The 57,671-nt window shown below is 32.0% G+C and carries 56 protein-coding genes and 2 tRNA genes (2 of these 58 cut by a window edge); 29 read left to right on the top strand and 29 right to left on the bottom strand.

Annotated features, from left to right (window positions below):
• Positions 1-1,570, bottom strand: partial view of a TonB-dependent receptor gene (locus RRF68_RS08195; RefSeq protein WP_315944039.1) — the 5' portion only. 758 nt of this gene lie to the left of the window's left edge; only the first 1,570 of its 2,328 coding nucleotides appear in the window; its start codon is at positions 1,568-1,570; the stop codon falls past the left edge of the window.
• A gap of 109 nt (positions 1,571-1,679) precedes the next feature.
• Here RRF68_RS08195 and RRF68_RS08190 point away from each other — a divergent pair, with 109 nt between their 5' ends.
• The 12 genes from RRF68_RS08190 to RRF68_RS08135 all read left to right on the top strand — a co-directional run bounded on the left by RRF68_RS08190 (position 1,680) and on the right by RRF68_RS08135 (position 15,035).
• The gene (locus tag RRF68_RS08190) at positions 1,680-2,336 is read left to right on the top strand and encodes a metal-dependent transcriptional regulator (RefSeq protein ID WP_218771640.1); all 657 of its coding nucleotides are present in this window, start codon (positions 1,680-1,682) and stop codon (positions 2,334-2,336) included.
• A gap of 1 nt (position 2,337) precedes the next feature.
• Entirely contained in the window at positions 2,338-3,249 is a 912-nt protein-coding gene (locus tag RRF68_RS08185) for a metal ABC transporter solute-binding protein, Zn/Mn family (RefSeq protein WP_315944038.1), read from the top strand.
• A 1-nt stretch (position 3,250) separates the two neighbouring features.
• Positions 3,251-3,988 carry a metal ABC transporter ATP-binding protein gene (locus RRF68_RS08180; RefSeq protein ID WP_315944037.1) on the top strand — a complete coding sequence of 246 codons (738 nt, stop codon included), beginning with the start codon at positions 3,251-3,253 and terminating at the stop codon, positions 3,986-3,988.
• Positions 3,989-4,036: 48 nt separating this feature from the next.
• A complete protein-coding gene (locus tag RRF68_RS08175; RefSeq protein WP_315944036.1) occupies positions 4,037-4,414 on the top strand; it encodes a four helix bundle protein in 378 nt (125 codons plus the stop codon).
• 12 nt (positions 4,415-4,426) lie between these two features.
• Positions 4,427-5,551 (top strand): metal ABC transporter permease, encoded by a 1,125-nt coding sequence (locus RRF68_RS08170; RefSeq protein WP_315945371.1) that lies wholly within the window; start codon positions 4,427-4,429, stop codon positions 5,549-5,551.
• Entirely contained in the window at positions 5,544-6,704 is a 1,161-nt protein-coding gene (locus RRF68_RS08165) for a metal ABC transporter permease (RefSeq protein ID WP_275314986.1), read from the top strand. The genes RRF68_RS08170 and RRF68_RS08165 overlap by 8 nt, the downstream gene beginning before the upstream one ends.
• A 69-nt stretch (positions 6,705-6,773) precedes the next feature.
• On the top strand, positions 6,774-9,899 hold the full coding sequence (locus RRF68_RS08160) for a UvrD-helicase domain-containing protein (protein WP_315944035.1): 3,126 nt from the start codon (positions 6,774-6,776) through the stop codon (positions 9,897-9,899).
• Positions 9,900-9,964: 65 nt separating this feature from the next.
• Positions 9,965-11,158 carry a glycine C-acetyltransferase gene (kbl, locus tag RRF68_RS08155; protein WP_218771634.1) on the top strand — a complete coding sequence of 398 codons (1,194 nt, stop codon included), beginning with the start codon at positions 9,965-9,967 and terminating at the stop codon, positions 11,156-11,158.
• Positions 11,159-11,277: 119 nt separating this feature from the next.
• Positions 11,278-12,636: an OmpA family protein gene (locus RRF68_RS08150; protein ID WP_315944034.1), complete on the top strand. Its 1,359-nt coding sequence runs from the start codon at positions 11,278-11,280 to the stop codon at positions 12,634-12,636.
• 181 nt (positions 12,637-12,817) lie between these two features.
• Positions 12,818-14,329: a F0F1 ATP synthase subunit beta gene (atpD, locus tag RRF68_RS08145; protein ID WP_218771632.1), complete on the top strand. Its 1,512-nt coding sequence runs from the start codon at positions 12,818-12,820 to the stop codon at positions 14,327-14,329.
• A gap of 39 nt (positions 14,330-14,368) precedes the next feature.
• On the top strand, positions 14,369-14,662 hold the full coding sequence (locus RRF68_RS08140; RefSeq protein ID WP_218771631.1) for a FoF1 ATP synthase subunit delta/epsilon: 294 nt from the start codon (positions 14,369-14,371) through the stop codon (positions 14,660-14,662).
• 94 nt (positions 14,663-14,756) lie between these two features.
• On the top strand, positions 14,757-15,035 hold the full coding sequence (locus tag RRF68_RS08135; protein WP_218771630.1) for a twin-arginine translocase TatA/TatE family subunit: 279 nt from the start codon (positions 14,757-14,759) through the stop codon (positions 15,033-15,035).
• A gap of 6 nt (positions 15,036-15,041) precedes the next feature.
• Here RRF68_RS08135 and RRF68_RS08130 read toward each other — a convergent pair whose 3' ends face one another.
• The 5 genes from RRF68_RS08130 to RRF68_RS08110 all read right to left on the bottom strand — a co-directional run bounded on the left by RRF68_RS08130 (position 15,042) and on the right by RRF68_RS08110 (position 18,019).
• Positions 15,042-15,683, bottom strand: a complete 642-nt coding sequence (locus RRF68_RS08130) for an O-methyltransferase (protein WP_218771629.1) — start codon at positions 15,681-15,683, stop codon at positions 15,042-15,044.
• 82 nt (positions 15,684-15,765) lie between these two features.
• Positions 15,766-16,026, bottom strand: a complete 261-nt coding sequence (locus RRF68_RS08125) for a hypothetical protein (protein ID WP_218771628.1) — start codon at positions 16,024-16,026, stop codon at positions 15,766-15,768.
• Positions 16,027-16,032: 6 nt separating this feature from the next.
• Positions 16,033-16,605 (bottom strand): sigma-70 family RNA polymerase sigma factor, encoded by a 573-nt coding sequence (locus tag RRF68_RS08120; protein ID WP_275314981.1) that lies wholly within the window; start codon positions 16,603-16,605, stop codon positions 16,033-16,035.
• Positions 16,606-16,620: 15 nt separating this feature from the next.
• The gene (locus RRF68_RS08115; protein WP_315944033.1) at positions 16,621-17,544 is read right to left on the bottom strand and encodes a hypothetical protein; all 924 of its coding nucleotides are present in this window, start codon (positions 17,542-17,544) and stop codon (positions 16,621-16,623) included.
• A 1-nt stretch (position 17,545) separates the two neighbouring features.
• Positions 17,546-18,019 (bottom strand): nuclear transport factor 2 family protein, encoded by a 474-nt coding sequence (locus RRF68_RS08110; RefSeq protein WP_315944032.1) that lies wholly within the window; start codon positions 18,017-18,019, stop codon positions 17,546-17,548.
• Between the two features lie 171 nt (positions 18,020-18,190).
• Here RRF68_RS08110 and panB point away from each other — a divergent pair, with 171 nt between their 5' ends.
• The 5 genes from panB to RRF68_RS08085 are packed head-to-tail and all read left to right on the top strand — an operon-like array spanning position 18,191 to position 21,210.
• Complete coding sequence (gene panB, locus RRF68_RS08105; RefSeq protein ID WP_275314977.1) at positions 18,191-19,009, top strand: 3-methyl-2-oxobutanoate hydroxymethyltransferase; 819 nt, start codon at positions 18,191-18,193, stop codon at positions 19,007-19,009.
• A gap of 46 nt (positions 19,010-19,055) precedes the next feature.
• Positions 19,056-20,033 carry a 2-hydroxyacid dehydrogenase gene (locus RRF68_RS08100; RefSeq protein WP_315944031.1) on the top strand — a complete coding sequence of 326 codons (978 nt, stop codon included), beginning with the start codon at positions 19,056-19,058 and terminating at the stop codon, positions 20,031-20,033.
• A gap of 25 nt (positions 20,034-20,058) precedes the next feature.
• Positions 20,059-20,517, top strand: a complete 459-nt coding sequence (locus RRF68_RS08095; RefSeq protein WP_315944030.1) for a DUF1801 domain-containing protein — start codon at positions 20,059-20,061, stop codon at positions 20,515-20,517.
• Positions 20,517-20,906 (top strand): VOC family protein, encoded by a 390-nt coding sequence (locus tag RRF68_RS08090; RefSeq protein ID WP_315944029.1) that lies wholly within the window; start codon positions 20,517-20,519, stop codon positions 20,904-20,906. Before RRF68_RS08095 ends, RRF68_RS08090 begins: the two co-directional genes overlap by 1 nt.
• A 34-nt stretch (positions 20,907-20,940) precedes the next feature.
• A complete protein-coding gene (locus tag RRF68_RS08085; protein ID WP_218771620.1) occupies positions 20,941-21,210 on the top strand; it encodes a TM2 domain-containing protein in 270 nt (89 codons plus the stop codon).
• Between the two features lie 84 nt (positions 21,211-21,294).
• Here RRF68_RS08085 and bioB read toward each other — a convergent pair whose 3' ends face one another.
• The 4 genes from bioB to RRF68_RS08065 all read right to left on the bottom strand — a co-directional run bounded on the left by bioB (position 21,295) and on the right by RRF68_RS08065 (position 26,106).
• Positions 21,295-22,395, bottom strand: a complete 1,101-nt coding sequence (gene bioB / locus RRF68_RS08080; protein WP_218771619.1) for a biotin synthase BioB — start codon at positions 22,393-22,395, stop codon at positions 21,295-21,297.
• Between the two features lie 510 nt (positions 22,396-22,905).
• Positions 22,906-24,324, bottom strand: a complete 1,419-nt coding sequence (locus tag RRF68_RS08075; protein ID WP_315944028.1) for a flotillin family protein — start codon at positions 24,322-24,324, stop codon at positions 22,906-22,908.
• 9 nt (positions 24,325-24,333) lie between these two features.
• A complete protein-coding gene (locus RRF68_RS08070; RefSeq protein ID WP_315944027.1) occupies positions 24,334-24,906 on the bottom strand; it encodes a hypothetical protein in 573 nt (190 codons plus the stop codon).
• A 57-nt stretch (positions 24,907-24,963) separates the two neighbouring features.
• Positions 24,964-26,106 (bottom strand): beta-ketoacyl synthase N-terminal-like domain-containing protein, encoded by a 1,143-nt coding sequence (locus tag RRF68_RS08065; protein ID WP_315944026.1) that lies wholly within the window; start codon positions 26,104-26,106, stop codon positions 24,964-24,966.
• Positions 26,107-26,172: 66 nt separating this feature from the next.
• Here RRF68_RS08065 and RRF68_RS08060 point away from each other — a divergent pair, with 66 nt between their 5' ends.
• Complete coding sequence (locus RRF68_RS08060) at positions 26,173-26,640, top strand: cytochrome c oxidase assembly factor Coa1 family protein (protein ID WP_315944025.1); 468 nt, start codon at positions 26,173-26,175, stop codon at positions 26,638-26,640.
• Here RRF68_RS08060 and bioA read toward each other — a convergent pair.
• The 7 genes from bioA to RRF68_RS08025 form a co-directional block, all read right to left on the bottom strand.
• Positions 26,626-27,891: an adenosylmethionine--8-amino-7-oxononanoate transaminase gene (gene bioA / locus RRF68_RS08055; RefSeq protein ID WP_315944024.1), complete on the bottom strand. Its 1,266-nt coding sequence runs from the start codon at positions 27,889-27,891 to the stop codon at positions 26,626-26,628. The two genes, RRF68_RS08060 and bioA, sit on opposite strands and share 15 nt — an antisense overlap.
• Positions 27,892-28,120: 229 nt before the next feature.
• Complete coding sequence (gene bioD, locus RRF68_RS08050) at positions 28,121-28,738, bottom strand: dethiobiotin synthase (RefSeq protein WP_275314967.1); 618 nt, start codon at positions 28,736-28,738, stop codon at positions 28,121-28,123.
• Positions 28,739-29,116 (bottom strand): DUF2007 domain-containing protein, encoded by a 378-nt coding sequence (locus RRF68_RS08045; protein ID WP_275314966.1) that lies wholly within the window; start codon positions 29,114-29,116, stop codon positions 28,739-28,741.
• 6 nt (positions 29,117-29,122) lie between these two features.
• Positions 29,123-30,265 carry a pyridoxal phosphate-dependent aminotransferase family protein gene (locus tag RRF68_RS08040; protein WP_315944023.1) on the bottom strand — a complete coding sequence of 381 codons (1,143 nt, stop codon included), beginning with the start codon at positions 30,263-30,265 and terminating at the stop codon, positions 29,123-29,125.
• A gap of 153 nt (positions 30,266-30,418) precedes the next feature.
• Positions 30,419-31,009 (bottom strand): recombinase family protein, encoded by a 591-nt coding sequence (locus RRF68_RS08035; RefSeq protein WP_315944022.1) that lies wholly within the window; start codon positions 31,007-31,009, stop codon positions 30,419-30,421.
• Positions 31,010-31,133: 124 nt separating this feature from the next.
• Complete coding sequence (locus tag RRF68_RS08030) at positions 31,134-33,353, bottom strand: DNA/RNA helicase domain-containing protein (RefSeq protein WP_315944021.1); 2,220 nt, start codon at positions 33,351-33,353, stop codon at positions 31,134-31,136.
• A complete protein-coding gene (locus tag RRF68_RS08025) occupies positions 33,350-33,679 on the bottom strand; it encodes a nucleotide pyrophosphohydrolase (RefSeq protein WP_315944020.1) in 330 nt (109 codons plus the stop codon). The genes RRF68_RS08030 and RRF68_RS08025 overlap by 4 nt, the downstream gene beginning before the upstream one ends.
• A gap of 417 nt (positions 33,680-34,096) precedes the next feature.
• Here RRF68_RS08025 and RRF68_RS08020 point away from each other — a divergent pair, with 417 nt between their 5' ends.
• The 4 genes from RRF68_RS08020 to RRF68_RS08005 all read left to right on the top strand — a co-directional run bounded on the left by RRF68_RS08020 (position 34,097) and on the right by RRF68_RS08005 (position 38,242).
• Positions 34,097-34,291 carry a hypothetical protein gene (locus tag RRF68_RS08020; protein WP_315944019.1) on the top strand — a complete coding sequence of 65 codons (195 nt, stop codon included), beginning with the start codon at positions 34,097-34,099 and terminating at the stop codon, positions 34,289-34,291.
• Positions 34,281-34,505, top strand: coding sequence for a hypothetical protein (locus RRF68_RS08015; protein WP_315944018.1), 225 nt, complete (start codon positions 34,281-34,283; stop codon positions 34,503-34,505). Before RRF68_RS08020 ends, RRF68_RS08015 begins: the two co-directional genes overlap by 11 nt.
• 340 nt (positions 34,506-34,845) lie before the next feature.
• Positions 34,846-36,243: a hypothetical protein gene (locus RRF68_RS08010; RefSeq protein ID WP_315944017.1), complete on the top strand. Its 1,398-nt coding sequence runs from the start codon at positions 34,846-34,848 to the stop codon at positions 36,241-36,243.
• A 457-nt stretch (positions 36,244-36,700) separates the two neighbouring features.
• Complete coding sequence (locus RRF68_RS08005; protein ID WP_315944016.1) at positions 36,701-38,242, top strand: recombinase family protein; 1,542 nt, start codon at positions 36,701-36,703, stop codon at positions 38,240-38,242.
• Here the strand turns inward: RRF68_RS08005 and RRF68_RS08000 are convergent.
• Positions 38,205-38,281 (bottom strand) — tRNA-Asn (locus tag RRF68_RS08000). The two genes, RRF68_RS08005 and RRF68_RS08000, sit on opposite strands and share 38 nt — an antisense overlap.
• Positions 38,282-38,349: 68 nt before the next feature.
• Positions 38,350-38,423 (bottom strand) — tRNA-Asn (locus tag RRF68_RS07995).
• Between the two features lie 270 nt (positions 38,424-38,693).
• On the opposite strand from RRF68_RS07995, the gene RRF68_RS07990 reads away from it, so the two are divergent.
• Positions 38,694-41,420 carry a 2-oxoglutarate dehydrogenase E1 component gene (locus RRF68_RS07990; RefSeq protein WP_315944015.1) on the top strand — a complete coding sequence of 909 codons (2,727 nt, stop codon included), beginning with the start codon at positions 38,694-38,696 and terminating at the stop codon, positions 41,418-41,420.
• A 159-nt stretch (positions 41,421-41,579) separates the two neighbouring features.
• Positions 41,580-42,794 (top strand): 2-oxoglutarate dehydrogenase complex dihydrolipoyllysine-residue succinyltransferase, encoded by a 1,215-nt coding sequence (gene odhB, locus RRF68_RS07985; RefSeq protein ID WP_315944014.1) that lies wholly within the window; start codon positions 41,580-41,582, stop codon positions 42,792-42,794.
• 544 nt (positions 42,795-43,338) lie between these two features.
• Here odhB and RRF68_RS07980 read toward each other — a convergent pair.
• The 10 genes from RRF68_RS07980 to RRF68_RS07935 form a co-directional block, all read right to left on the bottom strand.
• A complete protein-coding gene (locus RRF68_RS07980; protein WP_315944013.1) occupies positions 43,339-44,052 on the bottom strand; it encodes a DUF547 domain-containing protein in 714 nt (237 codons plus the stop codon).
• Positions 44,053-44,185: 133 nt separating this feature from the next.
• On the bottom strand, positions 44,186-45,499 hold the full coding sequence (gene sufD / locus RRF68_RS07975) for a Fe-S cluster assembly protein SufD (RefSeq protein WP_315944012.1): 1,314 nt from the start codon (positions 45,497-45,499) through the stop codon (positions 44,186-44,188).
• Between the two features lie 5 nt (positions 45,500-45,504).
• Positions 45,505-46,257 (bottom strand): Fe-S cluster assembly ATPase SufC, encoded by a 753-nt coding sequence (gene sufC, locus RRF68_RS07970; protein ID WP_260586490.1) that lies wholly within the window; start codon positions 46,255-46,257, stop codon positions 45,505-45,507.
• Between the two features lie 6 nt (positions 46,258-46,263).
• Complete coding sequence (locus tag RRF68_RS07965; RefSeq protein ID WP_275315903.1) at positions 46,264-47,115, bottom strand: N-acyl homoserine lactonase family protein; 852 nt, start codon at positions 47,113-47,115, stop codon at positions 46,264-46,266.
• A gap of 16 nt (positions 47,116-47,131) precedes the next feature.
• A complete protein-coding gene (gene sufB, locus RRF68_RS07960; protein WP_218771596.1) occupies positions 47,132-48,580 on the bottom strand; it encodes a Fe-S cluster assembly protein SufB in 1,449 nt (482 codons plus the stop codon).
• Positions 48,581-48,595: 15 nt separating this feature from the next.
• Positions 48,596-48,925, bottom strand: a complete 330-nt coding sequence (locus tag RRF68_RS07955) for a HesB/IscA family protein (protein WP_218771595.1) — start codon at positions 48,923-48,925, stop codon at positions 48,596-48,598.
• 106 nt (positions 48,926-49,031) lie between these two features.
• Complete coding sequence (locus tag RRF68_RS07950; RefSeq protein WP_315944011.1) at positions 49,032-50,051, bottom strand: cytochrome-c peroxidase; 1,020 nt, start codon at positions 50,049-50,051, stop codon at positions 49,032-49,034.
• Positions 50,052-50,101: 50 nt separating this feature from the next.
• Complete coding sequence (locus tag RRF68_RS07945; RefSeq protein ID WP_315944010.1) at positions 50,102-50,860, bottom strand: MbnP family protein; 759 nt, start codon at positions 50,858-50,860, stop codon at positions 50,102-50,104.
• Between the two features lie 2 nt (positions 50,861-50,862).
• Positions 50,863-52,179, bottom strand: a complete 1,317-nt coding sequence (locus RRF68_RS07940) for a hypothetical protein (protein ID WP_315944009.1) — start codon at positions 52,177-52,179, stop codon at positions 50,863-50,865.
• Positions 52,180-53,397, bottom strand: a complete 1,218-nt coding sequence (locus RRF68_RS07935; protein ID WP_315944008.1) for a choice-of-anchor B family protein — start codon at positions 53,395-53,397, stop codon at positions 52,180-52,182. It lies immediately after the preceding gene.
• Between the two features lie 128 nt (positions 53,398-53,525).
• Here RRF68_RS07935 and thiL point away from each other — a divergent pair, with 128 nt between their 5' ends.
• From thiL to gmk, 5 genes are all read left to right on the top strand, one after another.
• Positions 53,526-54,572: a thiamine-phosphate kinase gene (gene thiL / locus RRF68_RS07930; protein ID WP_315944007.1), complete on the top strand. Its 1,047-nt coding sequence runs from the start codon at positions 53,526-53,528 to the stop codon at positions 54,570-54,572.
• A 158-nt stretch (positions 54,573-54,730) separates the two neighbouring features.
• Positions 54,731-55,201: a peptidoglycan-binding protein LysM gene (lysM, locus tag RRF68_RS07925; protein ID WP_315944006.1), complete on the top strand. Its 471-nt coding sequence runs from the start codon at positions 54,731-54,733 to the stop codon at positions 55,199-55,201.
• Between the two features lie 163 nt (positions 55,202-55,364).
• Positions 55,365-56,261 (top strand): DMT family transporter, encoded by an 897-nt coding sequence (locus tag RRF68_RS07920; protein WP_315944005.1) that lies wholly within the window; start codon positions 55,365-55,367, stop codon positions 56,259-56,261.
• A 33-nt stretch (positions 56,262-56,294) separates the two neighbouring features.
• Positions 56,295-57,161: a YicC/YloC family endoribonuclease gene (locus RRF68_RS07915; protein WP_315944004.1), complete on the top strand. Its 867-nt coding sequence runs from the start codon at positions 56,295-56,297 to the stop codon at positions 57,159-57,161.
• Between the two features lies 1 nt (position 57,162).
• On the top strand, positions 57,163-57,671 hold the 5' portion of the coding sequence (gene gmk / locus RRF68_RS07910; protein ID WP_218771587.1) for a guanylate kinase. It continues 76 nt past the right edge of the window; only the first 509 of its 585 coding nucleotides appear in the window; it begins with the start codon at positions 57,163-57,165; its stop codon lies beyond the right edge, outside the window.

The following is a 57,671-nucleotide window of genomic DNA, read 5'->3' as shown; positions in this document are numbered from 1 at the left end:
CTCTAAAACCGGTTCCCCAAGTGGCTCTTATTTGTGTTTTCTCAAAAGGTTTAAAAAGTAAAGAAACTCGTGGACTTGCCACGTTGTTGGTGATTAATTTTTTGGTTCCGTCTCTTTTTAAAGCATCTAATTTATGATGATCGTAACGAACACCTGCAAGTAAATTCCACTTTTCGTTTATTTCCCAATCACTCTGAAAAAAAAAACCGTAGTTTTTAGTAATCTGATCAACAACATATTTGTAAGCAACAATTTCGTCATACACATCATCTTGTACAAATTCACCACCAATAGTTAATACATTATTTCCTTGTAAGAAATCTTCTAGTTTATGATTAAACTGAATTCCACCTTGAAACGTAGTAGTTTCTGAATTTCCATAAGGCGGATTTGCCAAATGAACTGTATCTTCAGGAGTTCCTATTTCTGGGCGAATACCTGTGTAATGATCTCTGGCGGTGTATTGAGAAGCAAAATAGGTAATTAATGAGCTTTTATCTTCATTAAAATTAATTTGATAATCAATATTACCAACATATACATCATGTGTTCTTTCTTCGGATTGTAATGCAAAATGCGGTGCGTTTTTAATCATTTCGCCGCCATAACGATATTCATTCATTTTACTGAAGTTAATTTCTAACTTCTGATTTTCTGTTGGTAAGAAAAACAAATTAGTACCAAATGAGTTGTTTTTTAATTGTGGTAATTCAGAGAAGTTATCGCCATTATGATCGTAAATTTCTCGAGCTCTATTATTTATGAAAAAAGAAATTCCAGCATTTTTAGCATCATTAACAACGGTTGCATTACCAGCAATGATATGATCTGAAGCGCCTTTAAAATTTTGATAAGTGTATTGAATACTATAATCGTCTTTTTTAGGAACATTAGTAATCACATTAACAGTACCACCAATAGCGCTCGATCCGTATAATGCAGAGCCGCCACCGCGAACAACTTCAATACGATCTATCATATTGGTAGGTATTTGCTCTAAACCATATAAACCGGTTAGTGGACTAAAAATTGGTCGTCCATTTATTAATATTTGAGAATAACCACCTGCCAATCCGTTCATACGTAATTGCGTGTAATTACAAGTTTGGCAGTCAGTTTCTACACGTAAGCCGGTCTGAAATTTTAAACCTTCAGATAAGTTGCATGCTTGTACGTCTGCTAAAGTTTCACTGTTAATTACGTTTACAATTACAGGGTTTTTAGTACTTCGCCTATCCGTTCTTGTTCCTGTTACAGTAACTTGATCTAAAATCTCAGCAGTTTCAGTTAAAATAAAATCTACTTTTTTTTCTTCTGATGATTTTAAGTTGATGTTTTTTCTTTCTGATAAAAACCCAATAGAAGAAGCAATTAAAACAAATTTATTTTTTGATGTTTCTATCGTGTAATTTCCGTTTTCATCAGTTGTTGTTCCAATGTTTGTTCCTTTTACGAGAATGTTTACAAAAGGGATTGTCTCTCCCTTTAGGTTGGTTGTTTTTCCTGTAATTATTTGTGCTTTTATAAAGGTGGTTGCAAATAGAATAATTAAAAAAACAGCATTTTTCATGGGTACTTTATTTATTATTTTTCTACAAAGGTAAAATAATTTTTAGATAAGACTAAAAATTATTTTATATAAATGAAAATTTATATATTTGTAAAGTCAAAAAAATACAATGTTTAGTCAGTCAGAAGAAAATTATATAAAAACCATTTATCACCTAGCAGCAATATCTGATAAAGGAATTAGCACAAATGCTATTGCTAAGCGGTTAAAAACAAAAGCTTCTTCGGTAACAGATATGATTAAAAAGCTATCTGATAAAGAAGTGGTTGTTTATAAAAAGTATCAAGGTGTTACGTTAACCGAGCTCGGAAAAAAAACTGCGGCTAGCATTATTCGTAAACATCGATTGTGGGAGGTTTTTTTGGTAGAAAAACTTAATTTTTCTTGGGATGAAGTGCATGAAGTAGCAGAGCAATTAGAGCATATAAAATCGCCAAAACTAATAGACGAGTTAGATGCCTTTTTAGGACATCCTAAAAGAGATCCACATGGAGATCCAATTCCTGATAAGGATGGGAATTTACCTCAAATAAAAAAAAGCTTGTTAGCTACACTGCAAAAAAACGAAAAAGGAGTTTGTGTAGGTGTAAACGATACTTCTTCTGAGTTTTTGCGTTTTTTAGACAAGCAAGAAATCGGATTAGGACTCAATATACAAGTGTTAGATAAAGAACCTTTTGATGACTCTTTTTTAGTGAAAATCAACGAGAAAGAAATGACGATTTCAAATAAAGTAGCAAACAATATTTATATACAAAAAAATTAAGATGAAAAGAATAGCATTATTATTTGTAATCTTATTAGCAGTAAGTTGTGGTAAAAAAGCAAAAAACGAAAACGGTAAATTAAAAGTAGTTACAACCACTACGATGATTACCGATTTAGTAAAGAATATTGGAGGCGATAAATTAGACGTTAAGGGTTTAATGGGAGCAGGAGTAGATCCGCATTTGTATAAAGCTAGTGAAGGTGATGTTTCAAAATTATTTAATGCTGATGTTGTTATTTATAACGGATTACATTTAGAAGGGAAATTAGAAGAGGTTTTTGAGAAAATGCAACATCAAAATAAAAAAACGGTTGTTGTTTCTGATGTAATTAATAAGAAGAACTTGATAAGCTCAGCGTTATTCGCTTCAAATTACGATCCTCATATTTGGTTTGATCTTAATAACTGGAGGAAGATAACATCGTATGTAACAGAAAAATTAGCAGCAATTGATGCCAAAAACGCTGCTTTTTATCAGCAAAACGCGAAAGAATATTTAGAGAAACTAGTAGCTTTAAGCAAAGAGGTTGAAAGCAAAATAAACGAATTGCCAATAGAAAAAAGAATTTTGGTAACCGCACACGACGCTTTTAATTATTTCGGAAATCAGCATCAGTTTAATGTTGTAGGCTTACAAGGATTATCAACAGCAACAGAAGCTGGTGTTCAGGATGTTCAGAAGTTAGCAAAATTTATCATAGCAAATAATGTAAAAGCAATTTTTGTAGAAAGTTCTGTTCCAAAACGAACTATTGAAGCTTTACAGGAAGCTGTAAAATCTAAAGGACAAGAGGTTGTAATTGGCGGAACATTATATTCTGATGCATTAGGAAATGCAGGAACAAAAGAAGGAACTTATATAGGTATGTATAAAGCAAACGTGAATACGATTGTTAACGCATTAAAATAATATGGAAACAAAATACGCAGTGACGGTAGATGATTTAACAGTTGCTTATAATTACAAGCCAGTACTTTGGGATATTGATTTAGCCATTCCTGAAGGAGTTTTAATGGCGATTGTTGGGCCAAATGGCGCAGGAAAATCTACCTTAATAAAATCTATTTTAGGAATTATAAATCCCATTGCAGGGAGTGTTTCTATTTATGGGAAACCATATGATAAACAACGAAAATTAGTTGCTTATGTTCCGCAAAAAGGAAGTGTAGATTGGGATTTTCCTACCACAGCTTTAGATGTTGTTATGATGGGAACCTATGGAAGTTTAGGTTGGATAAAACGCCCAGGGAAATCACAAAAAAAAACAGCATTAGAAGCACTAGAAAAAGTGGGGATGTTAGCTTTTAAAAGCAGGCAAATCTCTCAGCTTTCAGGCGGTCAACAACAACGTGTTTTTTTAGCCAGAGCATTGGCACAAGACGCATCCATCTATTTTATGGATGAACCTTTTCAGGGAGTAGATGCAACTACAGAAATCACCATTATCAATATTTTAAAAGAATTACGAAAATCAGGAAAAACAGTGGTTGTAGTGCATCACGATTTGCAAACCGTTCCTGAATATTTCGATTGGGTAACTTTTTTAAATGTAAAGAAGATTGCAACAGGTCCTGTAAAAGAAATTTTTAACGATGATAATCTAACGAAAACTTACGGAATTAACTATAAAGTAAGTGTACAGCAATAAGTTTTTTGGATTTTAGTGAATAGAGGTTAGAAAAAAAAATCAATAAAAATGAGAGAAATAAAATTCAAGTTTGAAGATTTGAAAGTGTATCAAAAAGCACTTGAATTTGTCGATTTTTCTTATGAAACATCAAATAATTTTCCAGATACAGAACGTTATGGGTTGAAATCTCAATTTAATAGAGCAGCTGTTTCTATTGCATTAAATATTGCTGAAGGTTCAGCAGATACAGACAAACAGTTTAATAGATTTTTGCAAATAGCATTAGGTTCTACAAATGAATGTGTTGTTTGTGTTTCGATTGCAAAACGACAAAATTTTATTTCTGAAGAATCTGAAAATGAAATTCGTGAAAAATTAGTAGAACTTTCAAAGATGATTATAGGTCTACAAAAATATTTGCGTAACAAAAATACTAATTTCTAAAAACTAACTACTATCGACTTTTCTGAATATTTTAAACTCGTTTTTACAGATTATACACTTCGAACAATTACTATTGGTACTGCAATTTTAGGCGCTATTTGTGGTATGTTAGGTAGTTTTGCAGTGTTAAGAAAACAGAGTTTATTGGGCGATGCAATTTCGCACGCATCACTTCCGGGTATTGCCATTGCGTTTTTAATTACAGGCACAAAAGATACCAACGTTTTATTATTGGGTGCATTGATAAGTGGATTGATCGGAGCTTTTTGGATACGTGGAATAGTAAAAAACACGCATTTAAAAACAGATACTGCTTTAGGATTGATTCTTTCTGTTTTCTTCGGATTCGGAATGTTACTTTTAACTTTTATTCAGAAATTACCAAACGCAAATCAATCAGGTTTAGATAAATTTTTATTTGGTCAAGCAGCAACATTACTAATTAAAGATGTTTGGTTTATGGCAATAGTTACAGCTATTTGTTTAGCGGTATTATTGCTCTTTTGGAAAGAATTTAAACTCTTATTATTTGATGCAGATTATGCAAAAACTTTAGGTTTTAATGTGAAATTTATTGATGCTTTAATAACCTGTTTCATCGTATTAGCAATTGTTTTAGGATTGCAAACAGTAGGCGTTGTTTTAATGAGCGCTATGTTATTAGCGCCAGCAGCAGCGGCGCGTCAATGGACAAATAGTTTAAGTACCATGGTGGTTTTAGCAGCTGTTTTTGGTTCGCTTGCTGGTGTTGTGGGTACAGGAATTAGCGCAAGTCAATCTAATTTATCTACAGGGCCTGTAATTGTGTTAGTTGCCGCAGTATTTGTAGTGTTTTCATTTGTTCTTTCACCTTCAAGAGGATTGCTTTTTCGTCAAATACGTCTTTTAAAGAATAGAAGAGATTTACAGTTACATAAAACCTTGTCTTTTATGTTTGATTTGGTAAAAACGCACGAAGATAAATCACATCCGCATGCGGTAAAAATTTTAAATAACTTTCAAGGGTATACCAGAGGTACTTTAAAAGAATTAGAAGAAAAAAAATATATAAAAGTGCAAGGTAGAATGTGGTCGATGACGGAGGAAGGATACCAGTTTGCAGGTAATTTGTATAATCAACATGTAGAAAATGAGTAGTGCTCAGATAGAAATACAATTAATAGCAAGTTTAGTAGCAGTAGCTTGTGCAATACCTGGTGTGTTTTTGGTATTGCGGAAAATGGCCTTAATTAGCGATGCTATTAGCCATTCGATTTTACCTGGTTTGGTAATCGGTTTTTTTATTACACACGATTTAAATTCTCCTTTATTGATTTTAATGGGAGCCTTATCAGGAATTTTAACCGTGGTATTGGTTGAGTATATTCAGAAAACAAAATTGGTAAAAGAAGATACGGCAATTGGTTTAGTTTTTCCGGCATTGTTTAGTATTGGTGTACTTTTAATAGCCAAAAATGCAAACGATGTTCATTTAGATGTAGACGCTGTTTTATTGGGTGAATTGGCTTTCGCACCGTTTGATAGATTAATAATTAACGGAACAGATATCGGACCTAAATCATTATGGATCATAGGAACAATATTGGTAATTACCTTAGGCCTTTTAATCGCTTTTTTTAAAGAGTTAAAAATAAGTACGTTCGATGCTGGTTTGGCAACAGCTTTAGGTTTTTCACCAATTGTAATTCATTACGGATTAATGAGTGTGGCATCAATTACAACCGTTGGAGCTTTTGATGCAGTCGGAGCAATATTAGTTGTAGCTTTAATGATTGCGCCAGCGGCTACTGCTTATTTATTAACGAATGATTTAAAGAAAATGTTAGTTTTTTCAGGGTTATTTGGCGTGTTTTCGGCTATTTCGGGTTATTGGGTAGCGCATTGGCTAGATGCTTCAATATCTGGATCTATGATTAGCATGCTTGGTTTAGTTTTCTTCTTCGTGTATTTATTGGCTCCCAAAAGAGGGTTGATTTCAGTAATTTACAGAAACAGGCAACAACAAAAAGAAGTGCAATTGCTTACTTTTTTGTTGCACTTAAATAATCATACTGAAAAAAGAGAAAGACATATTAATCATTTAAATGAGCATATAAATTGGCATAAAATAAAAGCAAAATCCGTAGTAGATTTAGCTAGAAAAAATAATATGATTGTTATAGAAAATCAAATTATATCACTTACCAAAAAAGGGAAAACCTTTACCGAAAAGGCAATAGATTATATTATAACAAACGACGATTCTAAGATCGAATCAATGAAAAAAGATTTCTTTTTGTTTAGAGGGTAAGTAACAATATTTCTGTTCTCTGCTTTCTTATTTTCTTTAAATAGGTTACTTTGCATAAAAAAATAACCTGTGCAAAATTCTTCTAATTTTGAAGTGTACAATGCTTCTGCTGGTAGCGGAAAAACGTTTACACTTGTAAAAGAATATCTAAAAGTTTTATTGAGTTCTGATGATATTTTTAATTTTCAGAAAATATTAGCGATTACATTTACCAACAAAGCAGCTGGTGAAATGAAAGAGCGTGTGTTAGAAAATTTGCAAGAATTCTCTGAAGGAAAAGAAAACGATTTGTTTCAACTTATTATCAATGAAATTACAATTGATAAACAAACCGTTAAAGACAGAAGTAAGAAAATATTAGATGCTGTTTTACAAAACTACTCTGCTTTTTCAATTACTACGATTGATAGTTTTACGCATAAAATAATTAAAAGTTTTGCGTACGATTTAGGATTGTCGCTAAATTTTGAAGTGGAAATGGATGCAGTTTCTTTATTAAATGAAGCTGTTGATATATTGATTTCTAAAATTGGAACTGATAAAGATTTAACGAAATTATTAATTGATTTTTCCTTAGATAAAGCAGATGATGATAAATCGTGGGATATTTCGTTGGAGCTTAATGAGTTTTCTAGAATTTTATTAAATGAAGACGATACGAAGCATTTTAGAAAGCTGGCGGATAAAAAGCTAGCTGATTTTACCAACTTAAAAACTAAACTTTCTAAATATCAAAAAGAGATAAAAAAGCGATTTATAGAAATTGGGAGTCAGGGAATAGCGATTATAGAAACGGCACAAATAAATCATAAAGATTTTTATCGCTCTATGTTGCCGAATCATTTTTTGGCGTTGTCTCAAAATCCAGAGAAAGCAAAGTTTTTCGAAGATTCAAAGCTTCGCGAACGTATCGAAGAAAATAATTTTTATGCAAAGTCAAAATCAGACGACATAAAAAACGCCATTGAAGGTGTTTTGCCTGAATTGTTGAATTTATACAGTCATTCAGAAGAATTGTATCAGCAATTTTTAATGAACAAATTGGCATTAAAAAGTATCATTCCGTTAGCTGTTTTAAATCATATTAATTTAGAGTTAACACATATAAAAGAAGAAAATAATATCCGATTAAATGCTGAGTTTAATCAATTAATTTCTGACAATATTAAAGATCAACCAGCGCCGTTTATCTATGAAAGAATTGGGCAACGGTTTATGCATTATTTTATTGATGAAATGCAAGATACATCAGTGTTACAATGGCAAAATATAATTCCGTTAATCGACAATGCATTAGCACAAGAAAAAAGTAATTTATTGTTGGTAGGTGATGGTAAACAAGCTATTTATCGCTGGCGTGGTGGTAAAGCAGAGCAGTTTATTTCTTTAGGATCGGATGTTGAGAATCCGTTTCATGTTCCGAAAGAAATAAAAACACTAGAGACTAATTATAGAAGTTACACAGAGGTAATTGATTTTAACAATCAATTTTTTCAGCACACGTCAAATTTTCTTCAAAATGAAAATTACAAACAATTATTTATTGAAGGAAATAAGCAGTTAACAACGGCAAAAAAAGGCGGATACGTTTCGTTGTCTTTTTTAGATAAGGAAGAGGAAAAAGAGGATGAGGTTTTAAAATATCCGAAGAAAATATTAGAAACCATTAAAAGTTTAGAAGCCGATTTTTCTTTAAATGAAATTTGTGTATTAGTCCGTAAGAAAAAAGACGGAATTGCAGTGGCAAATTATTTATCTGAAAACGGAATTAACATTATTTCTTCAGAAACGTTGTTGTTGCAAAATAGCTCGAAAGTAAATTTTATTGTTGATGTTTTACAAGTAATTCAACATCCGAATGATAAAGAAGCATTGTTAGAGGTTTTGTATTTCTTACACGATCATTTAGGGTTGAAAACGGAAAAACATGCTTTTATATCAGCAATGATTCATCAGCCGAATGATGCAATTTTTAAAGAGTTATTAAGTTATCAAGTATCTTTTGAATTAGCCGATTTTCATCAATTACCGTTTTATGAAAAAGTAGAGGAAATCATCCGAGGTTTTAAATTGATAAACTCTTCAGATGCCTATGTGCAATTCTTTTTAGATGTGGTTTTAGAACAACAACGAAAAGGAACGAGTATTCAGGAGTTTTTAGATTTTTGGGAAGATAAAAAAGCAAATTTAAGCATTGTGGCTCCCGAAAGTGGAAACGCTGTTCAGGTTATGACGATTCATAAATCGAAAGGACTAGAATTTCCGGTGGTTATTTTTCCGTACGATTTAGAAATTTATCGACAAATAAATCCGAAAATTTGGTTAGATGATTTACCAGCCGACTTTGAAAATTTTAAGGAATTATTAGTGCCGTTTAATAAAGATTTAAAAGCTATAAACGATCGAAGTTTAGAAATATACGATCAACAAAGAGAAGAATTAGAATTAGATAATTTTAATCTTTTGTATGTTGCTTTAACGCGTTCGGTAGAGCAGTTGCATATAATTACCGAATATAAAATTACGGCTAAAGGAGAAGAGAATGTTAATTTTTATTCAGGAATATTTATCAATTATCTAAAAGAAAAAAATCTATGGAATAATGATCAGTTAGAATATTCTTTTGGAGATATAACGCGAATAAGTGAACGTAAAGAAATCGCTTCTTTAGCAGCTATTCAGGAAGAATTTATATCTACGCCTTGGCAAGAGCACAATATTCATATGTTGGCAAGTGCTTCAAAACTGTGGAATACCGAGCAAGGAAAAGCAATTGAGTTTGGAAATTTGATTCACGAAATGATGGCGAAAATTACAACCCAGCGTGATGTAGAAAAAATAGTGAATCAATACGAGCAACAAGGTATAATAGACAAAGAACAAGCAAAAACGATTAAAACAGATATTAATAAAATAGTAAATCATTCAGATTTGCAGCATTATTATTCACAAGAAGTAACTATATATAATGAGCGTGAAATTGTTGATGTTGATAATCAGATTTTAATTCCCGATCGATTGGTGCTTGATACGAATAATGCAGTAACTATTATCGATTATAAAACAGGAAAACCATCCAAGAGTTATCATCAGCAATTATTACGATACGAACGTGTGTTAAAATCGATGAATTTTAAGGTTGATAAAAAACTACTTATATATATTAATGAAGAAATTTTGGTTGAAGAAGTTTAACAATTAACTTTGACCTTTTAAATATAAATACCACATCGATTGTAGATGTAAATAAAATATAAATTATGTACGGAAAAATAAAAGAACAACTACAACAAGAAATTCAAGAGATTAAAGACGCCGGATTGTATAAATCAGAACGTATTATTACATCATCTCAAGATGCAGCTATAAAAATAGCCACAGGGGAAGAAGTAATTAATTTTTGTGCAAATAATTATTTAGGATTGTCAAATAACCCAGAAGTAATTCAAGCAGCAAAAGATACCATGGATACACATGGTTTCGGAATGTCGTCTGTTCGTTTTATTTGTGGAACACAAGATATTCATAAGGAGCTTGAAGCAAAAATTGCAGAATTTTATACAACAGAAGACACTATATTGTATGCTGCTGCTTTTGATGCAAATGGTGGAGTTTTCGAACCGTTGTTAACAAAAGAAGATGCTATTATTTCAGATAGTTTAAACCACGCCTCTATTATAGACGGAGTTCGTTTGTGTAAAGCAGCTCGTTATCGTTATGATAATAATGATATGAGTTCTTTAGAAGCGCAGTTGATTGAAGCAAATAAACAAGAACACCGTTTTAAGATTATTGTTACTGACGGAGTTTTCTCTATGGATGGAATTGTAGCAAAGCTTGATGAAATTTGTGATTTAGCTGATAAATACGATGCAATGGTAATGGTCGATGAATGTCATGCTACAGGTTTTATCGGTAAAACAGGTCGTGGTACTGTTGAACTTAAAAATGTAATGGATCGTGTTGATATTGTAACCGGTACTTTAGGAAAAGCACTTGGTGGTGCAATGGGAGGTTACACAACAGGAAAAAAAGAAATTATAGAAATATTACGTCAGCGTTCACGTCCGTATTTATTCTCAAACTCATTAGCGCCATCTTTAGTAGGAGGTGCATTAAAAGTTTTTGATCTAATATCAAACGATACTTCTTTAAGAGATAAGTTAGAGTGGAATACCAATTACTTTAGAACAGAAATGGAGAAAGCAGGTTTTGATTTGGTTGGAGCAGACGCGGCAATTGTTCCAGTGATGTTATACGATGCAAAACTTTCTCAGAATATGGCAAATAAATTATTAGAAGAGGGTATTTATGTGATAGGTTTTTTCTTTCCGGTTGTGCCGAAGGAAAAAGCAAGAATACGCGTGCAATTGTCCGCAGCACATGAAAAAGAACACCTAGATAAAGCTATAAAAGCTTTTATAAAAGTAGGGAAAGAGCTGGGAGTGATTTAAATATCTTAAACGAAATCTTGCACTTATTGTAAGTTTTTGTAGATTTGCTTTTGTAAATAAGTTTTAACAACTTACATTTGCTAAATATATAAACGAACTTTTAATTTAAATTTTTTATAATGAAACAAATCAAATTAGCTGTGATAGCTTTGTTTACGTTCGCTACTTTAGGGACGGTAAACGCACAAGATTCTGACAACCCATGGGCTGTAGGATTTGGAGTTAACGCTGTAGACGTTAGAATTCCTTCTGAATTTTCAGATTATGCAAAAGATTACGTAGGTACTAGTGACTGGAATGTACTTCCATCAATATCTAGAATTACTGTAGGAAAATACTTAAACGAAGGTTTTACTTTAGAATTAGCAGGATCTATAAACAAGATTGAAACATTCGCTAGTGAAAATGATATGGATGAACTTTACTGGGCTATTGATGCTAACGTAAAGTATGACTTAAATAACTTAGTAGGTGAAACTTCTTGGTTTGATCCTTATGTTTATTTAGGGGGTGGTTACACTTCTTTAGCTGATCAAGGTGAAGGGATGTTAAATGCAGGTTTTGGTTTCAATACTTGGTTTAACGATAACTTAGGTTTAAACTTTCAAACTGGTGGTAAAAAAGAATTTAGTGATAATGTACAAGACCATTTCCAACATTCAGTTGGTTTAGTGTTTAAATTTGGTGGTACTGATACTGATGGTGACGGTGTTTTCGATAAAGATGATGCTTGTCCAGAAGTTGCAGGATTAAAAGAATTTAACGGATGTCCTGATACTGATAATGACGGAATTAAGGATGCAGATGATGCATGTCCAGAAGTTGCTGGTTTAGCAGCTTTAAACGGATGTCCTGATACTGATGGTGATGGTATTGCTGATAAAGACGATGCTTGTCCTACAGAAAAAGGAACTAAAGCTAACAACGGATGTCCTGATACTGATGGTGACGGTGTAGTTGATGGTAAAGATAAGTGTCCTGCAGTAGCAGGTCCTGCAGCAAACGCAGGTTGTCCTTGGCCAGATACTGATGGTGATAGCGTTTTAGATAAAGACGATAAATGTCCTAATGTAGCAGGTGTTGCTTCTAACAACGGATGTCCAGAAGTATTAATTACTAAGGAAGCTGAAAAGAAATTAAATGATTTCGCAAGAGCTATTTACTTTAACTCAGGAAAAACATCTTTTAGAGCTGGAGTTTCTGGTAAATTAGATTTAATTGCTGCGATCATGAAAGAATATTCTAAAGCTAAATTTAGTATTCAAGGTCACACAGATAGTCAAGGTAGAGCTGCTAGTAACAAAAAATTATCAGAAAGAAGAGCTAAGGCTGTTTTAGATTATTTAGTTGTGAAAGCTGGTATTTCTGCTGATAGATTAGTGTCTGCTGGATTTGGTGAGGACTATCCAATCGCTGATAACAAAACAAGAGCTGGAAGAGCTCAAAACAGACGTGTTGAAATTAAATTAACAAAATAATTTAGTTAAAACGTAAGTTTTATAAAATGCCTCACAAATGTGAGGCATTTTTTTTGTTCAATATTTTTAGTAAAAATAGCGTGAAACGTTTTTTAAATTCCACTAAAAAAATTACCTTTGCACTTTGAAAAATGAGCTAAAGCTTACATAGCAAATTAAATAACTTTAATTACATATAGTAATGTCTACAATAACAGGTAAAGTTTCTCAAATTATTGGTCCAGTTATCGATGTTGAGTTTAATACAGAAAATGCTGAATTACCAAAAATTTACGATTCATTAGAAATTAAAAAAGCTGATGGTTCAATTTTAGTATTAGAGGTTCAACAACATATAGGTGAAGATACAGTTCGTACCATTTCGATGGATGCGACAGATGGTTTAAGTAGAGGTACAGAGGTGATTGCTACAGGAAGCCCAATTCAAATGCCTATAGGAAGCGATATTTATGGTCGTTTGTTTAACGTAACAGGTGAAGCTATTGACGGATTAGGTAATTTACCTAAAACTGGTGATGCAGGATTATCAATTCACCGTCAAGCACCAAAATTTGAAGACTTATCAGTGTCAACAGAAGTGTTGTTTACAGGTATTAAGGTAATTGATTTAATTGAACCGTATGCAAAAGGAGGTAAAATTGGATTATTTGGTGGAGCAGGAGTAGGTAAAACCGTATTAATTCAGGAGTTAATTAACAACATCGCAAAAGGGCACGGAGGTTTATCTGTATTCGCTGGTGTAGGCGAAAGAACTCGTGAAGGAAACGATTTACTAAGAGAGATGTTAGAGTCAGGAATTATCAAGTATGGTGATGACTTTATGCACTCTATGGAAGAAGGAGGATGGGATTTATCTAAAGTAGATAAGCCAGGAATGAGAGACTCTAAAGCTACTTTCGTATTCGGACAAATGAATGAGCCGCCTGGAGCACGTGCACGTGTTGCTTTATCTGGTTTAACAATTGCAGAATATTTCCGTGATGGAGCAGGAGAAGCACAAGGAAAGGACGTTCTTTTCTTCGTAGATAATATCTTCCGTTTTACACAAGCAGGTTCTGAGGTATCGGCATTATTAGGTCGTATGCCATCAGCAGTAGGATACCAACCAACATTAGCTACAGAAATGGGAGCAATGCAAGAACGTATTACTTCTACTAAGAAAGGTTCTATTACATCTGTACAAGCAGTTTATGTGCCTGCAGATGATTTAACAGATCCAGCACCAGCAACAACGTTTGCTCACTTAGATGCAACGACAGTATTATCTCGTAAAATTGCAGAATTAGGTATTTATCCTGCAGTAGATCCATTAGATTCTACTTCAAGAATTTTATCTGCTGAAGTTTTAGGAGCTGAGCATTATGATACAGCAACAAACGTAAAAGAAATTTTACAACGATATAAAGAATTGCAAGATATTATTGCGATTTTAGGTATGGAAGAATTGTCTGAAGAAGATAAATTAGTAGTTCACAGAGCACGTCGTGTACAACGTTTCTTATCTCAGCCTTTCCACGTAGCTGAACAGTTTACAGGTATTCCAGGATGTTTAGTAGACATTAAAGATACTATTAAAGGGTTTAACATGATTATGGATGGAGAATTAGATAAATATCCTGAAGCAGCGTTTAACTTAAAAGGATCAATTCAAGAAGCAATTGATGCGGGAGAGAAAATGTTAGCTGAAGCATAATTCAAGTAACAATTAACAATAATTAATTCTATTGAAATTATGTTTTTAGAAATTGTAACTCCAGAAGCTATCTTGTTTTCATCAGAAGTAGATTCTGTTACTGTACCAGGTATTGACGGTGAATTTCAGATGTTAAATAATCACGCACCAGTTGTGTCTATTTTAAATAAAGGAACCGTAAAAGTACACGTACATACGCAAAATCACTTAGTTTTTGATGATTTACATGGCAGTATAGTAAGTTTACCAGAAGATGATAAAGTGTTAACTTTAGCTATCAAATCTGGAACTTTAGAGATGAAAGATAATAAAGTAATTATCCTAGCAGATTAATTACTTAAACATCATAAAAAAAAGCCAAACGTAAAGTTTGGCTTTTTTTGTTTTATAAAGAATTTTACTATCTATTTTAATTACCTTTGTACTAATGAATACAGTATTTTTATTTATAGGAGGTCCAGAGATTTTTGTAATCTTGTTATTAGTCGTTATGTTATTCGGAGCAGACAAAATTCCAGAAATAGCTAGAGGATTAGGAAAAGGTATACGTCAAGTTAAAGACGCTACAAATGATATAAAAAAGGAAATAAACAACAGTGCCAAAAATCAAGGTATAGATACCGACTTCGTAAAAGATATTAATAAAGAAGTTAATAAAGTTAAAGACAATATTGATGATTTTACGGGACCTATAAAGCGTAGGTAGTAAAAATTATTTAACTCTACTTATTGTTAAGCCATCTCTTATCGGCAATAAAACAGTTTCTAAGCGGCTATCTTCATTAAGCTTCTTATTATATTCTAAAAGAATTTTAGTGTCAATATCTTTGGGGTTTAATTCTTCAACTACCTTTCCACTCCAAAGTACATTGTCAGATAAAATAACACCACCGCTATTCATTTTCTCAATAATTAAATCGAAATAATTTAGATAATTTGATTTATCAGCGTCAATAAAAACCAAATCGAATTTAGTGTCTAAAGTCGGGATAATATCAATTGCATTTCCAATATATTGATGGATCTGATTTTTGTAATCTGATTTTTGAAAATAAGTAGTTTGTAGCTCTTCTAATTCTTCATTCTTATCAATAGTATAAAGATTTCCATTTTTTGCTAAACCTTCAGCTAAAGACAGTGCAGAATAGCCCGTGTAAGTACCAATTTCTAAAATAGACTTCGGGTTAATTAATTTTGAAATCATCGATAATACTCTTCCTTGAAAAGCACCGCTTAACATTCTAGGGTTTAATACTTTTTGCCAAGTTTCTTTAGTTAATTCTTGTAATATTTTTGGCTCTTGCTGTGAGTGATTAACAACATAAGTATCAATTTTTTCAGGAAGAAAATGCATGCTTTTATTTTTTGGTTCAAAGGTATAAAAAAACGGAACTCATTATAAAATAAATTCCGTTTCAATCTTAAAAACAATTGTATCAATTTAACTGACGTAATTTTTCTTTAAGTATGTCTTTATCTTGGTTTGATAAACACTTTGTTTCACTTTTACAATTAGCAGCTTTCATTTTAAAAAGATCAGACATTTTACTATTTTGCGTAGTATATGTTTTGCATATTTTACAAACTATTAGGTGCCAATTAAGCTGTATTTTTTCATAAAATGATGCTTCTCCATATTGTGCTTTATCACAAATTGTAGTTGCTTCATTACATGTTAATTTAAATTTTTTAAACATTACCTCTTACTTGTTAAACCAATTTGTTTCCATACAGCTCCTTAACTGCGTTCTTGCTCTGTGGATGATTACCCATAAATTTGACGGAGTGATATTTAGTTCCTTACAAATTTCCTCAGTCTCAAATTCTTGTATGGTTTTCATTCTGAAAACCATAGCATATTTTTCCGGTAATTTATCTATACAGCTATCTAATTGAGATTTCAATTCAACGTTTTCAATACTTTTATCAATCTCATTATCCCAAGATTGTGGTACACGTTCTTCTATCCAATCTCCTTCATTTTCACCATTTTCATAAAAATTCATCCTAACTTCAGCTTGTCCTTTTTTAGAATTTATTTTTCGATAATGATCTATCACTTTTCTTTTTAATATAGAAACCAACCAAGTTCTTTCACTAGCTTTACCTTTAAAATTTTTAGCAGATTTAAGTCCAGCAAAAAAAGTTTCTTGAACTAAATCTTTAGCGATATTAGAATCATTTACACGTGCAACAGCATAATTAAATAAATAATCAGCATAAGCATCTACCCAGTTATTTGGAGATAAAGTGTTGGATTTGTTTGTTTGGTTCATTGCCCCAAATATAAGTTATTTTTTATTTAATGAAACCTCATATATTCTGCTTAATCCATTAGCGTTACTATTTATAAAATTAATGGTTTCTTTCATCGTTTTTCTTGATTTAAAGCTTTTTGGGATCGTATTTTTACTTGTAGTGTAGTATAGCATATTAGTGTTTGAGTCAACAAACGGACAGTAATCTAATTTTTTACTATTAATTTCTTTTCCTAAATGTTTTGCAGGCAACCAATTGTTATTATTATCTTTTCTACTGATGTATAAATCGCCTTGACCTAAATCGTCTTTTCTTCCGTACGATGTAAATATAATATAGCTTTCATCTGGAGCTACAAAAGCATTGAATTCATATTTTTCTGAATTTACATTAGTACTTAATGAAACAGGTGTTGTATATTTATTATCAATAAACCTACTTACATAAATGTCTTCTTTTCTCTTAGTACTGTCATAAGAAGCAGTAAAAAATAAATCGCCATTATTTGTAACCGACGGATAAAATTCATCCGCTACAGTATTAATTACTTCGCCAACGTTTATAGGTTTAGACCAGTCATCAGTTATTGATTTCCTTACAACATACCAAATATCAATATCTTTTTTAATTTCATTTGAAGTATTATTTTTTCTGTTGGAAGCAAAAAATAATCTTAATCCATCTGGTGATAAAAAAGGTTCTAAATCTTTATATTTCCCTGAAAAAGCTACCGTTTTAGGTTCAGTCCACAAATTATTTATTTTTTTTGAAAATGCTATAAATGAGTACTCTTTAGTATAACTTTCTACAGTAAAATAAAATTCATCACCAGTATTATTTAGAGAAAAATCCCTAACATTAGGTAATCCGTTAAATAATTTAGGTAAGAACATTTTAGCCTCTTGAGCATTGATGTTTTGAAAAAGTAATAAAAAGATAATTACTATTTTTTTCATTTTATTTTTTTAAAGATTTGCAGTCGTTTTTTCGTCTCATATCTACCAAGTAAATTATCTTCCATTTTCCGTTATCATTGAATAATTGAAAAGAGTTTGCGCCACAATGGCTAAATTTATCATTTAAATAAAATTCATAAGGAATCCAAACAGAAGCTAAATTACCATCAATATGAATTTGCCAAGAAAGAATTTTTTCTAAATAAGTATGTTCACTTTTTTTATTCGCAATTCCTATTAGTAATTTTTCTCTACTATTGGTTACTAATTTTTTATTTTCCTCTTTATCCGAAAAAGTAGTCTGTATTTTAATTGTTGAATGTAAGGTTGAACTAACTAAAGTACTATCACCCTGATGAAGTCCGTCAAAAAAAGTTTCAATAGTCTTTTTTATAGCGATGTTTTCTGTGGTGTTTTGGGCGTTAACAACGGTAGTAAGAATAAAAATAATAAATAGTGTAATTATCTTAGGCATGATAGTTTGGCTTTTAAAAAAGTGAAATTATTAAAAACGAACTCAGTTATAATATAATTAACAGAAGATTAACGACTTCTGTAAATATTATCTAATCTCTTAGGAACTTAAATTTAAGAGATAATTCAAGCGAATAATTGCGTATTTTTACAATCAAGAAAATTTAAAACAATGTCAGTAGCTAAAAAACAATATAAAAGAGTAACAACGAAGTCTTTAGTGGATATGAAAGCAAACGGAGAAAAAATCTCTATGCTAACTGCTTATGATTATACGATGGCAAAAATTGTAGACGGAGCGGGAATTGACGTTATTTTGGTAGGTGATTCGGCATCAAACGTAATGGCGGGACATGAAACAACCTTGCCTATCACTTTAGATCAAATGATTTATCATGCAAGTTCTGTGGTAAGAGCTATTGAGCGTTGTTTAGTGGTGGTAGATTTACCTTTTGGTAGTTACCAATCAGATCCTAAAGAAGCATTGCGTTCTGCCATTAGAATCATGAAAGAGTCGGGAGGGCATTCAATAAAATTAGAAGGTGGTAAAGAGGTAAAAGATTCTATCAAACGTATTTTAAATGCGGGTATTCCGGTAATGGGACATTTAGGATTAACACCTCAATCTATCTATAAATTCGGAACCTATACAGTAAGAGCAAAAGAAGAGGAAGAAGCAGAACAATTAATAAAAGATGCTTTAATGTTAGAAAGAATAGGGTGCTTTGCGCTTGTTTTAGAGAAAGTGCCAGCTGGTTTGGCTAAAAAAGTAGCAGACGCGCTTACAATACCTGTTATTGGTATTGGAGCCGGAGCCGGAGTAGATGGACAAGTATTAGTTACCCATGATATGATTGGAATGACGCATGAATTTAATCCGCGTTTTTTACGTAGGTATTTAGATTTATACTCAGAAATGACAGGTGCTTTTCAAAATTATATAGCCGATGTGAAATCGCAAGATTTCCCTAGCGAAAAAGAACAATATTAAACTGAAAAGTCTTCTGAAAAGAAGGCTTTTTTTTATCAGATAAAAAATGAAAATACTTCACTTAGATTCAAATCACCCTTTGTTATTAGAGCAATTAAATAATGCAGGTTTTACGAATGAAGAAGATTATAAGTCTACAAAATCAGAAATTGAAGCCAAAATTCATCGCTATGACGGAATCATCATCCGAAGTAGATTTTCTATTGATGCTACTTTTTTAGATAAAGCAACCAATCTTAAGTTTATTGGTAGAGTAGGTGCTGGTTTAGAAAATATAGATTGTGACTATGCCGAGAAAAAAGGCGTGTATTTAATTTCGGCTCCCGAAGGAAACAGAAATGCCGTTGGTGAGCATACTTTGGGAATGTTATTATCACTTTTTAATAAGTTGAATAAAGCAGATAAAGAAGTTAGAAATGGTAAATGGTTGCGAGAAGAAAATCGCGGAATTGAACTCGACGGAAAAACAGTTGGTTTAATTGGCTATGGTAATATGGGTAAATCTTTTGCAAAAAAACTTCGTGGTTTTGATGTAGATGTAATCTGTTACGATATTAAACCCAATGTTGGTGATGAAAATTGTAAGCAAGTTTCATTAAAAGAATTGCAAGAAAAAGCAACTGTTTTGAGTTTGCATACTCCACAAACAGCTTTAACGATGAACATGGTTAATGCTGATTTTATCAATGCTTTTTCGAATCCTTTTTGGTTCTTAAATACTGCAAGAGGAAAATCGGTAGTTACTGCCGATTTAGTGGATGCTTTAAAATCGTGTAAAATATTAGGTGCAGGCTTAGATGTTTTAGAATACGAAAAAAAGTCATTCGAAAATTTATTTCAAAAAAATGTAATAACTAATAGGTCATCTCGAGCGGAGTCGAGAGACGAAATGCCAGAAGCATTTAAATATTTAATAAAATCAGAAAATGTATTGCTTTCTCCACATGTAGCAGGCTGGACAGTTGAAAGTAAAGAAAAACTAGCACAAACAATTGTAGATAAAATAAAATCAAAATTTTGTTAACTTGTAGCTTTTAAAATCAGATAGCATGAAATACGAAGCCAATTCACCTGAAGAATATATTGCACAAGTTCCTGAAGAGCGACAAGCAGTTCTAGAAAAATTACGAAATACTATTAAAAACAATCTTCCGCAAGGTTTTGAAGAAGGTATGAGTTATAATATGATTGGCTATTATGTACCGCATGCTCTATATTTAGATGGTTATCATTGTGACCCTAAATTACCACTGCCGTTTATAAGTATTGCTTCACAGAAAAATTCAATCAATTTATATCATATGGGTTTGTATGCTAAACAGGAATTATACGATTGGTTTGTTGCTGAATATCCGAAGCATTGTAAACGTAAATTAGATATGGGTAAAAGTTGTATTCGATTCAAGAAAATAGAAGAAATTCCGTTTGATTTAATCAAAGAACTCTGTACAAAAATGACCGTTAAAGAATGGATTGCTATTTATGAATCAGCTATAAAAAAGAAATAATGAAAAAAGGTAAAGTTTTAGGAATAGGTGGTGTGTTTTTTAAAACCGAAAACGTATCAGAAACCAAAGATTGGTATAAAAACAACTTAGGTTTTAATACAGATGATTGGGGTTGTACTTTTTGGTGGAAAGATAACGAGGGAAAAAAAGCATCTACACAATGGAGTCCGTTTACAAAAGACACTAAACATTTTCAGCCATCAGATAAAGATTTTATGTTTAACTATCGCGTAGAAAATTTAGTAGAATTATTAGAAGAGCTAAAAACAAAAGGAGTGAAGGTTTTAGGCAAGATAGAAGAGTATGATTATGGTAAGTTTGGTTGGATTATAGATTTAGACGGAAATAAAATTGAACTTTGGGAGCCAAAAGACGAAGCTTTTTTATAAATTCGGCATCAACTAATTATTAAAAACAAAAAAAATGAATGTAATTGATGAAAATGGAAAACCAGTTCCAACTCAAGAAAGTAAACGAATTTTAGCAGGTATTCTAGCAATAGTAATTGGATCATTAGGTATTCATAAATTTATCTTAGGGTATACAAAAGAAGGTATTATTCAAGTTGTATTAACGTTTGTAACTTGTGGTTTTGCTTCTTTAGTGCCTTTTATAGAAGGAATTATCTATTTAACAAAATCTGATGAAGAGTTTATTCAAACATACCAAGTAAACCAAAAAGGTTGGTTTTAATCTAAAAAAGAAACACTTTATTTAGATTATAAAAAATAAAAAGCGCCAATATTGGCGCTTTTTTATGTTTAATGAAAATTGTAATTATTTTTTTCTAAAAGCTAAAGCTTCTTGCTTTTTTTCTTCATTACGCTCAATTTTATGGTCAGGTCTTGTCCATTTAGGTTTTTCACCTAAGTTTTCAAATTTAGAATCTTTTGCTTCAACCGATTGTGGTTGTACTTTTTTAGTAAATGGTTTTTGAGGATTCATTCCTAGCATTTCAAACATTTTCATGTCTTCATTTACATCAGGATTCGGAGTTGTAAGTAACTTATCACCTGCAAAAATAGAATTTGCTCCTGCAAAGAAACACATTGCTTGTCCTTCTCTACTCATTTGTGTTCTTCCTGCAGATAAACGTACTTGCGTTTCTGGTAAAACAATACGTGTAGTAGCTACCATACGCACCATATCCCAAATTTCTACAGGCTTTTCATCTTCTAACGGAGTTCCTTCAACAGCAACTAGTGCGTTAATTGGTGTAGATTCTGGTTGCGGATCTAAAGTAGATAAAGCAACTAACATTCCTGCTCTATCTGCTGCGTTTTCTCCCATTCCAATAATTCCACCCGAACAAACCGTTACGTTTGTTTTACGAACATTGCTAATCGTATCTAAACGATCTTGGTAACCACGTGTAGAAATTACTTCCTTATAATATTCTTCCGATGAATCTAAATTGTGATTATAGGCATATAAACCAGCTTCAGCCAAACGTTGTGCCTGATTTTCGGTAACCATACCTAAAGTACAACAAACCTCCATATCTAGCTTGTTAATGGTTCTTACCATGTCTAAAACTTGGTCAAATTCTGGTCCGTCTTTTACGTTTCTCCAAGCAGCTCCCATACAAACACGAGAACTTCCGCCCGATTTTGCTCTTAAAGCCTGTGCTTTTACTTGTTGAACCGACATTAAATCGTTTCCGTCAACATTGGTGTGGTAACGTGCCGCTTGCGGACAGTATCCACAATCTTCAGAACAGCCACCAGTTTTTATAGATAACAGTGTAGAAACCTGCACCACATTAGGATCATGACTTTTTCTATGCACCGTTGCAGCTTCATATAAAAGCTCCATCATCGGTTTGTTATATATCTCAAGAACTTCTTCTTTCGTCCAATTATGTCTTACTTCACTCATAAATTCAAGTTGTTTGTGTTGTCAAAAATAAAAAAACTAATTGGCTTTTTATTTCTTTTTAGAAGCTATTTCCTGCTTTCGCTACTCGCTTTTTTTAAAAAAATAAAAAAGAGCTCAAACAAACCGCTCTATCAGGGCTAAACTTGTTTGTAAAGAGAGAGTAATTTCTATGTATTAATAGTTAACCTCTATTCTTTAATTGTCAAATCGAGCGGAGTCGAGATTGTTTTAAGCTTAACGAGTTCTCGATTCCGCTCGAACAGACAATTAATAGATCGTGTTTTGATAATAATATCTAAGTCAACCTGAACTTGTTTTAGGTTCTCATAATGAGTCAACACTGTTTGTTGTAAAGATGCGATTCTGAAATAAATTCAGAATGACGCGCTTGTATCGAGTTCTGAATCAAAACAGTTATTTATTAACTATTTTTATCCGTAGAAAGTAAAGAATTGCTAAAAACAAAAATTCCGCTATGAAAGCGGAATTTTATATTTATTATTTTAAAGTTTAAGAAGGCGAATTATCTTCTTTAGCTTCTTCAATATTTTTAGAAGCTGAGTCTTTACCTTTAAGATATTCTGGTAATTCCATACCAGCCATATTAAACATTTCTTGTAAAGGTGGTACTGCTTTGTACATTCCAGAAATAAAGTTAGACGTTGATGATTTACCGTCTTTTCCGCCACCGTTTTCCCAAACAGTAATTTTATCAATCTTAATATTTTTAATAGCTTCGGCTTGTGTTTTAACCAGTTCTGGTAATTTATCAGCAATTAAAAGTAAAACGGCGTCTTTAGAGCTATTACCAGCTGCTTTTACAACCTGATCTAAACCAGCTGCTTGCTTTGTTAAAACTTCATACAAACCTTGTGCTTCCGCTTGTGCTTTAAATAAAATGGCATCGGCTTCACCTTTTGCAATTCTTCTAATATTTTCAGCTTTTGCTTCCGCATCAATTTCAACTTTTCTTTTATCAATTTCGGCAGGAACAATAATATCTGCTAATTGAGAAGAGCGTTCTCTTTCTGCCCTAGCAACTTCTGCATCTTGCTCTGCAGCATACGATTCTTTTAATGCGTTTGCTGTTTGTACTTTTTCTGATGCAATTGCGGTACGTTCTGCTTCTGCTTCACGCTGTCTACGTAAAGAATCTGAATTAGCTACGGCAATCTTTGCTGTGTTTTCTCCTTCTACAGCTTTTGCATTTGCAGCAGCTACCTGACTTCTTTCGTCTTGTACGGCATTTGCTTCACCAATAGAACCATCTCTTGTTTTTTCGGCAACAGATTTACGAGCGGCGTTAATTGCATGTGCAGCGGCTTCTTTACCTAAAGCTTCAATATAGCCAGATTCATCAACAATATCTGTAATGTTTACGTTGATTAATTTTAATCCTACTTTCTTTAATTCTGTTTCTACAGACTGAGAAATATTGGTTAAAAACTTATCTCTATCATTGTTAATTTCTTCTATATCCATAGAAGCAACAACTAAACGTAACTGACCAAAAATAATTTCTTGCGCCAAATCTTGAATACTATCTTGATCTAAACCTAACAATCTTTCTGCAGCATTCTGCATAATTCCTGGCTCTGTAGAAACTCCAATTGTAAATCTACTTGGTACATTTACACGAATATTTTGTTTAGAAAGTGCGTTTACTAAATTTACTTCTATCGAAATAGGTGTTAAATCTAAAAATTGATAATCTTGAATTACCGGAAAAATAAATGCGGCTCCACCATGAATACATTTTGCCGATTGGCCACCACCAACTTTACCATAAACTACTAAAATTCTATCCGAAGGACATCTTTTATAGCGTTTAATTAGAGTGATAAATAAGATAAAAATAAATAGAATCGCAATAATGATTCCGATAGGTCCTGCAAACCCATCAATTTGTAATAATGTTCCTTTTAGCATAGTCAATTTTTATTTTTGAGGTTCAATAATTAAGAATCCGTTTGGTGTTACTTCAATTACTTTTATCACGGTTCCTTGTAATAAATCAGTATCGTGATTAGTTAAAGCGTCTAATTCTCTTAATGAGTTTTGTACTTTAATGTGTACTTTTCCTATTTTAGATTTTTTAGCTCCTACAGTTAAATACACTTCGCCAATAGCGTTTAGTGCATTTTTCATTTTTAAAGTTCCGCTAGAAGTTAATTTACTGATGTAGTAAAATAATGCAGCCATGGCTGTCATCATTAATAATCCACAGAAAATAGAAATAAATAAGGTAATACCTTTTGAGTTTCCTGCATCGATACTTGCAATTCCGCTCCATCCAAAAATGGTGAAAAAAGCAACCATGTTTTTAAAGGTGAAAAATTGAAATCCGGCACCAGTATCGGCATCTATTTCAGCATCAACATCACCTATATCATCAGTATCAGCTCCCACAAAAGTACTTATAAGAACAAATAAAAATATTATGGTTGAAGCAATTGTAACAACCCAATACATTTTCTGAAAAGAAGTTAATTCATTAAACCATTCCATCATAAAGCAATTATTTTAATAAGTTACTAAAAGTAAATAAATTGACTGAAAGAAGCACTATTATTTCGTCAATAAAACAGAAACGGCATTCCCGCCAAAACCAACTGCATTTACTAATACTTTAGTTATTTTTTTTGGTTGATTTTGTTTTTTTGCAAACGGAACTTCAATTGCTTTTTGATATTGCAATATAAAGACGGCTAATTCTAAACTAAGTAAGCCAGAAGTACCGAAAGTATGCCCTACTTTCCACTTATTAGTAGTTAAGAAAGGTGTTTTGTTACTAAAAACTTTTTGGATGGCGTTAATTTCTGATGAATCTCCTTTAATAGTTCCTGGTGCGTGCATTACAATAACATCAATTTCATCAGGAGAAATTGTACCTAAAGCCATTTTCATAGATTTCTGAAAACAATCTGCATTTGCGGTAACCGAAGTGTTGTGTTTTAAAACTTCTGTAGCATAACCTACACCTTTAATAAGTGCAACTGCATTTTCTTGAACTCCTTTTTCTAAACAAAAAACGGCTGCAGCTTCTCCTAAAACCATCGTGTTTCGTTTCTTTTCTAAATCAAAAGCTTTACACGGATATTCATCAGCTTCTTTCGAGTACACTTTTAACGCTTGCATTTGGGCAATCGTAAAATTAGTTAAAGAAGCTTCACTAGCACCAATCATAAATTTTTCTGACATGCCTGATTGTAACCAAGCAACGCCGTTTAACAAAGAGTGCAATCCTGTAGAGCAGGTTATTGAATGTGAAATTTCTGGTCCGTTACTTTGTAAATCATGGGCAATCCAAGAAGAAATATTTCCTAATGTAGTGGTTGGCGAACTTAAGGTTGAGGATTTACCGGTTTCTAAAAATTCTTTGTGATATTTTTCAAATAAAGAAGTTGCTCCTCGTGATGAACCAATGTTAATTCCGAAGTTATCTTCAGAATTCCAATTCGTTTTTTCAATAGCCTTTCTTGCTACATACAAAGTATATATAACCGAATCGTCTAAGTTTTTATACTTATTATCTGAACTTCTTATTTCGGCAATAGCAAGTCTATCTTGTTGATTCAAGCTACCTGTCCAAACGTTTTCTTTTAACCTTAAGAAATGTTTTGTATTTAAATAGTTTTCCCAAATTTGCTCAGGAGTACTTCCTAAAGCAGAAACGGAAGCAAAAGAGGTAATAGAAATTGGTTCTTTCAACGTATTAAAGTTTTCACAAAAATAATGGTAAAATCAAGCATTACGAAATAAATAAATATTTATATTGTGAAAAAAAGAGAACAAATGGAAGTGCAAGAACAAAAAAGTTGGTTTGGTAGAAATTGGGGTTGGGTAGTGCCTGTTGGTGGTTGTGGCTGCGGATGTATCGGACTTATTTTATTATTTGTTTTTGGTATTGGCGCTGCGTTTTTTGGTATATCAGAAATGATTACAAATGCTACGCCTGTAGAGTATGCTATAGAACAAGCTTCTAAGAATAAAGAAGTACTTCGTTATTTAGGAGAACCAATTGAAAAATACGGAATTCCATCAGGAAATATATCAATAAATAATGATGAAGGAGATGTTGATTTCTTAATTCCGATTTCGGGACCAAGCGGAAAAGGAACATTAATTATTCGAGGAATAAGAACTAATGGCGAATGGATTTATGAAGATTTATATGTGCGTATTAAAGAAACACAAAAAGAAATAAATTTATTAGTTAAAGAAAAGGTTTTAGAAGATATCTAAAACCTTTTCGATAGTGGTGTATACTTTTTGTAACTGCTCTTTTGTAATTACATAAGGCGGTTGAATATAAATGGTATTTCCTAACGGACGTAAAAACACGCCGTCATTCATAAAGTGTTTTAATAATTGGTCTCGTAAAGTACCGTAACGATTCGCATTGGTTTTTAAATCGATTGCTAAAATTACACCTTTAGTTCTTGTAGTTGTTACTTTTGGGTGCTTTTTAATACGTTCTTCAAACGTTTTGTGAGAAGTTATAATAGTTTGAATGCTTTCTTGAATTTCTTTAGATTGTAGTAATTCGATACTAGCCAAAGCAGCGCTACAAGCAATAGGATTTGCTGAATAGGTGTGGCAATGAAAAAAACCTTTTGCAATATCATTGCTTAAAAAAGTACTATAAATTTCTTCAGTACAAGAGGTAATTGCCATTGGCACTAAACCAGCAGTTAAAGCTTTACTTAAACAAATAATATCTGGTTTTGTAGCAACTTCATCCGAAGCAAAATGATTTCCTGTTTTTCCGAAGCCAGTCATCACTTCATCAGCAATCATTAAAATATTATTTTCTTTGCAGAAATTTAAAATCTCGTTTAAATCTTCTGCTTCATGAATTTTCATTCCGGCAGCACCTTGCACTAAAGGTTCGTAAATAAAGCCGGCGATATCATTTTTGACAACGATTTTTTCTAACTGATTTAAAATTTCTTGATTGTTTTTTCCATTCGGAATAGGAATACGCTCAATATCCATTAAAAAATCTTCAAACGGCCCGTTGTAAGCCGATAAGCCAGAAACCGACATGGCACCGAAAGTATCACCATGAAAACCATCTTCAAAAGCAATGAAAGTAGTTCGTTTTTCGCCTTTATTAAAATAGTATTGCAATGCCATTTTAATAGCCGCTTCTACAGCTGTTGATCCGTTATCGTTAAAGAAAATTCTATTTTGATTATCAGGAAGAATTTTAATCAATTCTTCGGATAATTTCACAGCAGGTTCGTGTGTAAAATCACTAAACATTATTTGATCTAATGTTTGCATTTGTTGGTAAACACGACTCGTAATAAAATCGTTACAATGCCCAAACATACAAGTATACCAAGATGAAATAGCATCGATATATTCATTGCCATTTTCATCAGTTAAAATACATCCTTTGGCTTTTACAATTCCTAAACTATCTGGATGTGTTTGGTGTTGTTTTAACGGATGCCACAAATGCTTTTTATCTCTTTCTTGAAGTGTCATTTTTTATTTTTTCTTTATACTGATAATAAGTTTAATACTAAATTAGCAAGTATACTTCTTTTTATTATACGACCCTGAAACAAGTTCAGGGTGACGTTATGTTGGTATTTGTGTCTAATTTATTATATGTTTCGTCATGCTGAACTTGTTTCAGCATCGCATCAAGTTAACTAGTTGTAAATATAACTTTGCTTCGCTATTCAACCAAGAAATAAGTTCAGTGTGGCGTTTATAAATTCAATAGCTTTTCTTTAAAAAGCTCGGCGTATTCTCTAACTACATTTTTATCAAAATAAGGTTCCTCATCTATGCGCCCGATTACAGAAACGTTCGTCATATTTTTGATGATTTCTTCTGTTGTTTTATGTTCATTTCCAGAGAAAATAATCGCAATATCAAAACCTTTTTCTTTTAATAGATTCACTGTTAATAAGGTATGGTTAATGCTCCCTAAATAATGACGAGAAACAATAATTACTTTATAATCGGGTTTGATAATATCTAAAATGGTATCCGAATTATTTAACGGAACTAATAATCCGCCAGCGCCTTCTATAACTAAATTGTTATCAGTTTTAGGAGCTGTTATTTTTGATAATTCAACAGTAATTCCGTCTATTTCTGCAGCTGCATGCGGACTCATAGGGGTGTTTAATGCATAAGAGTTTGGGTGAATTATAGTTGTAGAGTTAGAAATTAGTTGTTCAATTTTATGTGAATCAGAATTGTCTAATTCACCCGCTTGTATTGGTTTCCAATAATCAGCTTCTAGTGCCTCAGTTATAATAGCTGATGCTATAGTTTTTCCTACTTCAGTAGAAATTCCGGTAATAAAATATTTTTTCATTTAAAAGATTGTTTTACAATCATTACAAATTAATTTTCTGCTTTCAAAAAAAGGAAACAACATATAAAAAAAGCTTTTTCGTTGTGGTGGAGCAACTAGTATTTTAGAAGAATTGCAGTTTGCACAGTGAATAGTGTTTCCGTTTTTATCTTTTTTATATACTCTAATTTCATTGTAAATTATTAGTGCTTTTTCTAAATCATCATTATGTACTAATAGTTTTACTCCGCCTATTGCTTGACTTATTAAAGGATCAGAATCAATCGTCTTTTCATCCATCAATAAAGTTCTGATGTTATCTGAGTCTAATTTAGATTTAACAAGATGAGCTTCAGTAGAATATTCAAAAACAGTTAAAATAGTATAGTTGTCTCTCATAAGTTTTTAAACAAAAATAGCAAGATGTTCTAAAACATTGGTGATTTCTAGCCTAGAATTATAAGCATGTAAACAGAAACGTAATCTTTCTTCTCCTTTTGTTACTGTGGGAGATAAAATTGGCTTTACCTCGAATCCTTTTTCTTTAAGCTGTTTAGCTACATATTTTACTTTTTCATTACTAGGTATTATGCAGCAATGAATTGCAGAGTCACTATTTATAAACTTTAAATTAAGTCGTTTTGTTTCTGATATAAAATGCTGAATATTTTGATGTAATACTTTTGAGTTCTCTATTCCGTTAGAACTCTCAAGCTCCTCGTAAACACAATGTACGGTTGCCAATGAATGTGGCGGTAAGCCTGTGGTATAAATAAAACTTCTAGCAAAATTAATTAAGTATTGTTTCAGTTCACCGCTCCCTAAAATTACGGCCCCGTGACAACCTAATGCTTTACCGAAAGTTATAATTCTAGCAAAAACATCATTTTCTAAATTCAGTTTTTCAACAAGTCCATTTTTAAATACACCAACAGCGTGTGCTTCATCTACAATTAAATAAACGTTGTGTTTTTTACAAGTTTCAACTATGGCAATTAAATCAGGCGAGTCGCCATCCATAGAGAAAACAGATTCGGTTATCACATAAATTTCAGATTCTTGGTTTTTAGATCCGGTTCTAACAGATAGTATTTTGTTCTCTAAATTACCTATATCATTATGCTTAAACTTATAGCTTTTTGCGTTTGATAATTGAACACCATCGCGAATAGAAGCATGAATAAATTCATCATATAAAATAATATCGCCGCGTTGAGGTACAGATGAAAAGAAACCAATATTGGCATCGTAGCCAGAATTGAAAATTAAAGCAGCCTCTGTATTATGGAATTCAGTGATTTTTTTTTCAACGCTGATATATAGTTTGTGATTTCCAGAAAGTAAACGAGAACCAGTTGCTCCGTTCTGCTTTATGTTTTTATCAATTAAAAATTGATGTGTTTTATCGAAAATTAAACCAGATTTAGCGTAGCCTAAGTAATCATTTGAAGAGAAATCTATTAAATGAGTTCCAGTACCAAGTGACCTGAGAGAAGTATCTTCTTTACGTGATGATATTTTTTGGATAAGTTTTTTAGGAAATCGCATAGTGTAAAAATACAAAAAGACTTACACGAATGTAAGCCTTTTTTGCTCCCGTAAATATAATTATTTCGAACCATTTTAATCAAGAGATTAAAAAGTTTTCTTTACTTTATGATGTCATGAGTAAATGATTATTTTAAACTGTAAAACGACTAATTAACTAATTAGTCGTTTTACTTTTTGAGCTGTTCCTAATGAACATTCCCCAAGTTTGGCAGCTCTGCGCAGTGACTCTCCATTTTCAAGTTCTTGCTTTACCTTCTTGTATTTAATTAAAAATGCTTCGTCACTCATAATAGCTCCATACAAGCGCCCAGTATATTTTCCTTTAGCTTTGGCTATCTCGATTCCTTGACGTTGGCGCTCTAACATATTTGTTCGTTCCATCTCTGCTACATTTCCAAGTACACTTATTATCATCTTAAAAATTGGATTTGGTTTTCCGTCAACCATTGAATACATCCCTATATTTTCGACATATAAATTAACATTGTTTTTATTAAAGAACTCTGAAACAGTTAGAATGTCTAAAATATTTCTTCCCATACGGTCAATTGAAGAAATATGAACTTCATCAACTTTACTGTTATTAATATCCTTTGTTAGTTTTTTTCCTTGTGGTCTTTCAAAGAAAGGAATAGCTCCACTAATTTTATCGATATAAACAGATTGAAAATTTTCTGAATTCGTTTGTTGCCTTTCTGTATTCTGCTCTAAAGTTGAAACTCTAATGTACTTTACTTTCATAGCTCTTGAAATATTATAAAGTAAATATAGTGTATATTTTTAGGGTGTCAAAATTATACGACTAAAAACATACGTATGATTGAAATATAGTGTGCTATTTTGAAGCATAGTCTAATATTGAACATTAAAGACTCAATACTGTAATAAATTCACCAATAATCTTTAATTCACTTAATTCGTCTTCTTTTAATATTATGTCTTTATACGTGGTTTCATATGATTGTGGCTTTAATGTTATGGATTTATGAAGCCAACTCTCATTTGTAATCAATTTTTCACTATGATATGATTTTATTGTATAACCAGCTCCAAAATCAGAATCTTGAATGTTATAATGTTCTACTAATACTATTTTACCTTCTCTGCTCCCTCCAGAGTATTTTTTGAATAAGCACCAAGAACCATTTTCAATTTTTTTATTCATTGATTCTCCAATAACTTGACAAATAAAATAGTTATTTTTTACAGAAATGTTAATAGGTAATTCTACCCACTTCATATTTTTAAACTCTGATTGTGTTTGTAGTTTGCTAAAGTCTCCAGCTGCTGCGTATATGTCTAAGATTGGTACTGAATTTACAAAGGGTTTAACTTCTGTAAAAGGCAGAATCCTTAACCTTTCTTTACTTTGAAAAGAATTAATATACTGTTTAAAATAATCTCTTAGGTTTTTATCACAAGCATAAATATATACACCTTTAATTCCTCTAAACATTATTGTTTTGTATATGTTTATTATGTACTCTTTTAATTTTTCTATATCATTTAAACCTCTTTTTCCATTTTTATCAAAATATTTCGATTTATCAATTTCTATCTGATTTGTATTTTTGTTAAATGATATTTCTTCTCCAAAAATTACACCAGTATAATTTAAATCGTATCCTTGAGTTGTGTGTATGCACCCAACCTCTTTAAATGAATTTTCTGAATTTACCCAATCTTTATCGGTCTTGTTCCATTGTAATTCGACACCGTCAATAGAAATATCAATAGCATCAAGGTCTGGCTTCGGTTTTTTCTTTGGGTCTGATAGCCATGGCCAAGAATATCCTGCTACTAATCTACATAACCCATGTTTTTCTTCCTTTATAGATAATTGCTCATACATATCTTTCATGGAGTCAAAGACAAGGATTTCATAGTTTTTTGGAGCGTATAGGTACTTATCTTTAAGATTAACGTTAAGTAAATTATCAACAAAAGAAATGTAATCATTACCTCCATTAGAGCGCATTTGAGATTTAAGTTCTATTTCTATAGTATTAGGCTCATTAAATAATTTATCGAAATGAGAAGAAGGAACATCTGAAGGTTTAACAGATTGTGCAGAGTCATAAAAGAATATTTGGTTAGTGCTATTTGCAATTATCCAGTCTAATTCAGTACCTGTATCATCAAGTCCAAGTTTTCTATTGTTCTTTTTAAAAACACCCATCCATCCGATATTTTTATATTGCCTAAGACGGTGAGCTTCATCAACAATTAATAAGTCATACTTTTTCTTAAAAGTATCTGAGGGGCTAATTATCATTGATGATTTTAATTCTGGAATTTTTCTAAATACATTTTGTAGAGTTTTTCGAAGAGAACTCATTGCTACAACAAAGCCTATTTCTGCATTAGGATATTTATTTTTATATGTTCTAATTAAATTTATTTCTTGAATTTCGTTATCACTTAAATCTTCAAGGTTAGTTTCAGAAACATCAGAGCCAAGTAGTTTTATTAAATATGAAGCAAGAATTGTTTTTCCAGTTCCAGCACTCCCTTTTATAAAAATTTTGTTAGTTCTTTTTTCTGATAAAGCGTTAATTATCTCTATAACAGAATTATATTGGTCTTCATTAAGTGATTTATATGGTGAGTACTTAAAAAGTTCAGAGTTCTCAATTTCTTCAAGAGATTTACTTACTATCTTGTTCTCTATTAATTTACTCCAAATATCTTTAAAGATATCTTTATATAAATCTTGTTGATAGTAGTTATGATTAATTAGTCCATGATTTCCGTTGTGTAATTCATAGGTGCCTTCTGATGATATGTATTGAATTAATTTTGATTCAATATCAAGAGTAGCTGATTTATTAAATTTATCAGAACCAATAATTGATATTTTATTAAAAGCATTTGCCTTTTTAGGGTTTGCTAAATGATTTTTTACCCTATTTGAAAAATTCGTAGATTCACCAACGTAAGCAACTTTTTTAGATTCATTTTGAATAAAATAGACCAGAGGCCATTGGTTTTTCACCCATGTGTTTTTGTTTATTTCATTTAGAGAATTCTTATTAAAGTTATAGAGTTTAGATACTTCTACAGATAATTCGAAGTTTGAAATCATAGTTTAGTATACTTTTTAGAAGAGCCTTTAGATTTGTGTATAGGATACTTTTTTCTATTAATTTCTATTTTATCCAGAACTATTTCTTCAACATTAAAGTCATATTTTTCGGCAAGTAGGAATGCGTAAGCAAATACATCAGCTAATTCTTTTTTGACAGCTTCTTTATCTGCTTCCTCAGCTTTTTTCCATAAATACTCTTCAAGTAATTCATTTGTCTCTATACTTAGAGCTAAGGCTAAATCTTTAGGGTTATGAAACTGTTCCCAATCTCGTTCATTTCTAAATTCAATTAACTTATTTGTTATTTTCTTTATAACATTCATTTCCAATAGGTTTTTGGTGTTCTTGTAATTAATTACACATCAATTATTTTATTCCATACCCCGATAGATGGATTTTTGATTAAAAATAAGCTTATTAATGAGTTTGTCAAATATATTTTTGACTAAATGTGTCTTTTTCAGTTGCAGCTGCATATTTATTAATAAAGATAGATATGAAGCAAAAAACACATTTAAAATTTGATGAGGTACTGGCAATTACGGGTATTTCAGAACGTACTTTCAGATACCGAATGAAGATTGTAAAAGAAAAATATAAAGACCAGCCAGAATTATTATTCAAGAAGAGACATAGTTGGAGAATACACCATAGTCTTTTATTTGAATTCAATCATAAGTACCAAATAATACAAAAAAAAAATTAAAACCATGAAATTTACTATAGAAAACATCGAGTTAATGTACTCACCACTAACAAAACAATTACTAAAAACCTATGTAAGCATCCAGTATCAAGAGAATGCTGACTTTAGTGACGAAAGCCTAAAACAAGAGCTTATCTGGCTATATGAAAACAATGAACTAGACGAGTTAATTCTTGCTGAGTATTTAACATCAGAGCCAAGACAAATTGCTATTGCTAATGGAAACTAATAAAAATAACGATTTAAATTTTGATGATGAACTAACCTACAAGCTGCTAGTTAAGCAAGGCCTAATTGCATTAATAAAGTCCAAAAATGAAGGGTTTGATGATACGATATACGATACTATGTTGAAAAATTTTGCTCTATTAAAAGACGAGCAAGGCGAATTCCACATAGTGACACCCATATTAGACACCTCTAAAGATGGACTGATTAATTAACTAATTCTATACACTTAGGAGTACATCTAATATGTAGTAACTCCCCTATGTACTGACGGAGGACAGACCTCTCTTACATACCCTCCCTCCGTTATCACCAGGGTACCGTTTGATGCTTTAAATGTACTTTTTGTACTCTAGAGCTCACGCAAACCCTAACATGCAATTTTATATTACCTCGTTAGAACACTATAAGCAAACACTTTTAAAGAAACAGCCATTATGAAGAAAAAATATTGGCTAGAAGAAGATAGTGAAATTTATATAGCATGCAATTAACTTTTAATTGAAGAGATAGTATATTTAGAGCAGCTTAGTTAACACAAGCGATAAACCCCAAATGAAGAGAACATCTTATAAAAAATATAGAACTATCCATTTACCTAAGGTAATTGTAGATAACCTACTTTTAAAATTGCATCTAGGTTTTGCTGATTTTGATTATAATCTTGAAGTCTTCTTTTCTATTATAAATGAAGTAATCACAAAAAGTAGCATTTACAATAAACAAAATGAAAAATATTTATATCAATTTATTCCTTTAGATAGTAGGTTTCTTAAAACTAAATATGGTAATTCATATTCAAATTATATTCGGTTTCTGGTAAATCAAGGTATAATATGGAATGATAATTATTATGCTGGTAAAACCACTTATTATTATTTACATCATATAGATTATTATATTGAAAATACTAATAAACTTAATATACTATATAATATAAATAAAGAAATATTACATTCTCCCTATTGTTTCCAAAAAGGTATTACAATTACTTACTTAAATACTATAAACAATAAGAAAATAGACCATCAAAAAAATAGGATTTATAATGATTGGTATCAAATAAAAATATTAATAGATTTAAAAAACAAGAGTTATTTAACCTCTAGTTATGAGAAAGATTCTGTCTTTATAAATAACGCTCCTAAGCATATTAAAAAAATGGGGAGTCATTTTAGAAAGTATTTCAAATTACATCATGAAGAAGCTCTAAGATTTATTGAAAACCAATATAGAACAAACATAGCATTTACTTTAACTGATAATGACAGTAATAGAATTAATCAAAAATACACCTCCAGGCTAAGTTCTGTGCTTGCAATTCATAATGGCAAGATTAACAAAACACTTAAGTTTAGTAAGAATAAAGCAAATAACCGAATTGACACCAATCTTACTTTTTTAGCTAGTGAGTTAAGGCAATTTATTGTAGGCTATGAAGATATGGTTTATTTGGACTTAAAGAACTCCCAGCCAGTAATGCTCAATATTGTGTTAAAAGAGCACTACAAGGATGTTAATACAGCCTTGAGGCTTGAGATTGAGGACTATTGTAAGCATACAACCCAAGGTGTATGGTATGAGCGTCTACAAGAGTTATATGGTAAAACAAGAGACGAGTGTAAAGACATTTGGATGTGTATTGCGTATTCCAAAAATGAAAATTACCTACAAGAGAAAAATATATTTAAAAAGTGTTACCCTGGTATTAATGCAATTATAGAATATTATAAGAAAAAGAACCATGCTGATTTTTCCGTAAAGCTAACAAAGATTGAATCCAGTATCTTTATTGATGGTATTTGTCGTGAATTAGTTAATCAAGGAATTATCCCTTTTACTGTTCATGATGCAGTAATTGTTCCTAAAAAAGACAAAGAAAAAACACTAGAAATAATGAGAGCTGTATTAAAAAAGCACTTAGGGGTCGCACCTGTTATTAGTGAAGAATAGAAACATGTTGCATCTTGGATTTTAAAATGCTATATTTGTATGAGAGCTGTTTATTAGTTCTTACCATTACTCTGAATGTCGACTACAAAGAGTAATTTCAGCAAAACAATCATAACCACATATTACCAGATTAGACCTAAAATAAAAGTTTTGGGTTGGTCAAACCTATTCTAATTTCTAGCGAAATATGGATGGGAGAGCTACGGCTTATTTAGAGCAGAGTGTCGTTCTGGTCGACAGACCTTAAAAAAATAATCCTCGTCACTCATTTAAAAAAAAGAGGAAAGAGTGACTGGTTAATGATGTTAAGTTTAACGAAATGTAAAGCAATTTTAAACAAAAAAGGAACTGAGTATACGGATGATGAAATTAAAACTTTAAGAAGTGTACTCTATATTATGGCTGAGATAGAGGTCAGCAATAGTTAGGAGATATTAATTTAAAAAAAGAGTAAAAAATGAATACAGTAATTTATACGAGAGTAAGTACTGATGAGCAAGCTGATAAAGGTTTCAGTTTGCGTCATCAAAAGGAAATGTTAGAGGGGTTTTGTGATTTCAAAGGCTACAAAATATTAAAGCATTATGAAGATGATTATTCAGCTAAAAATTTCAATCGACCAGATTGGGTGAAGTTGGAAGCTTATGTGAGAGCAAATAGAAGAAACATCGACCAAATATTAATTTTAAAATGGGATAGATTTTCAAGGAATATCGAAGAAGCATTAGGTAAAATTAGGAAATTTAGAGATTGGGGTATCGAAATTAATTCTGTAGAGCAGCCCTTAGATATGTCTAATCCAGATAATAAAATTATGCTAACTCTTTATTTAGCAATTCCAGAGGTAGAGAATGATAAAATTTCTCAGCGAACAAAAGACGGTATTTTAAGAGCTAAAAAAGAAGGTGCTTATACGGCAAAGCCTCCATTTGGTTATAAACGATGTAGAATTAATAAAGTGGCCTCTCTTGAACCGAATGAAAATGCTTGGATGGTGAAAGAGATATTTGAGGCAGTTTCTCAAAACATAGGTTCACTAGAGCAGTTGAGAAAGAATTACAAAACAAAAGGGTATCCGAATTGTAAACAATCTTTCTATAATATGTTGAGGAGTAGAACGTATACGGGGGAGGTTCAAGTACCAGAGCATAGAAAAGACGAAGCCTATTGGCATAAAGGTCTACATGATGCTATTGTGGATAAAAATACTTTTGATAAAGTGCAATTTATTTTGGAAAATAGAAAGCGAAAAGCGAAGTTCCCTTCAATAAAAAATGAAGCTGTACCCTTAAGGAGTTTTTTAAAGTGTCAAGTATGTTATGAGAATTTAACTGGAAGTGTGTCTAAAGGTAATGGAGGGAGTTATGGTTATTATCATTGTAAGAATGGTTGTAAAAATAGAATTCCAGTAGTTAAAGCTCATCAATTGTTTGAAGAACAAGTTTTAGATAAGATAGTTGTAAATCAAAATGTTTTGCTGTTATATAAGGATATTGTTAAGGATACTCTAAATAAAAGAAAAGGAAATCATTTAGGTGTTGTGTCAGATTTAGAAAAAGAGGTTGAGAAAACGAAAAGAGGTTTAGAGTCTATTGAAGATAAATTAGTTTCGAATGAAATTGATAGCGTTGTTTTTGGTAGATTAAGTGGTAGGTATGGTCAAAAATTAGAAGATTTACGAGTTGAATTGTTGGTAGCAAAAGAAAACAAAGAGAACTCTTTAAAGTATGTTGATAAAGCTTTTAAATCAATTAGTAATTTCTCTAAATTTTATAAGAAAGGTAACTATGACCAGAAAATTGCCATATTAGGTTTATTATTTCCCGAAAAAATGCTAATGTCAAAAGTGGAATGTCGAACCATAAAACAGAATATTGTAGTAGAGCTTTTGACTAGGTGTAATAAGGGATTGGAGAGTTTTGAAAAAGAAAAAGCCATCAAAAATGATGGCTTGTCCAATTTGGCTCCTCCTTTAGGACTCGAACCTAAGACCCTCTGATTAACAGTCAGATGCTCTAACCAACTGAGCTAAGGAGGAATGTTCATGTAGAACAAATATATGTGTTGTAGCAATTATCGGCTGCTACGATGCCTTCGTTTATTTTGCTCCTCCTTTAGGACTCGAACCTAAGACCCTCTGATTAACAGTCAGATGCTCTAACCAACTGAGCTAAGGAGGAATTTAAAGCGGACTTGCTTTAAAAGCGAGTGCAAATTTAAGGGCTTTTTTCATATTTGCAAACATTTTTTGATAAAAAATAAAATAAAAAATGCTTACACCTGATTGTCAGTAGTTTGTTTTAGGTTTGGATTGGTTTGTGTGGAGGCTTGTTTACCTTTCTAGTATAATTGTTTGGCTGAAATTTAGCATAAAAAAAAGTCTTATTTTTAGTAAAAGTTGTATTTTTGTCATCATTATTCTTATTGATAGAAAAGCATAGTAAATATATATGGACAAGTTTTCGTTCTTGAACGCAGCACATACAAGTTTTATAGGAGATTTATACGAACAGTATCAAAAAAACCCAGATGCAGTAGAACCAAGTTGGAGAAGTTTTTTTCAAGGATACGATTTAGCAAACGAAGATTATTCGTTGACTGATGAAGAAGTTTCTGTTGAAATCCCAGAGAAAGTACATAAAGAGTTTTTAGTAATTGATTTAATAAACGGTTACCGAACAAGAGGGCATCTTTTTACAGAGACAAACCCAGTTCGTGAGCGTAGAAAATATTCTCCGACATTAGATGTTGAGAACTTCGGGTTAAATCAATCAGACTTATCTACCGTTTTTAACGCAGGAGGCGTTTTAGGTATTGGAGCAAAAACATTAGAGGAAATTATTAAACACCTAAAAGCTATTTTTTGTGATAGTATTGGTGTTGAATATATGTACTTACGCAACCCCGATGAATTAAAGTGGTGGCAAAGTCGTTTAAATAAAAATGATAATCAATCTAATTACAGCGTTGAATCAAAAAAATATATTCTTACAAAACTAAATCAAGCTTCAGTTTTCGAAAGTTTTTTACAGACAAAATACGTAGGTCAAAAGCGTTTTTCTGTAGAAGGTGGAGAAACTTTAATACCAGGAGTAAGTGTTGCACTTCGTGATGCGGCTGAAAAATATGGTGTTGAAGAGTGTGTTTTAGGAATGGCCCATCGTGGTCGTTTAAACACGTTAGTAAATATCTTTAAAAAACCTGTTCGTGATTTGTTTAGCGAATTTGAAGGTAAAGACTTTGAAGATCAAGATATTGGTGGTGATGTAAAGTATCACTTAGGGTTAACCTTAAGTAAAGCATACAAAGGCGGACAGAAAATGAAGATGAATTTGGTTCCAAATCCATCACATTTAGAAACTGTTGGAGCAGTAGCAGAAGGTATTGTTCGTGCAAAAGTAGATTTAAATTATAACGGAGACGACAGTAAAATATTACCAATTTTAGTGCACGGTGATGCTGCAATTGCAGGTCAGGGAATCGTGTATGAAATTGCGCAAATGATGACCTTAAATGGGTATAAAACAGGTGGTACAATTCATATTGTAGTAAATAATCAAGTTGGTTTTACAACGAATTACTTAGATGCTCGTTCTAGTACTTATTGTACAGATGTAGCCAAAGTAACATTGTCGCCAGTATTACATGTAAATGCAGATGATGCAGAAGCTGTTTGTCATGCAATGGAAATGGCTGTTGAATATCGAATGAAATTCAAAAAAGACATTTATATTGATTTATTAGGATATCGTAAATATGGTCATAACGAAGGTGATGAACCTCGTTTTACACAGCCAAAATTATATAAAGCAATTTCTAAGCATAAAAATGCAAAAGAAATTTATACAGAAAAACTAATTAAAGAAGGTAGTGTTTCAGCAGAGTATGTACAGCAAATAACGGACGATTTTAAAGCGCATTTAGAAACTGAGTTTACAGAATCTAAAAAGAACTCAACTTCTAAAATTCAAGAATTCATGCCAGCGGTATGGGAAGGGTTTGTTCGTAAGCAATTACAAGATATGTTAAAACCGGTAGATACTACCTACCCGGTTGAAGCATTAAAAGGTATTGCTAAAGTGATTTCTAATACTCCTAAAGGTCATAAGTTTGTTCGTAAAGCAGAGCGTATTTTAAAAGGTCGTGAAAAAATGGTCTTTGAAGATAATACTTTAGATTGGGGTACGGCAGAGAATTTAGCATACGGAACTTTACTTGAAGAAGGATTTAATATTCGTATTTCAGGAGAAGATGTAGAAAGAGGAACTTTCTCTCACCGTCATGCTATTATGCGAGATGAAGAAACTTTAGAACGTGTAAATTTATTAAACACAAATCCGAATAATAAAGGAGAAATGACAATTTTTAATTCTCATTTATCTGAATACGGTGTTTTAGGCTTCGATTATGGTTATGCAATGGCAGCACCAAATACATTAACTATTTGGGAAGCTCAGTTTGGAGATTTTGCAAACGGAGCACAAATTGTATTTGATCAATATATATCTTCAGCAGAAGATAAATGGAAATTGCAGAATGGATTGGTAATGTTATTACCTCACGGATATGAAGGGCAAGGACCAGAGCATTCATCAGGTAGAATTGAGCGTTTCTTACAATCGTCTGCAATAGATAATTGGACGATTGCAAATTGCTCTACACCAGCAAATATATATCACATATTACGTCGTCAGATGAAGCGTGATTTTAGAAAGCCATTGGTTATTTTTACACCTAAAAGCTTGTTGCGTTTACCAAAAGCAGTAAATACTATTGAAGATTTAGGTAACGGTGCTTTTAAAGAGGTAATTGACGATACTGTTGATACAGCTAAAGTGAAAAAAATGGTGTTTTGTTCAGGTAAATTCTACTATGATTTATTAGCAGAGCGTGAACAATTAGATAGAGAAGATATTGCTTTGGTAAGGATAGAACAATTATTTCCGTTACACAACGAGCAAATAAAAGAAGTAATGGATAGGTATCCAAATGTAGAGCGTTATGTTTGGGCACAAGAAGAACCTAAAAATATGGGATCTTGGAGTTACATGTTAGAACGTTTTGAATTAGCGAAGTTAGAATGTGCATCGAGAGATTACCATTCGGCACCAGCTGCAGGTTCAAGTGCACGTTTTAAACGTCGTCACCAAAGAGTATTAGATATGGTTTTTGATTAATATCAATTACTAAAAAGTATATGCGTTAGGGATTGAAACGACATCCTTTTAATTTGTTACTTCGAGCGAAGTCGAGAAGTAGTCAAATTAAAAGATATAGTGAAAAGCCCGGTCGAACGCCCAAAAAAATAAAATATTTCCGAATAAAAATAAAGAAACATGAGTGTTTTAGAAATGAAAGTTCCTTCTCCGGGAGAATCAATTACAGAAGTAGAAATAGCAACTTGGTTAGTTGAAGATGGTGATTATGTTGAAAAAGATCAGCCTATCGCCGAAGTAGATTCTGACAAAGCAACGTTAGAATTGCCTGCGGAAGAAAGCGGAATTATTACTTTAAAAGCAGAAGAAGGTGATGCTGTAGAGGTTGGAGCGGTTGTTTGTCTTATAGATATGAGCGCCGAAAAACCAGCAGGAGGATCGGCTACTGAAACAAAAAAAGAAGAAGCTCCTAAAAAGGAGGCTCCTAAAAAAGAAGAACCCAAAGCTGCAACTTATGCAACTGGTACTGCTTCTCCTGCAGCTAAGAAAGTTTTAGCTGAGAAAGGAATCGATGCTGGCTCAGTAAAAGGAACTGGAAAAGATGGTCGTGTAACAAAAGATGACGCAGTAAACGCTGTGCCTTCTATGGGAACGCAACCAACAAATGGTTCTCGTGGTACAGAGCGTAAAAAAATGTCGATGTTACGTCGTAAAGTAGCACAACGTTTAGTTGCTGTTAAAAGCGAAACTGCAATGTTAACTACGTTTAACGAAGTGAACATGCAACCAATTTTCGATTTACGTAAGCAGTATAAAGAAGATTTTAAAGCAAAACACGGTGTTGGATTAGGTTTTATGTCTTTCTTTACTTTAGCGGTTGTTAGAGCTTTAGAAATGTATCCTGATGTAAACTCTATGATTGATGGAGATTATCAAATAAAAAATCATTTTCAAGATATTTCTATTGCAGTTTCTGGCCCTAAAGGATTAATGGTACCTGTAATTAGAAATGCCGAAGATTTATCTTTTAGAGGTGTTGAAAGCGAAGTGAAGCGTTTAGCTATACGTGCTCGTGATGGACAAATAACTGTTGATGAAATGACAGGTGGAACATTTACAATCACAAACGGTGGTGTATTTGGATCAATGTTATCTACACCAATCTTAAATCCACCTCAAAGCGGTATTTTAGGAATGCACAATATTGTTAACCGTCCGATGGCTGTTAATGGTGAGGTAGTAATTCAGCCAATTATGTACGTTGCGTTATCTTATGATCATAGGGTTATTGATGGTCGTGAATCTGTTGGATTCTTAGTAGCCGTTAAAGAGGCGTTAGAAAATCCAGAAGAATTATTAATGGGTAATAACATTAAGAAAGCATTAGAAATGTAGGTAACAATATTGCCCTATAAATATTAAAATCCTATGCGAAAGCATGGGGTTTTTTGTTTGTAACTGTTTCCTGATTTCTACTATATCTTTTTCTGTTTGTCTTTACCAGTTTTTTTGTTTTTATGTAAATACTGGTAATATTTAGCGCTTTAAATGAGTCAGAAAAAGGATGTCGTTATAATCAGGGCTATATTTGTTTCTTGTTTTTCTTGTAAACTTACCTTTTTTCTTTAAAAGGGTATTATAAAAATAAAGGAATTAAAAAGTCTTATGAACAAATTAGAATTATAGATGTGTTGCGATCTTAAATCCTGCCTGAGTAAATCTAGATCTAAATTATTAAAAAAATGAAAGATAGTAAGTAGGTAAATTGAGTTATGGGTTAACTCAATAATTATCATATTTTTAAAAGCTAGTAGATGAATTAACTAAATGAAGAGAAATAAAAAAGTTATGAATATTAAATCGATAAATTAGGTATTAATATTATAAGCAGGTGATAAAAAAAAGGGGGATTGGGGGGATTAAGTGATAGATATAGAAGTTACTGTAAGCCGTTTAAATGCCAATCATATTCTAGGAAAGTTACCTCGGCGTTATCATTTACTTTTACAGTAGAATATTTATTTATATACTCTATTAAAGTGCTTTTTTCTGTAAAATCTCCTTTATACCATTCAAACATCTTAGAAACTTCAATTTTAGTAATTGTTATTTTATTTTTAGAAGAATCGTTTATAAAGTTCTTCATCAATAACTCTAACGCACTATTTAAATTCTTTGCAGTAAAAGCGTAGTTAGGGAATCTAGGACCAGATTTAGAGGCAGCATTTATTCCAACATGAACTCTAGGGTCATTATGCCATCTACGTAGTATTTTGTGCTCTATATAATCTAAAGAGTAGGTTTCTTTACCAACTACTGCAAAAGGGATTTTCCAAGCATTTCTACCTTTTCTTTTTATATCAGTAATCTTTTTTAAAGGATAACTGTCTAATATTAGTTTAATAGTATAGGCATTGTATGCATTCATCCAAAAAGCCTTTGCTTTATTCTGAGACCAGTTTCTACCAGGAATTTGATTCTCTAAATGATTTAAGTAGATATCTAGTAAAGCTCTGTTTTTTCTTAGGCCTTTATAATCGATATTTCCTTCAGTATCAACATAGGTTTTTAAAAGGGCATTAAATACATCGGTTTGTGAATAAGATTGAACGCTAATAAATAACAGAACAAGTAGTGTAATTGTTTTTTTCATTTGTTTATAGTTTTTACATTTCTCTATTTTTGACGAATATTTTTATGAATCATTACAAATAACAATTTTTTTTAATAACAAAGGTCATTCAATATTGAACGACCTTTGTTATATTTGTGTGAAAATAAGTGTTTTACAAATCAAAACCTATATTTACACCTAATTTATTTGCGATTAACTTGTTAATTCGTGTCTTTACTTCTGGTATTTTTACACTTTCTAATACCGTATTTGCAAAGGCATACATTAGTAATGCTTTCGCTTCTTTCTTCGGAATTCCACGTTGTTGCATATAAAATAAAGCATCTTCATCTAATTGACCAATCGTACAACCGTGAGAACACTTTACATCATCAGCAAAAATCTCTAACTGAGGTTTTGCGTTGATTGTTGCTTTATCGCTTATTAGAATGTTATTGTTTTGTTGATACGCATTTGTTTTCTGAGCTTCTTTTTCAACAACTACCTTTCCGTTAAAAACTGCTGTAGAGCGGTCACTATAAATACCTTTGTAATCTTGATGAGACTCACAGTTTGGCTCAATATGATGCACCAATGTATGGTGATCTACATGTTGCTTTCCTTCAGTAATAGTAATTCCTTTTAAGATAGAATCGATGTGTTCTCCTCTTTGATAAAAGTTTAGATTGTTACGTGTAATATTTCCTCCGAAAGAAAAAGTATGCACAGAAACAATACTATTTGATTTTTGCTCTATGTAAGAATTATCTACTAAAGAAGCATTTTCATCATCATTCTGAATCTTATAAATATCTACCGTTGCATCTTTTGCAGCATACACTTCTGTTACGGCATTTGTTAAAACCGAATTAGAAGTTAAGCTTTGATGACGCTCTATAATTTGAACATGTGCATTTTGTTCTGCAACAATTAAATTACGAGGTTGTGTCATGATAGCCTCTTCAGAACCTGTAGTAAAATAGATAACCTGAATAGGTTTATCTACTTCTACATTCTTAGGAATGTTAATGTAAGCTCCCTCTTTTGCAAATGCAGTATTTAACGATGTTAAATTATCTTGCTTTGCAATTTTATTGAAGTAGTTTTCAATAACAGCTTTGTATTTTTGTTTTGTTAATGCCGATGACATTAAACAAACATCAATTTTATCATGTGTAGTTTCAGATAAGAAAGAACTATATTTTCCGTCGATAAATACAATTTTATAAGTATCTATATCGTGGATGAAATATTTCTTAACATCTGCTAATTCTATAGCGTTTTCCGAAGTAGGAAAAATACTATAGTCTTGTTTCAATACAGCATTTAAAGAGGTGTATTTCCAAGCTTCTAATTTCTTAGTAGGAAAACCTAACTCTTCAAAATTCTGTAGCGCTTTTGTTCTAATATCGTGTATATCCGAATTGATGTCCACTCCGTTTTCAAAAGCGACGTACGACGTGGTTAATTTATCTTTTAATTCCATTTTTCTTAAGAATTAACTTCTTCCTTAATCCAATCATATCCTTTTGCTTCTAACTCTAAAGCTAAAGAAGCATCACCCGATTTTACGATTTTACCATCGTATAATACGTGTACAAAATCAGGAACTATATAATCTAATAAACGTTGGTAGTGTGTAATTACAACTACAGCATTGTCTTTAGATTTTAATTTATTTACACCGTTAGCTACAATACGTAACGCATCGATATCTAAACCTGAATCAGTTTCATCTAAGATAGCTAATTTAGGCTCCAACATTGCCATTTGAAAAATCTCGTTACGTTTCTTTTCTCCTCCAGAAAAACCTTCGTTTAAAGAACGCGATAAGAATTTACGGTCTATCTCTAATAATTCAGATTTCTCACGAATCATTTTTAACATGTCTTTTGCAGGCATGTCTTCTAAACCTTTAGCTTTACGATTTTCGTTAATAGCTGTTTTGATAAAGTTAGTTACCGAAACACCAGGAATTTCTACAGGATACTGAAAAGATAAAAATACACCGTTGTGTGCTCTTTCATCAGGACCTAATTCACTAATATCTTCGTTATTTAACTCTATTGAGCCATCTGTAACTTCGTACTCTTCTTTTCCTGCAATTACGTTCGCTAACGTACTTTTACCAGCACCGTTAGGACCCATTATTGCATGAATTTCACCTGCTTTAACCTCTAAATTCAATCCTTTTAAGATTGATTTATCTTCTATGTTAGCGTGTAAGTTTTCTATTTTTAACATTACTAGTTACTTTTTTAATAGATTTTGTAATTTCTTGAAAGCTTTTGGTGAGTGTTGAATGATCACCTCAGCATTTTTTTCTTTAGCGAAAGCTTCAAATTTTTGCATGCTTTCTAAAGTTTGCTCAACATTATAGTTGAATGAAGGAACACCTTTGTTGGCTCTGTTCTCTTCAAAATGATATAAATCACCCGTTAATAAAACTGGTTTTTCAATACCTGATACTTTTACATATAAAGCTTGATGGCCAACTGTATGACCTGGCATGTATTTTATAACAACAGTATTGTCGCCAAAAACATCGTAATCACCATTTAATTTTTTGACATTTTTTAATGCTGCTACCGCAGGATTTTTCTGTTTTAAAGAATCTCCAGCAACCGAATTATATTCGTTTTCTTGTACCAACCAAGTTGCATCTTTCATGTAGTTTGCATGCCCTGTATGATCAAAATGAGAATGAGACATTGCAAAATATTTAAAATCTTCAATTTTAAAACCAATTGTTGCTAATTGATTCGCTAATGAGTCTGCTCTTTGTACTGTAAATGTTCCGTCACCAGGAGTTACAGCTTCTGGTAATACTAAGTTTTCTGGTAAGCCAGCATCCCACATTAAGTTTCCTTTAGGGTGAGAGATTACATAGTATGCATCACTAAATTGTTTTGTTTGTCCTGTATACGTAGTGTCTTGAGAAAAAACTTCTAATTTGTTAACCAATATCGATCCACCATTTAAAACATATAGCTTTACGGCCGTTTCTTCAGTAGTCGTTTTATCAGCATTCTCTTTTTTATCAGTGTTTTTACAACTAATAACTGTAATTGCGATAAGTGTAAGTAAAAATATTTTTTTCATCATTTTATGATTTAAATTATCCAACACTTCCTTCTAAACTAATTTCCAATAGTTTTTGTGCCTCTACAGCAAATTCCATTGGTAACTTATTTAATACTTCTTTACTAAAACCATTAACAATTAATGCAATTGCTTTTTCAGTATCAATACCACGTTGGTTACAGTAAAATAATTGGTCTTCACCAATTTTACTCGTTGTAGCTTCGTGTTCTATTTGTGCTGATTTGTTTTTAGTCTCGATGTACGGAAACGTGTGTGCGCCACACTCGTTACCCATTAATAAAGAATCACACTGAGAGAAGTTACGAGCATTTTCTGCACGTGGTCCTATATGAACCAATCCTCTGTATGAATTTTGTGATTTACCTGCAGAAATTCCTTTCGAAATAATAGTCGACTTGGTGTTTTTACCTAAGTGAATCATTTTCGTTCCGGTATCAGCTTGCTGGTAATTATTAGTTACAGCAATTGAATAAAATTCTCCAACAGAGTTGTTTCCTTTTAAAATACAACTTGGGTATTTCCAAGTAACTGCTGATCCTGTTTCAACTTGTGTCCAAGAAACTTTTGCATTGGTTTCGCAAATAGCTCTTTTGGTTACGAAGTTGTAAACACCACCTTTTCCTTCTGCGTTTCCAGGATACCAGTTTTGTACTGTTGAGTATTTAATTTCAGCATCATCTAATGCAATTAACTCAACAACTGCGGCGTGTAATTGATTTTCATCTCTACTTGGTGCAGTACAACCTTCTAAATAAGAAACGTAACTACCTTTATCGGCAACAACTAAAGTTCTTTCAAACTGACCGGTTCCTCCTTCGTTAATTCTGAAGTAAGTTGATAATTCCATCGGGCAACGAACGCCTTTCGGAATGTAACAGAAAGATCCATCAGAAAAAACTGCCGAATTTAATGCTGCATAAAAATTATCGGTAGTAGGAACTACGGTTCCTAAGTGTTTTCTTACTAATTCTGGATGTTCTTGAATAGCTTCAGAAATAGGCATAAAAATAATACCTTTTTCTCCTAGTGTTTCTTTAAAAGTTGTAGCAACAGAAACTGAATCCATTACAATATCAACAGCAACATTAGCTAATTTTTTTTGCTCATCTAAAGAAATACCTAAACGCTTAAAAGTATCCAATAATTCTGGGTCAACTTCATCTAAACTGTTTAATTTTGGCTTTTCTTTTGGTGCAGAATAGTAAGCAATTTCTTGAAAGTTAGGTTTCTCGTAATGAACATTTGCCCATTCTGGTTCTTCCATTGTTTGCCAAACTCTAAACGCTTCTAAACGCCATTCAGTCATCCATTCTGGTTCGTTTTTCTTTTTAGAAATTGCACGAACCACGTCTTCATTCAAACCTTTAGGAAAGGTTTCGCTTTCTATTTCAGTATAAAAACCATATTCATATTCTTTGGTTTTTAACTCTTCTCTTAAATCATCTTCTGTATACTTGCTCATAATTGAGTTGTAATATTATAGTGAAAAACTTTCGCCACATCCACAGGTACGGTTTGCATTCGGATTGTTAAATACAAATCCTTTACCGTTTAAACCTCCAGAATATTCTAATGTTGTTCCTACTAAGTATAAAAAACTTTTTTTATCAACAACGATTTTAACGTTGTTCTCTTCGAAAATTTTATCGTTTTCTTGTGTGCTTTTGTCAAAAGTTAGGTCGTAAGATAAACCTGAACAACCTCCGCTTTTTACACCAACACGTACAAAATCTACTGTAGCATCAAAACCGTCATCAGTCATTAACTCGATAACTTTGTTTTTTGCTGTGTCTGAAACTTTTATCATTACTTAAGTGGATTAACTCTAAATAGTTTGCAAATATACAATATAAGTATCAGTTTAGTACATAACTTGGCATTGTGTTTTTCGATAGGTTTATTTGATTTTCTGATTACTCTTGAAAATCTAAATTATTAACAAAATCATTATCAGATAGTGAGAGTAAAAATGCTTTTAAGTCAGATTTATCCTTTTCTGAAAGATTAACACCACCTTCATTTACTTTTTTCATCAAAGGATCAATCGTTGATGAAGTTTTTAAACCTGTTGAATAATGATTAATAACTTCATCTAAAGTGATAAAACGACCGTCGTGCATATAAGGGGCAGTAAATTTTAAATTACGAAGAGAGGGAGATTTAAATTTACCATTGTCATTTGGATCGCCAGTAACTTTACCTAATCCTAAATCAGATAAAACAGCATCTAAACCGTTGTTGTGAAATTTATTATCGGTCCAAAGTGGATTGTTATTACTTCCATGGCAATGAAAACAATCGCCGCGAGCTTCATCCATAAAAACATCAAATCCGTTTTGTTCTTGCGGAGTTAATGTTGTTTTTCCGAGTAAAAATTGATCGAATTTAGAATTTCCAGAAATGAGTGTTCTTTCGAATTGAGCGATTGCTTTGGTAATTAAAATAGAATCTATTTTGGTGTTTCCGAAAGCTTGTTGAAATAATGTAGGATATTCTGGATGGTTTTTAATGCGTTCGGCAACATTCGTCCATTTGCTATGCATTTCTATTGGGTTTCGAACAGGTTCTAATGCTTGTCGTTCTAAACTAAGTTCTTTCCCGTCCCAAGTAAAACGCTCATCGAAATTCCACGCTAAATTGAATAAAGGCATCGAGTTTCTCTTGCCAAGTAATCCATCTACACCTTCACTAAATTGCGTGTTATCTGTAAAGGCTTTTGCAGGATTATGGCAAGTTGCACATGATTGTGAGTTATTTTGTGATAATATTTTATCGAAAAACAATTTTTTACCTAAAGCAATTCCTTCTTCGGTTAACGGATTGTTTGTGGGGATTACTGGTGCAATTATTTTTTGTTGAAATAATTCGGGAATTTCTAAATTTACGGGTACAGGAGTATATATATCATTTTCTTCTTTTGATGAGCAGCTCATTAAAAGAAAGAACGATAACAGGTATATACTTTTTTTAATCATTTGTGTTTTTATTGAGAAATTGTACCTAAACTGAAAACACCGCTTTTACCGTTTGCAGACATTTCCTTTTGAGCATCAAAATCTATCATTAAGTTGGTGTTTTTTTCGTTTAAATCCCAGTCATTTGGGTTTTTAAACCATTCTGCAATATTCATTTTAACCTCTATATTAGCATCACTTTTAATGTTTACACTTCCTAAATTTACAATGAAAGAAGTATCTTCGGGTATTGATGTTGTTGTGTTGTAAGCCCTAATTACATGAAAGTTGTAAGGGTTTTCATTAGGAACATCATCTTTGTATTTTCCATCTAATTGCATAAAATGATAACCGCCACCTAACATCATCGGAACATTCCAAGAAGCGGTATTTAAATCGGCATACTCCCCGTCTATATTATCATCGTTATTAAAACCAAAAGTTATGGCTAAACTATAATTTCCTTCAGTTATTTTTAATGACGGATTAAACACTAAGCTTTCTTCATCGCTTAAATCGATTAATTTATAACCTTCAAAAATAGTAGCTTTATCGGCTGCGTCTGTTAAAGTGATTTTTGATACTAAATAACGTAACTTATCAATAGTAAGTTTAGTCCCTAATTTATTGGTGAGTTCTGTGTTGCTTAAATCTGATTTTTCAAAAGAAGCGCCATCCCAATTTTGGGTAAAATTTATTTTAATACTAACTTCTTTTATCAATTCGTCACTGTCTGAACTACATGAGAAAAGTAATATGCTTAAGAAAAGGACTATATATTGTTTCATTTTTATTTTAGTTTGATAATCAATAGGTCAGAAAAACCTTTGTTTGTTGCTATATCTTGACTGTTACTACTGCTTTCGCCTACAGCGATAATATTTCCGTTAGTAAGCTCTATTGCATCGTAACAAAAATCTATTTCGGTGCCACCAATAGTTTTTTGCCATTGCTGATTTCCGTTTGCATCAATTTTAAGAATTAAAGCATCGTTTTGCCCTTTGTTGGTAAATCCGTTATCAGCACTTCTTGAGCTTCCTGAAATAAGAAAACCTCCATCAATGGTTTTGCGAATAGAACGGCCAACATCAAAACTAGTACCGCCGTAATTTTTTTGCCATATCAAATCACCATCCGAAGTTATTTTTATCGCCCATAAATCTGCTCCTCCATTGTTTTGTGTTACATCTTTGTTAGCGCTACGTGTGTCTCCAATAATTATAAAATTACCATCATCGGTTGTTGTAATTGCTCTAGCTTCGTCAATTTCATCACCGCCAAATGATTTCTCCCAAAGTAAGGTTCCAGCTTTATCAGTTTTTACGACCCAAAAATCATAACCACCCTTGTTATTTGTAATGTCAACATCATCACTATCAGAAGAACCAACCATTAAATAACCGTCAGAAGTTTCTGTTATATCGTAACAAGTATCGGTATTTGTGCCACCAAAATATTTACGCCATTCAATTGTGCCGTTGGTATCTAATTTTATTCCCCAATAATCGCCACCAGCATGTTTTGCGGCTGTTTTTGCGTTTCCTAAACCTCCGGATGCTGTTACGTCTAATATGCTTGCAATAAAATAACCGTTGTCTGAGGTTTGAATTAAGCTAAAACCTTGATCTGTGCCTGAAAATCCTGTGCTTGTTTTCCAAAGAATATTTCCTGATGCGTTTAACTTTAAAATCCAAACATCTTCAAATCCTTGGTTAGAATTTAAATCTCCATCATCACTTTTGCTGTAGCCAATAACAGCAAATCCGTTATCGTTGGTTTGAATAATTTTGTAGGCTTTCTCATCGTTTGAACCTCCGTATGTTTTTTGCCATTGCAATTCGTCATTTGCATCGAACTTTAACAACCAATAATCATATTGAACAGTCGTTTTTGTTGTGATAATATCTCCATCAATACTTTGTGTGAAACCTAAAACAATATAGCCGCCATCAGAAGTTTCAACAACGCTTCTTCCGCTTTCATTTTTTGTGCCACCATAAGTTTTTACAAAATCAACTTGTGTTGTTTTTATAGGTAATTGTATGCTAGTATCATTGCTACAACCATACATCACTATCAGTAATATAAAGAAGTTTTTTTTTAGCATTTACTGTTTTTTTATAATGAATAAGCCTTTGTTGATGTCACTTACTACTATTTTACCACTGCTAAAATAAGGGTATACATTCCAAACACCATTAAAATTAGCGCCGTTATTACTTGGGTAAGTGTCGAAAAAACCAGTTTCTGTGATGTTTTTACTTTCTATGTTAGAAATATCAATAAAACGTACGCCTGCCGTGTAATTAGCAAGATAAAAAGTATTGTCTTTAACATATCCGTTATGATCTATTGCAGCAGTTGGACCTGTGTAAGTAAAATGTTCTTTAGGGTTTTCTAAATCAGTGAAATCAAAAATAATATTTCTTGTTTTGTTTCCAAAACGTTGTTCATCTAATTCATCTCCTAAAATAAAATATTTTGCATCTTCAGTAAACCAACCTTGGTGTGTGTAACCTACGTTTGCGTATGATATTCTAGAAATATTTACGGGGTTTGCTTTGTCACTTATATCAACTATAACAACTTCATTTTCATTGCTTCCTATTAAAATTTCTTTACCAATATACCTAGCATCCGGACCGTTGTAGTTGATTACTTGCGCATCGTGACTGTAATTATCGGTTCCCCATCCGCCTTCGCTTTTAGGGTTTTTAGGATCTTGTATGTTGATAAATAGAGGGCCTCCTTTATAAGTTCCTGTTTTACTAGTTCCTACAGGGTAAGCGTAACCAGAATCTTCATTGATAACGATGTTGTGTGCGCTACCAAATTCAGTAAAATGTGTATCTGCAGTAAAATTAGCAGGAGGATTTGCAACATTTCTTAGTTTTGCTAAATCAAAAACTTGCATTCCGTGATTTGTTGCTTCGCTTACAATAAAAGCATGGTCTTTGTAAACTTTTATATCATGCCAAGGACTACTTACGGTTGCTGTAGATAATTTACCTAAATATACAGGGTTGTTAGTGTTTGTTATGTCAATAAAAACAGTTCCGTTTTCTACGCCCATTATTGCGTACTCTTTATTGTTTGTAGGATCTGTCCATCCCCAAGAATCATTGCCTTCTGTAGCTCCAAAAGTACTGAGTGGTATGTTTAAAAGTAAATCGTAATTATTACAAGGATATATTCCTGCCATACCAGATACACAAGGTATTTTGTTTTCTGTAGGAGGTTCTTTGTCAATATTCTCATTTGAACTACAAGAAAATAATAGTAATAAAAAAGAGAATAAAAGAACAGGTTTAATCTTATTAATCATAATGAATTTTTTTAAAAGTATAAAGTTAAAGAATAACTACTTATAAAACAGTAATAAATAGTTAAACCCTATATTAATTTAAAAATTGTTTGGTTTTGTTTAAAAACTATGTTTAGTACCTTTGCAAAATGTTAGAAGATAAAAACCAAGAAAGAACATCATTAGCTGAACTAGGAGAGTTCGGGTTAATAAACCATTTAACGGAACATTTTAAAATATACCATTCATCAACTCAAAAAGGAATTGGTGATGATGCAGCAGTTATAAGTTCGTCAGATAAAGAACTATTAATAACGACTGATTTGTTAATAGAAGGTGTGCATTTCGATTTAAGCTATATGCCTTTAAAACATTTAGGTTATAAAGCTGTAATGGTAAATTTATCAGATGTATATGCTATGAATGGTGTTGCAGAACAAATTACCGTATCAATAGCTGTTTCTAACCGCTTTCCGTTAGAAGCATTAGAAGAATTATATGCAGGAGTGCAATTAGCTTGCGATACCTATAAAGTAGATTTAATTGGAGGGGATACAACATCTTCAACTAAAGGAATGTTAATTTCTGTTACCGCAATAGGATCTGCAAAAAAAGAGGATATTGTATATAGAAACGGGGCAAAAGTTACGGACTTAATAGTTGTTTCGGGAGATTTAGGAGCTGCGTATTTAGGATTACAGGTTTTAGAAAGAGAAAAACAAGTATTTCAGGTAGACCCTCAAAATCAACCAGATTTAGATAAATACACGTATTTAATTGAGCGTCAGTTAAAACCAGAAGCACGTAAAGATATTTCTGAATTGTTAAAAGAACTAGATGTAAAGCCAACAGCAATGATTGATATTTCTGATGGATTGTCATCTGAAATAATGCATATCTGTTCACAAAGTAAATTAGGGTGTAAAATTTATGAAGAAAAATTACCCTTAGATCCACAAGTTATTTCTACTTCAGAAGAATTTAATATGGATAGTACCATGATTGCTTTAAGTGGAGGTGAAGATTATGAATTGTTATTTACAGTGCCACTTGCTGATTTTGATAAAATAAAGGCAAACCCTAATTTATCAATTATAGGTCATATGGTTGAAGAGAATCAAGGTGTCAATTTAGTAACTAGAGCAGATCAAGAAATAGCATTAAAAGCACAAGGTTGGAATTCTTTTGAAGAATAAATTTTATACTTAATATTATTTTAAAAAACCATATTTCATTGAAGTATGGTCTTTTTTTGAATAAAAATTAATGATTACAATAAAGGTTAAAATCATATAATATTGTATATTAGTAATCAGAAAGTGAATTTATTAATTAACGAAAAATCAAAAGAATAATGGGAATTTTTTCATTTATTAAAAATGCAGGTGCTAAAGTATTTGGTATCGGAAAAACAACAGAGGAGGAAGCTTCTGAAAAATCAGCTAAACTTATAGACGCAGTAAATAAATTAGAGTTTTCTGTAAAAAATTTATCAATAGATATTGAAGAAGATAAAGCAACGGTTTCTGGAGAAGCCTCTGATTTAGCTACTAAAGAAAAAGTAGTTTTAGTTGTGGGTAATACAAATGGTATTGCATCTGTAGAAGATAATATGACTGTTACCGAGGTTGAAGAGATTGATGTCGAAGCAATGGCTAAGTTTCATACTGTAGTAAGTGGTGATACTTTAGGTAAAATAGCAAAAGAATTTTATGGCGATGCAATGAAGTATCTTGTAATTTTTGAAGCAAACACACCAATGTTATCACATCCAGATAAGATTTATCCTGGGCAAGTATTAAGAATACCACCATTAGTAGACTAATTACTCGTAAAAAACACTTTAAAAAGCACTGCAAACGCAGTGCTTTTTTTATGAAAATTATACATTTTACTTTAATCGGTTAAACATTTTTACTTAACTAAAAAATAACCAAAAAGAAGCAGAATATTTTTCATCTTTGCTATTGAATTATAGTGTTTAAAAGATGAGTCAAAGAACGCTAGCTTTAATAGCAGCATCAATAGCTACACTTATTTATGGTGTTACATTTACGGTCGCAAAAGAGGTAATGCCTTTATATATAAAGCCGTCTGGTTTTATCTTAATTCGTGTAGGATGTGCGGCTATGGTTTTTTGGTTATTAGGTGTTTTTGTAAAAGCAAAGCCAATAGAGAAGTCAGATTATAAGAATATTATGATAGCTGCTTTTTTTGGAGTAGGGTTTAATATGCTTACTTTTTTTAAAGGCCTTAGTTATACTACGCCAATTAGTGCGGCTGTAATGATGGTAACATCGCCTATTTTAGTGCTAATATTTGCAAGTATTCTCTTAAAAGAAAAGTTACTTTTCAGAAAAATAGCAGGAGTGATTATTGGCTTAATAGGAGCCGTAGTCTTAATAGCTTATGGTAGTTCGCCTAATGTAGATGCTAAAAATATGATGTTAGGTAATTTTTTGGTGTTTATTAATGCTGCTTCTTACGGAATGTACTTAGTAAAAGCAAAGAAGTTAATAGAAAAATACAATCCAATAGTATTTGTAAAGTGGTTGTATTTGTTTGGTTTGCTTTTCGTAATTCCTTTTGGTTTTTCAGAATTAACTGAAGTTCAGTGGCACTTAATGCCAACATCAATTTATTTAAAAGTTGGGTTTGTTGTTTTGTTTACAACTTGTATAACCTATCTTTTTAATTTATTTGCATTGTCTAAATTAAAGCCAACAACGGTAAGTGTTTTTATTTATTTACAACCCGTTATTGCATCAATTTATGCTTTAATTGTAGGTAGCGATAGTTTAAGTATGGTAAAAATAGCAGCTACTCTTTTGATCTTTTTAGGTGTCTTTTTGGTAACTAAACAAGTAGTAGCTAAAAATAAATAAATGTATCTTTGCTTTTTCTTTTAAATTGACAATATGATACAGTCTATGACGGGTTATGGAAAATCCGTATTACATTTACCTTCTAAAAAAGTAACCATTGAAATCAAATCTCTTAATAGTAAGAATTTAGATTTAAATACAAGAATGCCATCTTATTATAAAGAAAAAGAATTAGCTGTTCGTAAGAAGCTAGCTAGTAACTTGGTAAGAGGTAAAATAGATTTCTCTATCTATGTCGAAACAACAGCAGAAGTAACTTCAACAAAAGTAAATAAAGCAGTTGTTGAAAATTATGTAGCTCAGTTAAGAAATGCAATGGCTATCGATGCTGCTGATGATATTGAGTTGTTGAAAATGGCAATAAAAATGCCAGATGCTTTAAAAACTGAGCGTGAAGAGTTAGATGAAAATGAATGGACTCAAATTGATACTCATATTGATGAAGCTTTAAAGGAAATTATAGCTTACAGAACAGATGAAGCTAAATCTTTAGAAGACGACTTTAAATTAAGAATAACAAATATTGAAGTTGCTTTAGAAGAAGTTAAAAAGTTAGACGGAGAAAGAATAGAAAACGTAAAAGAACGTTTGCAAAAAGCTTTAACAGAATTAAAGGTCGAAATTGATGAAAATCGTTTCGAACAAGAGCTTATTTATTACTTAGAAAAGTTAGATATAAACGAGGAAAAAGTTCGTTTAGGAAATCACTTAATATATTTCTTAGAGCAATTAGATACTGCCGATTCTAACGGAAAAAAATTAGGTTTTATCGTTCAGGAAATTGGTAGAGAAGTAAATACCATGGGGTCTAAAGCTAATTTTGCCGTGATGCAAAAAATCGTGATCCAAATGAAAGATGAGTTAGAAAAAATAAAAGAACAAATTTTAAACGTTTTATAAAATGTCTAAAGATTTTAAAGGGAAATTATTTGTGTTTTCAGCACCTTCAGGATCAGGGAAAACAACTATTGTTCGTCATTTACTAAAAGAGCAAAAATTTAATTTGGAATTCTCTATATCAGCAACATCAAGAGAGGCAAGAGGTTTTGAGGTTGATGGTGAAGATTACTATTTTATATCTACAAGAGATTTTAAAGATAAAATTAAAGCAGATGAGTTTTTAGAGTGGGAAGAAGTGTATAGAGACAACTTCTACGGAACTTTAAAAACAGAAGTAGAACGTATTTGGGCTTTAAATAAACACGTTATTTTTGATATTGATGTAGTTGGAGGTTTGCGTATAAAGCATAAATTTCCAGAAGAAACATTAGCTGTTTTTGTAAAGCCACCTAGTGTTGATGAACTTAAAATTCGCTTGAAGAAAAGAAGTACCGAAAGTGAAGATAAAATTAACATGCGTATTGCTAAAGCATCTGTAGAGTTGGCAACAGCACCTCAGTTTGATAAAAT

Origin of the sequence: Tenacibaculum sp. HL-MS23 (assembly GCF_032463465.1) — a bacterium.
In the GTDB taxonomy this organism is placed as follows: domain Bacteria; phylum Bacteroidota; class Bacteroidia; order Flavobacteriales; family Flavobacteriaceae; genus Polaribacter; species Polaribacter bernardetii.
The sequence above is the reverse complement of the archived record's forward strand: the minus strand, read 5'-3'. Positions and strand labels throughout refer to the sequence as shown.

Bases quoted from the DNA above. Each gene is read 5' to 3' on its own strand.
- RRF68_RS08150 (WP_315944034.1), top strand. From the start codon at position 11,278: ATGAAACAAATCAAATTAGCTGTGATAGCTTTGTTTACGTTCGCTACT.
- RRF68_RS08095 (WP_315944030.1), top strand. From the start codon at position 20,059: ATGAAATACGAAGCCAATTCACCTGAAGAATATATTGCACAAGTTCCT.
- RRF68_RS08075 (WP_315944028.1), bottom strand. From the start codon at position 24,324: ATGCTAAAAGGAACATTATTACAAATTGATGGGTTTGCAGGACCTATC.
- RRF68_RS07980 (WP_315944013.1), bottom strand. From the start codon at position 44,052: ATGAAAAAAACAATTACACTACTTGTTCTGTTATTTATTAGCGTTCAA.
- RRF68_RS08020 (WP_315944019.1), top strand. From the start codon at position 34,097: ATGTACTCACCACTAACAAAACAATTACTAAAAACCTATGTAAGCATC.
- RRF68_RS07990 (WP_315944015.1), top strand. From the start codon at position 38,694: ATGGACAAGTTTTCGTTCTTGAACGCAGCACATACAAGTTTTATAGGA.
- sufC (WP_260586490.1), bottom strand. From the start codon at position 46,257: ATGTTAAAAATAGAAAACTTACACGCTAACATAGAAGATAAATCAATC.
- RRF68_RS08090 (WP_315944029.1), top strand. From the start codon at position 20,517: ATGAAAAAAGGTAAAGTTTTAGGAATAGGTGGTGTGTTTTTTAAAACC.
- RRF68_RS08130 (WP_218771629.1), bottom strand. From the start codon at position 15,683: ATGCATTTTCTTCCTGAAAAAATTGATACTTATGTTGTTAATCACTCA.
- RRF68_RS08085 (WP_218771620.1), top strand. From the start codon at position 20,941: ATGAATGTAATTGATGAAAATGGAAAACCAGTTCCAACTCAAGAAAGT.
- lysM (WP_315944006.1), top strand. From the start codon at position 54,731: ATGGGAATTTTTTCATTTATTAAAAATGCAGGTGCTAAAGTATTTGGT.
- sufB (WP_218771596.1), bottom strand. From the start codon at position 48,580: ATGAGCAAGTATACAGAAGATGATTTAAGAGAAGAGTTAAAAACCAAA.
- bioD (WP_275314967.1), bottom strand. From the start codon at position 28,738: ATGAAAAAATATTTTATTACCGGAATTTCTACTGAAGTAGGAAAAACT.
- RRF68_RS07920 (WP_315944005.1), top strand. From the start codon at position 55,365: ATGAGTCAAAGAACGCTAGCTTTAATAGCAGCATCAATAGCTACACTT.
- RRF68_RS08190 (WP_218771640.1), top strand. From the start codon at position 1,680: ATGTTTAGTCAGTCAGAAGAAAATTATATAAAAACCATTTATCACCTA.
- RRF68_RS07935 (WP_315944008.1), bottom strand. From the start codon at position 53,397: ATGATTAATAAGATTAAACCTGTTCTTTTATTCTCTTTTTTATTACTA.
- RRF68_RS08015 (WP_315944018.1), top strand. From the start codon at position 34,281: ATGGAAACTAATAAAAATAACGATTTAAATTTTGATGATGAACTAACC.
- sufD (WP_315944012.1), bottom strand. From the start codon at position 45,499: ATGGAATTAAAAGATAAATTAACCACGTCGTACGTCGCTTTTGAAAAC.
- RRF68_RS07965 (WP_275315903.1), bottom strand. From the start codon at position 47,115: ATGAAAAAAATATTTTTACTTACACTTATCGCAATTACAGTTATTAGT.
- RRF68_RS08120 (WP_275314981.1), bottom strand. From the start codon at position 16,605: ATGAACCAAACAAACAAATCCAACACTTTATCTCCAAATAACTGGGTA.
- RRF68_RS08185 (WP_315944038.1), top strand. From the start codon at position 2,338: ATGAAAAGAATAGCATTATTATTTGTAATCTTATTAGCAGTAAGTTGT.
- RRF68_RS08040 (WP_315944023.1), bottom strand. From the start codon at position 30,265: ATGCGATTTCCTAAAAAACTTATCCAAAAAATATCATCACGTAAAGAA.
- bioB (WP_218771619.1), bottom strand. From the start codon at position 22,395: ATGAGTGAAGTAAGACATAATTGGACGAAAGAAGAAGTTCTTGAGATA.
- RRF68_RS08175 (WP_315944036.1), top strand. From the start codon at position 4,037: ATGAGAGAAATAAAATTCAAGTTTGAAGATTTGAAAGTGTATCAAAAA.
- RRF68_RS08070 (WP_315944027.1), bottom strand. From the start codon at position 24,906: ATGATGGAATGGTTTAATGAATTAACTTCTTTTCAGAAAATGTATTGG.
- odhB (WP_315944014.1), top strand. From the start codon at position 41,580: ATGAGTGTTTTAGAAATGAAAGTTCCTTCTCCGGGAGAATCAATTACA.
- RRF68_RS08025 (WP_315944020.1), bottom strand. From the start codon at position 33,679: ATGAATGTTATAAAGAAAATAACAAATAAGTTAATTGAATTTAGAAAT.
- RRF68_RS08045 (WP_275314966.1), bottom strand. From the start codon at position 29,116: ATGAGAGACAACTATACTATTTTAACTGTTTTTGAATATTCTACTGAA.
- kbl (WP_218771634.1), top strand. From the start codon at position 9,965: ATGTACGGAAAAATAAAAGAACAACTACAACAAGAAATTCAAGAGATT.
- atpD (WP_218771632.1), top strand. From the start codon at position 12,818: ATGTCTACAATAACAGGTAAAGTTTCTCAAATTATTGGTCCAGTTATC.
- RRF68_RS07945 (WP_315944010.1), bottom strand. From the start codon at position 50,860: ATGAAACAATATATAGTCCTTTTCTTAAGCATATTACTTTTCTCATGT.
- RRF68_RS07950 (WP_315944011.1), bottom strand. From the start codon at position 50,051: ATGAGCTGCTCATCAAAAGAAGAAAATGATATATATACTCCTGTACCC.
- RRF68_RS08180 (WP_315944037.1), top strand. From the start codon at position 3,251: ATGGAAACAAAATACGCAGTGACGGTAGATGATTTAACAGTTGCTTAT.
- RRF68_RS07915 (WP_315944004.1), top strand. From the start codon at position 56,295: ATGATACAGTCTATGACGGGTTATGGAAAATCCGTATTACATTTACCT.
- RRF68_RS08110 (WP_315944032.1), bottom strand. From the start codon at position 18,019: ATGCCTAAGATAATTACACTATTTATTATTTTTATTCTTACTACCGTT.
- bioA (WP_315944024.1), bottom strand. From the start codon at position 27,891: ATGACACTTCAAGAAAGAGATAAAAAGCATTTGTGGCATCCGTTAAAA.
- RRF68_RS08165 (WP_275314986.1), top strand. From the start codon at position 5,544: ATGAGTAGTGCTCAGATAGAAATACAATTAATAGCAAGTTTAGTAGCA.
- RRF68_RS08135 (WP_218771630.1), top strand. From the start codon at position 14,757: ATGAATACAGTATTTTTATTTATAGGAGGTCCAGAGATTTTTGTAATC.
- RRF68_RS08005 (WP_315944016.1), top strand. From the start codon at position 36,701: ATGAATACAGTAATTTATACGAGAGTAAGTACTGATGAGCAAGCTGAT.
- thiL (WP_315944007.1), top strand. From the start codon at position 53,526: ATGTTAGAAGATAAAAACCAAGAAAGAACATCATTAGCTGAACTAGGA.
- RRF68_RS08010 (WP_315944017.1), top strand. From the start codon at position 34,846: ATGAAGAGAACATCTTATAAAAAATATAGAACTATCCATTTACCTAAG.
- RRF68_RS07955 (WP_218771595.1), bottom strand. From the start codon at position 48,925: ATGATAAAAGTTTCAGACACAGCAAAAAACAAAGTTATCGAGTTAATG.
- RRF68_RS08115 (WP_315944033.1), bottom strand. From the start codon at position 17,544: ATGAAAAAAATAGTAATTATCTTTTTATTACTTTTTCAAAACATCAAT.
- panB (WP_275314977.1), top strand. From the start codon at position 18,191: ATGTCAGTAGCTAAAAAACAATATAAAAGAGTAACAACGAAGTCTTTA.
- RRF68_RS08100 (WP_315944031.1), top strand. From the start codon at position 19,056: ATGAAAATACTTCACTTAGATTCAAATCACCCTTTGTTATTAGAGCAA.
- RRF68_RS08035 (WP_315944022.1), bottom strand. From the start codon at position 31,009: ATGAAAGTAAAGTACATTAGAGTTTCAACTTTAGAGCAGAATACAGAA.
- RRF68_RS07940 (WP_315944009.1), bottom strand. From the start codon at position 52,179: ATGCTAAAAAAAAACTTCTTTATATTACTGATAGTGATGTATGGTTGT.
- RRF68_RS08140 (WP_218771631.1), top strand. From the start codon at position 14,369: ATGTTTTTAGAAATTGTAACTCCAGAAGCTATCTTGTTTTCATCAGAA.
- RRF68_RS08030 (WP_315944021.1), bottom strand. From the start codon at position 33,353: ATGATTTCAAACTTCGAATTATCTGTAGAAGTATCTAAACTCTATAAC.
- RRF68_RS08125 (WP_218771628.1), bottom strand. From the start codon at position 16,026: ATGTTTAAAAAATTTAAATTAACATGTAATGAAGCAACTACAATTTGT.